General features: G+C 73.6%; 52 protein-coding genes and 2 pseudogenes (1 of these 54 only partly in view). 27 read left to right on the top strand and 27 right to left on the bottom strand.

Translation table 11 applies throughout. The features are described from left to right. Positions 1-182: 182 nt before the first annotated feature. The gene (locus tag ACWCPN_RS24710; RefSeq protein ID WP_451209973.1) at positions 183-863 is read right to left on the bottom strand and encodes a pyridoxamine 5'-phosphate oxidase family protein; all 681 of its coding nucleotides are present in this window, start codon (positions 861-863) and stop codon (positions 183-185) included. Positions 864-898: 35 nt separating this feature from the next. Here ACWCPN_RS24710 and ACWCPN_RS24705 point away from each other — a divergent pair, with 35 nt between their 5' ends. Further along, the gene (locus ACWCPN_RS24705) at positions 899-2230 is read left to right on the top strand and encodes an aminotransferase class I/II-fold pyridoxal phosphate-dependent enzyme (RefSeq protein ID WP_451209941.1); all 1332 of its coding nucleotides are present in this window, start codon (positions 899-901) and stop codon (positions 2228-2230) included. Positions 2231-2273: 43 nt separating this feature from the next. Here ACWCPN_RS24705 and ACWCPN_RS24700 read toward each other — a convergent pair whose 3' ends face one another. Continuing rightward, positions 2274-3203 (bottom strand): DMT family transporter, encoded by a 930-nt coding sequence (locus tag ACWCPN_RS24700; RefSeq protein ID WP_365129802.1) that lies wholly within the window; start codon positions 3201-3203, stop codon positions 2274-2276. Between the two features lie 75 nt (positions 3204-3278). Here ACWCPN_RS24700 and ACWCPN_RS24695 point away from each other — a divergent pair, with 75 nt between their 5' ends. Next, the gene (locus tag ACWCPN_RS24695) at positions 3279-4187 is read left to right on the top strand and encodes a LysR family transcriptional regulator (RefSeq protein WP_451209937.1); all 909 of its coding nucleotides are present in this window, start codon (positions 3279-3281) and stop codon (positions 4185-4187) included. Between the two features lie 121 nt (positions 4188-4308). Here ACWCPN_RS24695 and ACWCPN_RS24690 read toward each other — a convergent pair whose 3' ends face one another. Both ACWCPN_RS24690 and ACWCPN_RS24685 read right to left on the bottom strand, forming a co-directional pair. Continuing rightward, on the bottom strand, positions 4309-4782 hold the full coding sequence (locus tag ACWCPN_RS24690; protein ID WP_365129801.1) for a pyridoxamine 5'-phosphate oxidase family protein: 474 nt from the start codon (positions 4780-4782) through the stop codon (positions 4309-4311). Positions 4783-4893: 111 nt separating this feature from the next. Further along, on the bottom strand, positions 4894-5397 hold the full coding sequence (locus tag ACWCPN_RS24685) for a Rieske 2Fe-2S domain-containing protein (RefSeq protein WP_199209709.1): 504 nt from the start codon (positions 5395-5397) through the stop codon (positions 4894-4896). A gap of 207 nt (positions 5398-5604) precedes the next feature. Here ACWCPN_RS24685 and ACWCPN_RS24680 point away from each other — a divergent pair, with 207 nt between their 5' ends. From ACWCPN_RS24680 to ACWCPN_RS24650, 7 genes and pseudogenes are all read left to right on the top strand, one after another. Next, on the top strand, positions 5605-6369 hold the full coding sequence (locus ACWCPN_RS24680; protein ID WP_451209933.1) for a HipA family kinase: 765 nt from the start codon (positions 5605-5607) through the stop codon (positions 6367-6369). Then, complete coding sequence (locus ACWCPN_RS24675) at positions 6366-6815, top strand: DUF3037 domain-containing protein (RefSeq protein WP_199209707.1); 450 nt, start codon at positions 6366-6368, stop codon at positions 6813-6815. The genes ACWCPN_RS24680 and ACWCPN_RS24675 overlap by 4 nt, the downstream gene beginning before the upstream one ends. A 147-nt stretch (positions 6816-6962) precedes the next feature. Next, positions 6963-7724, top strand: a complete 762-nt coding sequence (gene fabG, locus ACWCPN_RS24670; protein ID WP_199209706.1) for a 3-oxoacyl-ACP reductase FabG — start codon at positions 6963-6965, stop codon at positions 7722-7724. 21 nt (positions 7725-7745) lie between these two features. Continuing rightward, a complete protein-coding gene (locus tag ACWCPN_RS24665; RefSeq protein ID WP_451209930.1) occupies positions 7746-8507 on the top strand; it encodes an SDR family oxidoreductase in 762 nt (253 codons plus the stop codon). 195 nt (positions 8508-8702) lie between these two features. Next, a pseudogene (locus tag ACWCPN_RS24660) lies at positions 8703-9968 on the top strand (ABC transporter substrate-binding protein); the annotation flags it as partial. A gap of 398 nt (positions 9969-10366) precedes the next feature. Next, complete coding sequence (ung, locus tag ACWCPN_RS24655; protein ID WP_451209928.1) at positions 10367-11050, top strand: uracil-DNA glycosylase; 684 nt, start codon at positions 10367-10369, stop codon at positions 11048-11050. A 118-nt stretch (positions 11051-11168) separates the two neighbouring features. Then, positions 11169-11687, top strand: a complete 519-nt coding sequence (locus tag ACWCPN_RS24650) for a hypothetical protein (RefSeq protein ID WP_451209926.1) — start codon at positions 11169-11171, stop codon at positions 11685-11687. A 67-nt stretch (positions 11688-11754) separates the two neighbouring features. Here the strand turns inward: ACWCPN_RS24650 and ACWCPN_RS24645 are convergent, their stop codons facing one another. Beyond that, positions 11755-12216 (bottom strand): hypothetical protein, encoded by a 462-nt coding sequence (locus tag ACWCPN_RS24645; RefSeq protein WP_451209923.1) that lies wholly within the window; start codon positions 12214-12216, stop codon positions 11755-11757. Between the two features lie 114 nt (positions 12217-12330). Then, a complete protein-coding gene (locus ACWCPN_RS24640; RefSeq protein ID WP_451209920.1) occupies positions 12331-12846 on the bottom strand; it encodes a DinB family protein in 516 nt (171 codons plus the stop codon). Positions 12847-12981: 135 nt separating this feature from the next. Here ACWCPN_RS24640 and ACWCPN_RS24635 point away from each other — a divergent pair, with 135 nt between their 5' ends. Further along, on the top strand, positions 12982-13893 hold the full coding sequence (locus ACWCPN_RS24635; protein WP_199209700.1) for a Gfo/Idh/MocA family oxidoreductase: 912 nt from the start codon (positions 12982-12984) through the stop codon (positions 13891-13893). Here ACWCPN_RS24635 and lnt read toward each other — a convergent pair. The 5 genes from lnt to ACWCPN_RS24610 form a co-directional block, all read right to left on the bottom strand. Beyond that, the gene (gene lnt / locus ACWCPN_RS24630; protein WP_451209917.1) at positions 13811-15385 is read right to left on the bottom strand and encodes an apolipoprotein N-acyltransferase; all 1575 of its coding nucleotides are present in this window, start codon (positions 15383-15385) and stop codon (positions 13811-13813) included. The two genes, ACWCPN_RS24635 and lnt, sit on opposite strands and share 83 nt — an antisense overlap. Positions 15386-15467: 82 nt before the next feature. After that, positions 15468-15950: a nuclear transport factor 2 family protein gene (locus ACWCPN_RS24625; RefSeq protein WP_451209914.1), complete on the bottom strand. Its 483-nt coding sequence runs from the start codon at positions 15948-15950 to the stop codon at positions 15468-15470. A gap of 227 nt (positions 15951-16177) precedes the next feature. Next, the gene (locus tag ACWCPN_RS24620; protein WP_250404307.1) at positions 16178-16357 is read right to left on the bottom strand and encodes a hypothetical protein; all 180 of its coding nucleotides are present in this window, start codon (positions 16355-16357) and stop codon (positions 16178-16180) included. A gap of 83 nt (positions 16358-16440) precedes the next feature. Continuing rightward, complete coding sequence (locus ACWCPN_RS24615) at positions 16441-17316, bottom strand: undecaprenyl-diphosphate phosphatase (RefSeq protein ID WP_451209910.1); 876 nt, start codon at positions 17314-17316, stop codon at positions 16441-16443. A gap of 252 nt (positions 17317-17568) precedes the next feature. After that, complete coding sequence (locus tag ACWCPN_RS24610; RefSeq protein ID WP_199209696.1) at positions 17569-18039, bottom strand: winged helix-turn-helix transcriptional regulator; 471 nt, start codon at positions 18037-18039, stop codon at positions 17569-17571. Positions 18040-18154: 115 nt separating this feature from the next. Here ACWCPN_RS24610 and ACWCPN_RS24605 point away from each other — a divergent pair, with 115 nt between their 5' ends. Beyond that, positions 18155-19324, top strand: coding sequence for a thiolase family protein (locus ACWCPN_RS24605; protein WP_451209907.1), 1170 nt, complete (start codon positions 18155-18157; stop codon positions 19322-19324). A gap of 16 nt (positions 19325-19340) precedes the next feature. Here the strand turns inward: ACWCPN_RS24605 and ACWCPN_RS24600 are convergent, their stop codons facing one another. After that, positions 19341-20126: a TVP38/TMEM64 family protein gene (locus ACWCPN_RS24600; protein WP_451209904.1), complete on the bottom strand. Its 786-nt coding sequence runs from the start codon at positions 20124-20126 to the stop codon at positions 19341-19343. Between the two features lie 149 nt (positions 20127-20275). On the opposite strand from ACWCPN_RS24600, the gene ACWCPN_RS24595 reads away from it, so the two are divergent. From ACWCPN_RS24595 to ACWCPN_RS24585, 3 genes are all read left to right on the top strand, one after another. Next, positions 20276-20998: a DNA alkylation repair protein gene (locus tag ACWCPN_RS24595; RefSeq protein ID WP_451209901.1), complete on the top strand. Its 723-nt coding sequence runs from the start codon at positions 20276-20278 to the stop codon at positions 20996-20998. 321 nt (positions 20999-21319) lie between these two features. After that, positions 21320-22492, top strand: coding sequence for an elongation factor Tu (tuf, locus tag ACWCPN_RS24590; RefSeq protein WP_199209692.1), 1173 nt, complete (start codon positions 21320-21322; stop codon positions 22490-22492). A gap of 98 nt (positions 22493-22590) precedes the next feature. Beyond that, positions 22591-23436 carry a spermidine synthase gene (locus ACWCPN_RS24585; protein WP_451209897.1) on the top strand — a complete coding sequence of 282 codons (846 nt, stop codon included), beginning with the start codon at positions 22591-22593 and terminating at the stop codon, positions 23434-23436. On the opposite strand, the gene ACWCPN_RS24580 is transcribed toward ACWCPN_RS24585, so the two are convergent. From ACWCPN_RS24580 to ACWCPN_RS24570, 3 genes are all read right to left on the bottom strand, one after another. Further along, complete coding sequence (locus ACWCPN_RS24580) at positions 23398-24699, bottom strand: MFS transporter (protein WP_451209894.1); 1302 nt, start codon at positions 24697-24699, stop codon at positions 23398-23400. The two genes, ACWCPN_RS24585 and ACWCPN_RS24580, sit on opposite strands and share 39 nt — an antisense overlap. 73 nt (positions 24700-24772) lie before the next feature. After that, positions 24773-25795, bottom strand: a complete 1023-nt coding sequence (locus tag ACWCPN_RS24575) for a hypothetical protein (protein WP_451209891.1) — start codon at positions 25793-25795, stop codon at positions 24773-24775. Positions 25796-25873: 78 nt separating this feature from the next. After that, positions 25874-26827, bottom strand: a complete 954-nt coding sequence (locus tag ACWCPN_RS24570; protein ID WP_451209888.1) for a hypothetical protein — start codon at positions 26825-26827, stop codon at positions 25874-25876. Positions 26828-26912: 85 nt separating this feature from the next. Here ACWCPN_RS24570 and ACWCPN_RS24565 point away from each other — a divergent pair, with 85 nt between their 5' ends. Further along, positions 26913-27356: a DUF4442 domain-containing protein gene (locus ACWCPN_RS24565; protein ID WP_451209969.1), complete on the top strand. Its 444-nt coding sequence runs from the start codon at positions 26913-26915 to the stop codon at positions 27354-27356. Positions 27357-27433: 77 nt separating this feature from the next. Here the strand turns inward: ACWCPN_RS24565 and ACWCPN_RS24560 are convergent. Beyond that, positions 27434-27886 (bottom strand): annotated as a pseudogene (locus ACWCPN_RS24560) (sugar phosphate nucleotidyltransferase); the annotation flags it as partial. A gap of 435 nt (positions 27887-28321) precedes the next feature. On the opposite strand from ACWCPN_RS24560, the gene ACWCPN_RS24555 reads away from it, so the two are divergent. Continuing rightward, positions 28322-29677, top strand: coding sequence for a hydrolase (locus tag ACWCPN_RS24555; RefSeq protein WP_451209885.1), 1356 nt, complete (start codon positions 28322-28324; stop codon positions 29675-29677). On the opposite strand, the gene ACWCPN_RS24550 is transcribed toward ACWCPN_RS24555, so the two are convergent. Beyond that, the gene (locus ACWCPN_RS24550; protein WP_451209882.1) at positions 29596-30609 is read right to left on the bottom strand and encodes a lysylphosphatidylglycerol synthase transmembrane domain-containing protein; all 1014 of its coding nucleotides are present in this window, start codon (positions 30607-30609) and stop codon (positions 29596-29598) included. The two genes, ACWCPN_RS24555 and ACWCPN_RS24550, sit on opposite strands and share 82 nt — an antisense overlap. A 261-nt stretch (positions 30610-30870) precedes the next feature. Between ACWCPN_RS24550 and ACWCPN_RS24545 the strand changes: the two genes are divergently transcribed. After that, positions 30871-31518, top strand: a complete 648-nt coding sequence (locus ACWCPN_RS24545; protein WP_451209879.1) for a DedA family protein — start codon at positions 30871-30873, stop codon at positions 31516-31518. A gap of 27 nt (positions 31519-31545) precedes the next feature. On the opposite strand, the gene ACWCPN_RS24540 is transcribed toward ACWCPN_RS24545, so the two are convergent. Further along, on the bottom strand, positions 31546-32073 hold the full coding sequence (locus tag ACWCPN_RS24540; protein ID WP_451209876.1) for a gamma carbonic anhydrase family protein: 528 nt from the start codon (positions 32071-32073) through the stop codon (positions 31546-31548). 108 nt (positions 32074-32181) lie between these two features. On the opposite strand from ACWCPN_RS24540, the gene ACWCPN_RS24535 reads away from it, so the two are divergent. The 3 genes from ACWCPN_RS24535 to ACWCPN_RS24525 all read left to right on the top strand — a co-directional run bounded on the left by ACWCPN_RS24535 (position 32182) and on the right by ACWCPN_RS24525 (position 34184). Next, positions 32182-32946 carry an acyltransferase gene (locus ACWCPN_RS24535; protein ID WP_451209874.1) on the top strand — a complete coding sequence of 255 codons (765 nt, stop codon included), beginning with the start codon at positions 32182-32184 and terminating at the stop codon, positions 32944-32946. 64 nt (positions 32947-33010) lie between these two features. After that, positions 33011-33583 carry a helix-turn-helix domain-containing protein gene (locus ACWCPN_RS24530; protein WP_199209688.1) on the top strand — a complete coding sequence of 191 codons (573 nt, stop codon included), beginning with the start codon at positions 33011-33013 and terminating at the stop codon, positions 33581-33583. Positions 33584-33626: 43 nt separating this feature from the next. After that, positions 33627-34184 (top strand): YbaK/EbsC family protein, encoded by a 558-nt coding sequence (locus ACWCPN_RS24525; RefSeq protein ID WP_451209870.1) that lies wholly within the window; start codon positions 33627-33629, stop codon positions 34182-34184. 61 nt (positions 34185-34245) lie between these two features. Here ACWCPN_RS24525 and ACWCPN_RS24520 read toward each other — a convergent pair whose 3' ends face one another. From ACWCPN_RS24520 to ACWCPN_RS24510, 3 genes are all read right to left on the bottom strand, one after another. After that, positions 34246-35481 carry a 4-hydroxybenzoate 3-monooxygenase gene (locus ACWCPN_RS24520; protein WP_451209867.1) on the bottom strand — a complete coding sequence of 412 codons (1236 nt, stop codon included), beginning with the start codon at positions 35479-35481 and terminating at the stop codon, positions 34246-34248. 76 nt (positions 35482-35557) lie between these two features. Further along, a complete protein-coding gene (locus ACWCPN_RS24515; protein WP_392293857.1) occupies positions 35558-37198 on the bottom strand; it encodes an APC family permease in 1641 nt (546 codons plus the stop codon). Between the two features lie 202 nt (positions 37199-37400). After that, on the bottom strand, positions 37401-37808 hold the full coding sequence (locus tag ACWCPN_RS24510; protein ID WP_451209863.1) for a CoA-binding protein: 408 nt from the start codon (positions 37806-37808) through the stop codon (positions 37401-37403). Positions 37809-37949: 141 nt separating this feature from the next. Here ACWCPN_RS24510 and ACWCPN_RS24505 point away from each other — a divergent pair, with 141 nt between their 5' ends. The 5 genes from ACWCPN_RS24505 (at position 37950) to ACWCPN_RS24485 (ending at position 44260) form a co-directional block, all read left to right on the top strand. Continuing rightward, complete coding sequence (locus ACWCPN_RS24505) at positions 37950-38744, top strand: hypothetical protein (protein ID WP_451209860.1); 795 nt, start codon at positions 37950-37952, stop codon at positions 38742-38744. After that, positions 38741-39292: a SixA phosphatase family protein gene (locus tag ACWCPN_RS24500; RefSeq protein ID WP_451209857.1), complete on the top strand. Its 552-nt coding sequence runs from the start codon at positions 38741-38743 to the stop codon at positions 39290-39292. Before ACWCPN_RS24505 ends, ACWCPN_RS24500 begins: the two co-directional genes overlap by 4 nt. A 61-nt stretch (positions 39293-39353) precedes the next feature. Then, positions 39354-39980 (top strand): YigZ family protein, encoded by a 627-nt coding sequence (locus ACWCPN_RS24495; RefSeq protein ID WP_199209685.1) that lies wholly within the window; start codon positions 39354-39356, stop codon positions 39978-39980. A 129-nt stretch (positions 39981-40109) separates the two neighbouring features. Next, positions 40110-41273, top strand: a complete 1164-nt coding sequence (locus ACWCPN_RS24490) for an exonuclease SbcCD subunit D (RefSeq protein WP_451209854.1) — start codon at positions 40110-40112, stop codon at positions 41271-41273. After that, positions 41270-44260 carry an AAA family ATPase gene (locus ACWCPN_RS24485; RefSeq protein ID WP_451209850.1) on the top strand — a complete coding sequence of 997 codons (2991 nt, stop codon included), beginning with the start codon at positions 41270-41272 and terminating at the stop codon, positions 44258-44260. The genes ACWCPN_RS24490 and ACWCPN_RS24485 overlap by 4 nt, the downstream gene beginning before the upstream one ends. 4 nt (positions 44261-44264) lie before the next feature. Here the strand turns inward: ACWCPN_RS24485 and ACWCPN_RS24480 are convergent, their stop codons facing one another. Further along, positions 44265-44711: an Lrp/AsnC family transcriptional regulator gene (locus ACWCPN_RS24480; protein ID WP_199209682.1), complete on the bottom strand. Its 447-nt coding sequence runs from the start codon at positions 44709-44711 to the stop codon at positions 44265-44267. A gap of 94 nt (positions 44712-44805) precedes the next feature. On the opposite strand from ACWCPN_RS24480, the gene ACWCPN_RS24475 reads away from it, so the two are divergent. Both ACWCPN_RS24475 and ACWCPN_RS24470 read left to right on the top strand, forming a co-directional pair. Further along, entirely contained in the window at positions 44806-45279 is a 474-nt protein-coding gene (locus tag ACWCPN_RS24475; RefSeq protein ID WP_451209846.1) for a rhodanese-like domain-containing protein, read from the top strand. Between the two features lie 37 nt (positions 45280-45316). Further along, positions 45317-45832 (top strand): immunity 21 family protein, encoded by a 516-nt coding sequence (locus ACWCPN_RS24470; protein WP_392293852.1) that lies wholly within the window; start codon positions 45317-45319, stop codon positions 45830-45832. A gap of 15 nt (positions 45833-45847) precedes the next feature. Here ACWCPN_RS24470 and ACWCPN_RS24465 read toward each other — a convergent pair whose 3' ends face one another. From ACWCPN_RS24465 to ACWCPN_RS24445, 5 genes are all read right to left on the bottom strand, one after another. Further along, positions 45848-47080, bottom strand: coding sequence for a cytochrome P450 (locus ACWCPN_RS24465; protein ID WP_451209842.1), 1233 nt, complete (start codon positions 47078-47080; stop codon positions 45848-45850). A 35-nt stretch (positions 47081-47115) separates the two neighbouring features. Beyond that, positions 47116-48504: an NAD(P)/FAD-dependent oxidoreductase gene (locus ACWCPN_RS24460; RefSeq protein WP_451209839.1), complete on the bottom strand. Its 1389-nt coding sequence runs from the start codon at positions 48502-48504 to the stop codon at positions 47116-47118. Further along, entirely contained in the window at positions 48494-48739 is a 246-nt protein-coding gene (locus ACWCPN_RS24455; RefSeq protein ID WP_451209836.1) for a ferredoxin, read from the bottom strand. The genes ACWCPN_RS24460 and ACWCPN_RS24455 overlap by 11 nt, the downstream gene beginning before the upstream one ends. A gap of 175 nt (positions 48740-48914) precedes the next feature. Then, positions 48915-49589 (bottom strand): hypothetical protein, encoded by a 675-nt coding sequence (locus tag ACWCPN_RS24450; protein ID WP_451209833.1) that lies wholly within the window; start codon positions 49587-49589, stop codon positions 48915-48917. 168 nt (positions 49590-49757) lie between these two features. Beyond that, positions 49758-50977, bottom strand: the 3' portion of a protein-coding gene (locus ACWCPN_RS24445; RefSeq protein ID WP_451209830.1) for a DUF885 domain-containing protein. Its footprint extends 472 nt past the window's final position; only the last 1220 of its 1692 coding nucleotides appear in the window; the start codon falls outside the window, past its right edge; it ends in the stop codon at positions 49758-49760.

Raw genomic sequence — 50977 nt, 5'->3', positions numbered from 1 at the left:
TGCGGTGCAGTCCTAGACAGCTCCACCACACCGGAGGTCTTCGCCATGATCAAGACCCAGCCCTGTTAACAACGCTCGTGATCAATACACCTAGGTCGTGTCCGCGAAGTCGCGCCGTTCGCCCGCAGGGCGGGCGTGCCGGGCGCCGCGACGCAGGCGTGACTTTGCGGACACGACCTGGCTCACGGGGTCAGGTAGTCCGGGAGCCCGATGCCGGGCGCCAGGTCGGGGTTGGGCACAGGGGCCTCGTAGCCCTTGCGGAGCGGTACGACCCCGGCCCAGTGCGGCAGGGACAGGTCCTCGGGCTCGTCGTTGGCGGCGCCGGTGCGGATCTTCGCCGAGACCTCGTCGAGGTCGAGGCGGATGACCGCGGTGGCGGCCAGCTCCTTCTTGTTCGCGGGCCGGGAGTCGGCGGCCCGGCCCGGCACGACCTGGTCCACCAGCGCGTCCAGCGCCAGCCGCCGCTCCTCGGGGTCGGTGACCTCGTGGGCGGTGCCGTGCACCACCACCGAGCGGTAGTTCATCGAGTGGTGGAAGGCGGAGCGGGCCAGCACCAGCCCGTCGACGTGGGTGACCGTCAGGCACACCTGGAGGCCCGGGTCCGCCTCGCCGGTCATCCGCAGCGGGCGCGAACCGGTGGACCCGTGGACGTACAGCCGCTCGCCGACCCGTCCGTAGAGCGTCGGCAGCACCACCGGCGCGCCGTCGCGGACGAAACCGAGGTGGCAGACGTAGCCCTCGTCGAGTATCGCGTGCACCACGTCCCGGTCGTACGACGCCCGATTCGCGGAACGTGTGGGCACGGTGCGGTCGGTCGGCGTGTACGCGGTGGACGGCGACGAGGCTTCCCGGGTCCCCTGCATGGTGGTCTCCATTGCACTAGTGCATAATTGATTTTGTGCTAGGAGAGTATCGGATTCAGGGCCGGGGCGCAGCGGAGATCGCGGCCAGCGTCGAGCGCGCGGTGGGCGCGGGGGAACTGGAGCCGGGGCAGCCCCTGCCCCCCATGCGGGATCTGGCGGACCGGCTCGGGGTGAACCCCAACACGGTCGCGGCCGCCTACCGCACCCTGCGCGAACGCGGGGTGATCGAGACCGCCGGGCGGCGCGGCAGCCGGGTCCGCCCGAAGCCCGCCACGACCGCCCGCGAGCAGATCCGGGTGGAGGTGCCGGCCGGTGTGCGGGACGTGTCCGACGGCAACCCGGACCCCGCGCTGCTGCCCCGCCTGGCGGACGCCTTCGCGGCGGCCGCCGCACACGGCGACCGGGAGCCGGTGCTCTACGGGCACGACCCGGTGGAACCGGAGCTGGCCCGGCTGGCCCGCGCCGCGCTGGACGCCGAAGGGGTGCCGGACGGTCCCGTGGCCGTGGCCTCCGGTTCCCTGGACGTCATCGAACGGGTCCTCGCGGCCCACCTCAAGCCGGGCGACCGGGTGGCGGTGGAGGACCCCGGCTGGGGCAGCGTGCTGGACCTGGTCCCGGCGCTCGGCCTGCGCCCGGTCCCCGTCGGCGTCGACGACGAGGGTCCGCTTCCCGGCGAGGTGCGCGGCGCGCTGGAGTCCGGGGCGCGGGCGCTGATCGTCACCGACCGGGCGCAGAACCCGACGGGTGCCGCGCTGACCGCCACGCGCGCGCGGGCGCTGCGTTCGGTCCTCCGGGACCACCCCGGGACACTGCTGATCGAGGACGACCACGGCCACGGCATCGTGGACGTCCCGCTGCGTCCGCTGGCCGGTGTCACCCGCCACTGGGCCTTCGTCCGCTCCGTGGCGAAGGCCTGGGGACCGGACCTGCGCCTCGCGGTGTTCACCGGGGACGCCGTCACCGTCGACCGGGTGCGCGGGCGGCAGCGGCTGGGCCCCGGCTGGGTGAGCCGGCTCGTCCAGCGGGCCGTGGTCGAACTGTGGCGCGGCGGCGCGGTGGACCCGGGCGCGGTGGCGGCCTCCTACGGCGCCCGGCGGGAGGCTCTCGTCCGGGCGCTGTCCGCGCGCGGGGTGGAGGCGCACGGACGCAGCGGGATGAACGTCTGGGTGCCGGTGCCCGACGAGACGGGCGTGGTGGCCCGCCTGCTGCACGCGGGCTGGGCGGTCACCCCGGGCGCCCGGTTCCGGCTCGCCTCGCCGCCGGGCGTCCGCGTCACGGTCTCGTCCCTCGCCCCGCGGGACGTCGTGCCGCTGGCGGACGCGGTGGCGGCGGCGGTCCGCCCTTCCCCGGCCCGCTCCTACGGCTGACCGGCCCGCTCCCACGGCCGAGGACCGCGGCGGGGGCGGCGGCTCAGCCCCGGGGCCTGACCTGGGTGAGCGCGGCCCCGGCGAGAACGACGACCGCGCCGACCGGGGTGGTCCAGCGCAGCGACTCCCCGAGGATCGCCACGCCCGCCGCCGTGGCGATGACCGGGATGAAGTACGTGACCATCTGGGCCGTGGTGGGCCCGACCTCGGCGACGAGACCGTACTGGATGAGCACCGCCAGCCCCGTGCCCAGCGCGCCCAGCGCGGCCACGGCCAGCAGCGGGACGACCGGGAAGTGGTCCGGGAAGGGTGTGAACAGCGGTGTCACGACGGCCAGCTGGGCCGTCGCCAGCAGGAGCTGGGCCCCGGTCATGGACAGGTGCGAGTTTCCGGTCCCGGCCAGGGTCCGGCGGACGTGGATCCAGCCGACCGGGTAGCTCAGCGAGGCGAGCAGCGCCATCGCCGTGCCCGTCGCGTCCAGCCCGTGGAAGCCCTGCCAGGCGCCCAGCACCGTCAGCACCCCGAGGAAGCCGAGGCCGAGCCCGGCGACGCGCACCCGGGTGGGCCGGTCCTCGGAGAGCGCGACCATCGACAGGGCCATGCCCCACAGCGGCGAGGTGGCGTTGCAGATGCCGGCCAGCGTCGAGGGGATGGTCAGCTCGGAGTACGCGAAGAGGGAGAACGGCAGGGCGTTCAGGAAGAACGCGGCGACCGCCATGTGCCCCCACACCCGGGCCCCGCGCGGCAGCCGCTCCCGCTTCACGGCCATCGCCGCCGCCAGCACCGCCGTACCGAAGACCAGCCGGCCGAGGGTGACCTGGAACGGCGCGTAGCCCTCCGTGCCCACCTTGATCAGCAGGAAGCTGAAGCCCCAGATCAGCGAGAGGGCGCCGAAGCGCAGCCGCCAGTCGAGGCGGGCGCGGGGCCGGGCGGGTGCGGGGGACTGGGTCCGGGGTGCGGTGACCGTGCTCATGACGTCAACGATGCGTGACTCCGACCTCGTAGCACAATCGAGAATTCTCACCGGATACCTCTTAGAATCACTTACATGTTGAACCTGGAGCGCCTACGGACCCTGGACGCCCTCGCCCGGCACGGCTCGGTCAGTGCCGCCGCCGAGGCCCTGCACGTCACGACGTCCGCGGTCTCCCAGCAGCTCGGCAAGCTGGAGCGCGAGGCCGGGCAGCGGCTGCTGGCGAAGAACGGCCGGGGCGTACGCCTCACGGACGCCGGGCGGCTGCTGTCGGAGCACGCGGCCCGCATCCTGTCCCAGGTCGAACTCGCCCAGGCCGATCTCGAGGCGCACCGCGGCCAGGTCGCCGGCGAGCTGCGCGTCTCGGCGTTCCCGACCGCGGCCCGCGGTCTGTTCCCCACCGCGCTCGCCGACCTGCGCGGCCGGCACCCGGGCCTGCGGGTGCGCTCCAGCGAACTGGAGCCCGAGTACGGCGTCGCCGCCGTCGTGCGCGGCGACCTCGACCTGGCCGTCGTCCTCGACTGGTACAACAAGCCGATGCCCGTGCCCGACGGCCTGGTCAAGGCACCCCTATTGGACGACCCGGCCGATGTCGCCATGCCGGCCCGGCACCCGCTGGCGGACCGGGACGAGGTGGACCTCGCCGAGTTCGCGGAGGACGAGTGGATCACCTGGGGCGAGGGCGAGTTCTGCCACGAGTGGCTGATGTTCACGCTGCGCTCGAAGGGCATCGAACCGATCGTCGGGCACCGGGCCGGCGAGACCCACACCCAGCTCGGGCTGGTCGCCGCCGGGCTCGGCGTGTGCATCGCGCCGCTGCTGGGCCGGCACCCGGTGCCCCCCGGCATCGTCATGGTCCCGCTCAGCCAGCGGGTGCGGCGGCACGTCTACGTCGTCTGGCGGGCGGACGCCGACCGCCGCCCCTCGATCCGCGCCGCGGTCGAGGCGCTGCGGGCGGCGGCCGAGCGGGTGAGCGAGGTCTAGGGGGCGTCTCCCCAGGGCCGCCCGGCAACTCCCGCCCGCCGCGCTCCGGGCGGACGACGGGAACGGCCGGACACGCCCCAGGGCGTGTCCGGCGCTCTCGTGTCCCGCCGGGACCGGCGCCTCAGCGCACCGCCCCGAGCTTGCGGAAGTCCCAGGACACGATCTTGTCCGGGGTCAGCCTGGCCCAGGCGTGCCGGCCGTCGTGCGGCATCTCGTCCAGGCCGAAGTACTTGCGCGCGAACACCGTCTCCGGTGTGTCGAGTTCGGCGCGCAGTTCCCCGGTGCGGGGCACCTCGCCCACGAACTCCACCCGCCCGGACAGCTCGGCGCCGCGCAACTCGTCGTACTCCTCACCCGAGTCGACCACGACCGCGACCCGGGGATCGCGGCACAACTGCGCCCAGCGCCGGCTGCGCACCACGGAGTACAGCCACAGCGAGGTGCCGTCCCAGGCGAACCACAGCGCGCTGACATGCGGCGTGCCGTCCGCCGAGACGGTCGCGACCCGGCAGGTGCGCCGGCTGGTCAGGAAGTCGTCCAGCTCCCCGGGCGTCATCATGATCTTCCGGCCACGGCGCTGCTGCGTCACGGTCATACGGCCCCCTCATCTCCCACGTCGAACCGGCGGAACCCGTCCCTGGCGTGATCCTCCGAGATCGCGGCGGGAAAGGGAACAGGACGAGTGCGCCGGCCTCGCCGGCGCCCCTCACCCCAGCTTGATCTCGTCGCCCGAGACGGTGATCTTCTGGGCGGCCAGCGCCTGGGTCGCGGGTCCCTGCTTCACACTGCCGTCCTCGACGGAGAAGTGGCTGTTGTGGCACGGGCAGACGATCGCGCCGCCCGAGATGCTGGACACGGCGCAGCCCTGGTGGGTGCACTTGGCGGAGAACGCCTTGTAGGTGCCCGCGGTCGGCTGGGTGACCACGACGCCCCGGTCCTTGAAGATCTTGCCGCCGCCCTCGGGGATGTCCGAGGTCCGGGCCAGCGCCGCGCCCCCGGCCGAGTCGCCGGACCCCGCCGAACCCCCGTCCTGCGACGAGCCGGTGGACCCGGTCGCGCCCGCGGTCCCCGACCCGGTGTCGACGGTGTCCGAGGAGCCGTCGCCCGAACCGCAGGCGGTCAGCGCGGCGGCGAGCCCGGCCGCTCCGGCCGCCGCCACGACGGTACGGCGGGCCGGTCCCGATTCGGGCTTGAACGATGCGCTGGTCATGACGTGGTTCCTTCCGCGGAGCGTCTCGTGATCCGTCCAGGGGTACGGTCCCCGGCCGCCCCCTGTTCAGAAATGCACCCGGATCCTTGCCTTCCGGAGGCCTGGCGGGCATGAAACCACGGCCGCCGGCCGGATTCCGGGACCACGGCCGCGCACCGTCCGGCCGCCTGTCGGCCGGACCGGTCCCGCCCCCAGTAGCCTGGGGCGATGCTCAAGGAAGTCACCGCCACCCGCTACATCACACCTTTGCGTGAGGGCGGCTCGCTGCCGGGACTCGTCGAGGCCGACGACTTCGGTACGTACGTCATGAAGTTCACCGGTGCCGGGCAGGGCCGCAAGACCCTGGTCGCCGAGGTGGTGTGCGGTGAACTCGCCCGCCGGCTCGGCCTGCGGACGCCCCGGCTGGTGACGGTCGGGCTGGACCCCGTACTGGGCCTCGGCGAACCCGAGCAGCAGGTGCAGGACCTGCTCAGGTCCAGCGGCGGCACCAACCTCGGCATGGACTTCCTCTCCGGCGCCCTCGGTTACGACCCGCTCGCCTTCCCGGTGAGCCCCGCCGAGGCCGGGCGCGTCGTCTGGTTCGACGCGCTGATCAACAACGTCGACCGGTCCTGGCGCAACCCCAACCTCCTGATGCACCGGGGCGAGCTGTGGCTCATCGACCACGGCGCCACGATGATCTGGCACCACAACTGGCCCTCCGCCGAGACGTCCGCGGCCCGCCCCTACGACGCCGCCGACCACGCCCTCGCACGCTTCGCGCCGGATGTCGGGGCCGCCGCGGCCGAACTGGCCCCCAGGATCACGGGGGACCTCCTCGCCGAGGTCACCGCCGAGATCCCCGACGCCTGGCTGGCCGACGAGCCGGGCTTCGGCACCCCGGACGACCTCAGGGACGCCTACGCGCGGCCGCTGCTCGCCCGGGCGGCCGTGATCGCCGAGCGCATCACCGGCATCGAGGAGGGCAAGTGAGCGAGCGTCACATCCACATGGCCGGCCATGTGACCGAGCGCCACATCACCCGGACGGGCCAGGGCGGCGACCGGGACGTGTTCGAGTACGCCCTGCTGCGGGTCGTCCCGCGCGTGGAGCGCGGTGAGTGCGTCAACGCCGGCGTGGTGGTCTACTGCCGCGCCCGGGCCTACGTCGGCGCCCGCATCCACCTGGACGAGGCCCGGCTGCTCGCCCTGGACCCCGCGGCGGACGTGGCGGGAGTGCGGGCCGCGCTCGGCGCCGTCGAACGGGTCTGCGCCGGTGGTGAGGAGGCCGGGCAGGCGGCCGGCGACGACGCCGGACGGCGGTTCCGCTGGCTGATCGCGCCGCGCTCCACCGTGGTGCAGCCGGGGCCGGTGCACACCGGTCTCACCGCCGATCCGGCGGCCGAAACGGAGCGTCTGCTGGACCTCCTGGTGAGGTAATGGATCACACCGGCACGGTGTCCCGTTGACACCGGGTGCCAGGGCTTCTAGCGTCGCGGGTGCTGAAGGTACTAAGCGGTCGCTCACCGCACTGGCCGGCTCAGCCAGGAGCCGCACAGGTTCTCTCAAGGGCGAGGAGAAGCAGCAATGTCCACCACTGAACAGCGGGTCGCGGTAGTCACCGGCGCGGCGCGCGGCATCGGCGCCGCCACCGCCGTACGGCTGGCCGCCGAGGGTCGCGCGGTCGCCGTGATCGACCTCGACGAGGCCGCCTGCAAGGACACCGTCGAGAAGATCACCGCGGCCGGCGGCCGGGCGATCGCGGTCGGCGCGGACGTCTCCGACGAGGCGCAGGTCGAGGCCGCCGTCGCCCGGATCGTCGAGGAGCTGGGCGCCCCGACCATCCTGGTCAACAACGCCGGCGTGCTCCGCGACAACCTGCTGTTCAAGATGAGCGTCTCCGACTGGGACACCGTCCTGAACGTGCACCTGCGGGGCTCGTTCCTGATGACCAAGGCGGTCCAGAAGCACATGGTCGACGCGGGCTTCGGCCGGGTCGTCAACCTGTCCTCGTCCTCCGCGCTCGGCAACCGCGGCCAGGCCAACTACTCGGCCGCCAAGGCGGGCCTGCAGGGCTTCACCAAGACCCTCGCCATCGAGCTGGGCAAGTTCGGCATCACCGCCAACGCCGTCGCCCCCGGCTTCATCGCCACCGAGATGACCAAGGCCACCGCCGACCGGGTCGGCATGGGCTTCGACGACTTCAAGACCGCCGCCGCCACCCAGATCCCGGTCCAGCGTGTGGGCGAGCCCGAGGACATCGCCAACGCCATCGCCTTCTTCACCGGCGAGGCGGCCGGCTTCGTCTCCGGCCAGGTGCTGTACGTCGCCGGCGGACCGCTCGACTAGGAAGTCTGGGGAACCACGGACATGACTGAACTCCCGGAGCTCTCCGGCAAGACCGCCCTCGTCACCGGCGCCAGCCGCGGCATCGGTTACGGCGTCGCCGAGGCGCTCGTCGCCCGCGGCGACCGCGTGTGCATCACCGGACGCAACGAGGACGCCCTGAAGGAAGCCGTCGAACGGCTCGGCGCCGACCGGGTCATCGGCGTCGCCGGCAAGGCCCACGACCTCGGGCACCAGGCCGAGGCCGTCGAGCGGACCATGGAAGCCTTCGGCCGCGTCGACTACCTGGTCAACAACGCCGGCACCAACCCCGTCTTCGGGCCGATGGCCGACCTCGACCTGGACGTCGCCCGCAAGGTGTTCGAGACCAACGTGGTCTCGGCGCTCGGCTTCGCCCAGAAGACCTGGCACGCCTGGCAGAAGGACAACGGCGGCGCGATCGTCAACATCGCCTCGGTCGCGGGTCTCGCGCCCTCGCCGTTCATCGGCGCCTACGGCGTCAGCAAGGCCGCGATGATCAACCTGACCCAGCAGCTGGCGCACGAGTTCGCGCCCCGCGTGCGGGTCAACGCGATCGCCCCGGCCGTCGTGAAGACCAAGTTCGCCCAGGCCCTCTACGAGGGCCGCGAGGCCGAGGCGGCCGCCTCCTACCCGCTCGGCCGGCTCGGTGTGCCCTCCGACATCGGCGGGGCCGCCGCGTTCCTCACCTCCGAGCAGTCCGACTGGGTCACCGGTCAGACGCTCGTCGTGGACGGCGGCATCTTCCTCAACGCCGGCGTGGGCTGACCGGTACCGTCCGGTCGTCTTTTTCGGGCGCCGTTTCCCAGCGGAACGGCGCCCGAAACGCCGCACAAAACACGCACAGCGGAATGACAACGTAGTCATCGCGCAATCGATCAAGAAGGCCTGCTCCGGGGGAGGTTCACGAGGCGGGACGCTGCGGTATGGTCTGCCGACCCTTGGTATGGCAGATCGAGGAGCGTGCGCGTGTTCAACCGGAACCGATTCCTGCGGAGAGTCGCGGCGATCGCGTCCATATCCCTGGTGGCCGGCTGCGGTCTGTTCTCGGACGGGGATCCCGACAGCAAGGGCCCGATCGTCGTCGGAACCACCAGCGCGCCCAGCACCCTGGACCCGGCCGGCGCCTGGGACGGCTCCTGGGAGCTCTACCGGAACATCTACCAGACCCTCCTCGCCTATCCGAACGGCGCCACCACCCCGCAGCCGGACGCCGCGGAGAGCTGCTCCTTCACCGACGCCGGCAGCCGCACCTACCGCTGCAAGCTGCGCCCGGACATGCAGTTCGCCGACGGCGACCCGCTGAACGCCGAGGCCGTCCAGCACTCGATCAACCGCATCCGCACCATCGACGCCCCCGGCGGCCCCGCCGGCCTGCTCGGCAGCCTGGACAAGGTGGAGACGGTCGGCGACAACGAGGTGGTCTTCCACCTCAACCAGTCCGACGCCACTTTCCCGTTCGTGCTCGCCACCCCGGCCATGTCCATCGTCGACCCCGACGACTACCCGGCGAGCTCGCTGCGCAAGGACAACAAGGTCTACGGCTCCGGGCCGTACACGCTGCAGTCCTACGAGGAGGGCAAGCAGGCGGTCCTGGCGCGCAACGACCACTACCAGGGCTTCGCCAAGCGGCAGAACAACGCGGTGACCATCCGGTACTACCAGGACTCGGCCACCATGGTGAAGGCGCTGCGCGACAAGCAGATCGACGTCACCTACCGAGGCCTCGCCGCCGACGACATCCTCACCCTGCAGCGGGCCGGCACCACCGACCTGCAACTGGTGGACGGCACCGGCACGGACATCAGCTACCTGGTGTTCAACCCCAAGGACTCGTGGGCCAAGCAGCCCGCCGTGCGCAAGGCCATCGCCCAGGTCGTCGACCGGGGCGCCATCGCCCACAAGGTCTACAAGGACACCGTGGTCCCGCTGTACTCGATGGTCCCGGCGGGCCTGACCGGCCACGCCACCAGCTACTTCGACGACTTCGGCGACCCCAGCGTGGCCAAGGCCCGCAAGATCCTGACCGACGCGGGCATCACCCAGCGCGTCCCGCTCACCCTCTGGTACACCACCGACCGGTACGGCTCCGAGACGGCCGTGATGTTCCAGGAGCTGAAGCGCCAGCTCGACGCCTCCGGACTGTTCAGCATCACCCTCAAGAGCCGCCCCTGGAAGACCTACGTGGTCGGCTACCAGAAGGGCGAGTACCCGGTGTTCGGCCGCGGCTGGTTCCCGGACTTCCCGGACGCGGACAACTTCATCGCCCCGTTCGTCGGCGAGCACAACGCCCTGGGGACGCCTTACCCGGCCAAGCAGATCACCAACGTGCTGCTGCCCCGCTCGCGCGCCGAGGGCGACCGCGGCAAGGTGGTCAAGGACCTGGAGGCCGCCCAGCAGATCATGGTGAACGACGCCCGGCTGATCCCGCTGTGGCAGGGCCGGCAGTACGTGGCGGCGAACGAGGACATCTCGGGCGGCGAGCGCGCCCTCGACCCCTCGACGATCATGATGATGTGGGAGCTGCACCGCAAGACCAGCTGGTGACGGTCCTTCCGCCCCCGGCTGTCAGTGGTCGCCTGTAGGTTCTGGAACCTGAAGTGACCGCACATCGTGAGGACGTTGACGTGACCGACATCGCCATGCTGCCCGAGTCCTGGCGCGGGGTTCTGGGCGACGAACTGCAGCAGCCCTACTTCAAGGAGCTGACCGAGTTCGTCGAGGACGAGCGGGCGAGGGGTCCCGTCTACCCGCCGCGCGAGGAGGTCTTCGCGGCACTGGCCGCGACGCCGTACGACAAGGTCAAGGTGCTGATCCTCGGCCAGGACCCGTACCACGGCGAGGGCCAGGGCCACGGTCTGTGCTTCTCGGTCCGTCCGGGCGTGAAGACCCCGCCCTCCCTGCGGAACATCTACAAGGAGATGAAGGAGGAGCTGGGACTGCCCGTGCCGGACAACGGCTACCTGATGCCGTGGGCCGAACAGGGCGTGCTGCTGCTCAACGCGGTGCTCACGGTCCGGGCCGGGGAGGCGAACTCGCACAAGGGCAAGGGCTGGGAGAAGTTCACGGACGCGGTGATCCGCGCCGTGGCGTCCCGCCCCGACCCGGCGGTCTTCGTGCTGTGGGGCAACTACGCGCAGAAGAAGCTCCCGCTGATCGACGAGACCCGGCACGTGGTGGTGAAGGGCGCGCACCCCTCACCGCTGTCCGCGAAGAAGTTCTTCGGCTCCCGTCCCTTCACGCAGATCAACGAGGCCGTGGCCGGCCAGGGGCACGAGCCCGTCGACTGGCGCGTCCCGGACCTGGGCTGACCCGATCGGCCCCGCACGGCTCCGTGTCGCACGGGGCCGCCTGCCCCGGATCGCCGGTGCCTGCGGCTAGCGTCGGGACAGACGGTGACCCGACAGCCGACGACGGCCGGAGGACGTGGTGGCGGAGCGACAGGAGCAGCCGGCGCCGGACGCCCTGCTGACGCGGATCGGGCAGGTCGTGATGCTGCATCACGGCGGCGACCGGGAGGAGGCACGCCGCCGCCTCCTGCTGCTGTGGGCGGAGGTCGGCGAGGACGGCGCCCCGCTGCACCGCTGCACCCTGGCCCACTACCTGGCCGACACCCAGGACGACCCCACCGATGAACTCGCCTGGGACCTGCGGGCGTTGTCCGCGGCCGAGGAGCTGACGGACGGCCGCGGCGCCGGTGACCCGGCCCATCTCCGCGCCTTCCTGCCCTCGCTGCACCTCAACCTGGCCGCCGACTACGCCAGACTGGGCCGTGCCGAGGCCGCCCGCAGCCATCTGGGCCGGGCCCGCCGCACCGCCGGCTCGCTGTCCGACGACGGCTACGGCGACGGGGTGTGGGCGGCGATCAGCCGCCTGGAGCTGCGGCTGGGGGAGGAGGGCACCCCGGGCGACTCCCTGGGCCCGCCGCGCCGGCGGCCCACCGGCTAGCGGGGCCCGGTGACCGCCCCGCCCGCGGCCTCCTGCATTGCCCGGCCGCGTCCGTGGCGCGCGGGGATCAGTGACCGTAGGTCTGCTCGCAGATCTCCGACTCGGGGCTGCCGCCGCGCCAGCCGCCGTACTCCCTGCCGAGTGCGCACACGTCCGGGGCCTGCGGCACCTGCGCCGCGCCCGGCAGTCCCCCGCCCCGCTGCCGGGGGTGGTCCGGGGGCGCGGGAGCGGGTGCGGGCGGAGCGGCCGGACGGTGGGTCACCGGGGGTGCCGCGGGCGTCCGGCGCGGGACGGCCGGCTCGTTCCGCCGCGGCCGCCCGGACGGGCCGGCCATCTCCAGCGCCTCCCGCGCCGGCGCCTGCACCACCCGCGGCACGGCACTGCCGTCCGGACGGGGCCCCGTCCGCTGCGAGGACACGGTCTCCGACGGGGGGCCGGGGGTCGCCGGGCGCTGTACCGTGACACAGCCGGAGAGGGCCGAGACGGCCACGGTGACCAGAAGCGCTGTGGTGGTCGTCGTTCGATGCACCCGTGCAACTCTGCTGGGTCGGCCACCGAGTTGACACCGTGTGCGGGGGGGTGATGCCCCGCACGGGTGATCTCGTGCCCCGTACGGAGGGCCCCGGCGCCCCCAGGGTGACGCTCAGTCGCCGGTGGCGCCGTCGATCCGCTCACGGACCAGGTCGGCGTGGCCGTTGTGCCGGGCGTACTCCTCGATCATGTGGGTGTAGATCCAGCGGAGGCTGTGCCGCTCACCGGTGTGCCGGTGCCGGCCCAGGGACGGGGCGTCCAGGGCGAAGCCGGCCGCGTGCCGCCGGGCCGCGTCGATCTCGGCCTGCCAGGTGGCGTACGCCTCGGCCCAGGTGTCCGCCTCGGTGAGCCGGAACTCGCCGTCCGGGTCCGCGTCGCTGTAGTGGATCGGCTTGGCGTCCTCGTCCGCGAGGACCCTGCGGAACCAGGACCGCTCCACCTCCGCCATGTGCCGCACCAGCCCCATCAGGGACAGCGTCGAGGGCGGTACGGAAGCAGTGCGCAACTGGGCGTCGGTCAGGCCGTCGCACTTCCATGCAAGGGTCTGCCGGTGGTAGTCGAGCCAGCCCTCCAGCATGGTGCGTTCGTCGGCGTCGGTCGCGGGTTCCCGGCGTTCATCGGTCGTCATTCCCGCATCCTCGCCCAGCCCCGGCCGTTCCCACCAGGGAATTCCGGTCCCGGTGCACGCGGGCCCGAGGGGCGCCGGCCGGCCGCCCCGTATGCTTCCGGCAGGGATCCGCAGGCAACCGGTAGGGGAGAGCACGTGAAGGTCGGCTGCATCGGGCTCGGGGACATCGCGCAGAAGGCGTACCTGCCCGTGCTGGGCACGCTGCCGGGCGTCGAACTGCACCTGCAGACCCGGACGGCCGCCACCCTCACCCGGGTCGCCGACTCGCTCCGCCTGCCGGACGCGCAGCGGCACACCACCCTGGACTCCCTGCTCGCGGCCCGCCCGGACGCGGCCTTCGTGCACGCCCCGACCGCCGTCCACCCGGAGATCGTCACCCGGCTGCTGGAGGCGGGCGTGCCCACCTACGTGGACAAGCCGCTCGCCTACGAACTCGCCGAGTCCGAGCGGCTGGTCGCGCTCGCCGAGCGCCGGAACGTCTCGCTCTCCGTCGGCTTCAACCGCCGTCACGCCCCAGCATACGCCCAGTGCCTGGACCATCCGCGCGAGCTGATCCTCATGCAGAAGAACCGGATCGGGCTGCCCGAGGAGCCCCGCTCACTGATCCTCGACGACTTCATCCACGTCGTCGACACCCTGCGCTTCCTGGTGCCGGGCGTGATCGACGACGTGACCGTGCGCGCCCGGGTCGAGGACGGGCTGCTCCACCACGTGGTGCTCCAGCTCGCCGGGGACGGCTTCACCGCGCTCGGCGTGATGAACCGGCTCAGCGGTTCGGCCGAGGAGGTCCTCGAGGTCTCCGGGCAGGACAGCAAGCGTCAGGTGCTCAACCTGTCCGAGGTGATCGACCACAAGGGGCAGCCGACGGTGCGCCGGCGCGGCGACTGGGTGCCGGTGGCCCGGCAGCGCGGCATCGAGCAGGCGGTGCTGGCCTTCCTCGACGCGGTGCGCGCCCAGAAGGTGCTCAGCGCCCGTGACGCACTGGCGACCCATGAGCTGTGCGAGCGCGTGGTACGAGCGGTTCCGGACCGGTCCGCCGCAGCCTGAGCGCCCGTACGCCCTCGCCCACGCACAGCGCCGCCAGCACCAGCAGCGCGCCGTGCACCGGCCAGTCGCCGTAGCGCACGTACGGGGTGACCCCGTGGGCCAGCGGCACCTCGTACACGTGGGCGGTGCTCGCGCCGGTGCCGAGCCACGGGCCGAGGCGCCGGCCGGCCGGGCCGTAGACGGCGGAGACACCGGTCAGGGTCGAGTGCACCATCGGGCGGCCGGTCTCGGCGGCCCGCAGCGCGGCCAGCGAGGCGTGCTGCTCCGGGGCCCAGCTGCCCTGGAAGGACGAGGTGGAGGACTGGCCGATCAGTACGTCCGCGCCGTCCGCGGCCAGTCGCCGGCTCATGTCGGGGAACGCCGTCTCGAAGCACACCAGCGGGCCGGTCCGCAGGCCGTGCCCGACGTTCATCACGACCTGCTCGCTGCCGCGCCGCCGGTCCTCGCCGGCCGCCCTGCCCACCGAGGTGGCCCAGCCCAGCACGGAGCGGGCCGGGATGTACTCGCCGAAGGGGATGAGCCGCATCTTGTCGTAGCGCTCGCCCGTCGGGCCGTGCGCGCCGACGAGGACCGAGCTCTTGTATATCCCGGGCCGGTCGGAGCGGCGGGCGTCCACGTTGACCAGCAGGTCGGCCCCGGTCTGCCGGGACAGCGCGGCGATCCGCCGGGCCAGGTCGGGCCGGCCCTCGAGGTCGAAGCCGACGCTGCTCTCGCCCCACACGATCAGGTCGACGCCCTGTCCGGCCAGTCGCCGGCTCAGTCGCTCCTCCCGGTCGAAGCGCCGGCCGGCGCTGTCCGCCCCGGCGACGACGCCCGGCTGGACGACGGCGATCCGTACCCCGCCGTCGACATCCGGGCGGGGCGCCCATGCCCAGGCGGCCGAGGTGGCGGCGGCCGTGACGACCAGTGAGGCCACCGCCGGTATCCGCGACGCGCGCACCGACACCAGTACCGCCACCGCCACGTTGACGGCCACCACCAGGAAGCTGAGCAGCCACACCCCGCCCACCGAGGCCAGCCGCAGCGCCGGCCCCACCTGCCACTGGCTGGAGCCGAGCATCCCCCAGGGGCCGCCGAGCCCCTGCCAGGAGCGGACCAGTTCCACCGCCAGCCACGCCGAGGGCAGCACCAGCAGCGCGGCCGCGCCCCGCCCCGGTGTCGCGCGGCCGCCGAGGAACCGGCGGACCAGCCAGCCCCAGGGCGCCCAGAGCGCGCCCAGCAGCCCGGCTATCAGGAAGATGAACACGTGCAGGCTCGGCAGCAGCCAATGGTGCACGGCCACCATGAAGCCGAAGCCGCCGCACCAGCCGTCGTACACCGCCCGGCGCGCGGTCGGCGCGGAGCGCGCCAGCAGGATCCAGGGCACCAGGGCGACGTACGCGAACCACCACAGCGCGGGCGCGGGGAACGCGAACACGGGCACGGCGCCCGCCAGGGCGGCGACGCCGGAGCGCCGCCAGGGGGAGGTGAGCCAGTGGTCGATCGTCCTCATAAGGAGTCTCCCTACCCAGCACTGCCTCCAGTGTGCGCGCCGGGAGCGATCTCCGACAGGGCGCGCCGGGGCACGCCACGGCTCAGCCGGGGACGGCTCCCGGGCCGGGCTCGGGCGTCCGGCGCCACTTCTCGTGCGCGACGACCCGGCTCAGCCGCCAGCCGTCCGGTGTGCGCAGCAGCCCGAACTCGTACCGGCCGCCGCACACCAGGTCGGGACCGCCGGAGCCGCCGTCGCCGGCCAGCCGCATCGGGTTGACGTAGTCGGCCCGCACCCGGGCCGTGTCCCCGGTGTCGTGCTCGTGGATCCCGAACCGCACCCGGCGGTTGACGATCAGATGCTGGCGGGTCCCGAAGGACTCCATACTCTCGGCGAGCCACCCGGCCACCCGGCCGGCCTCGCCCTCGATGCCGCCGGCGGAGCGGTAGTCGGCCCGCCCGTCCGCTGTGAACAGTCCCCGGTAGGCGGTCCAGTCCCCGTCGTCCACCGCCACCGCGTACTCGGTGACCGTCTCGTCCACGGCCAGCCGGTCCATCACGGTCGCGAGCTCCACACGCTGCGTCATCGGCACAGTGTTGGCCAAGGGAGGCCGGGTGCCAAGTGCGCGGACGATATTGGGGGGCCGCACATACGGCCGAGGAGGCGCACCGGGAGGCGGCCGCCGGACGCGGCGCCGCGAGCACCGGCGGACGCGGCGCTCGGGCCGGGTGCCGGAGAGCGATGTGCGTCCCGGCCGGCGCCGGCCGGGACGTGGTCGGGTGCCGGCTCTCCGTGGACTCCCCGACTCCCGCCTCAGGCGGCCTCGATGACGCGGCCGCGGACGGCCTGGGCCCACTCGACCACCAGCAGCTCGTACTCCGCGCGCTCCTGGGGTGACAGGGTGCCGCCCGCGCGCAGCCAGAGCGCCCGGATCCGCTCGTTCAGCTCGGCGGCGGAGCGCACGGAACCACGGGGCGTGAAATCGGGGGACATGCGGCCCAGCCTAGGGGCAAACACTGACGCTGCGCTACCGATCGGCTACTCAAGCCGCGCAGGTTGGCCGGTGCCCGGCGCGCTCAGCTCGCGGATTCGGCCGCGTGCGGGCTCAGCACACCGGCCGCCACCAGCGCGATGATGACGATGCCGAGGGCGATCCGGTACCAGACGAACGGCATGAAGCTCTTGCTGGAAATCCACTTCATGAACCAGGCGATCACCGCGTACCCCGACGCGAAGGCGATCACCGTCGCGAACAGCGTGGGCCCCCAGGCCACTTCGCCGCCGCCCAGCGAGTCCTTCACCTCGAAGACGCCGGACGCCAGCACCGCCGGGATGGCCAGCAGGAAGGAGTAACGGGCCGCGGACTCACGCCGGTAGCCCATGAACAGGCCGCCGCTGATGGTGGCGCCGGAGCGGGAGACGCCGGGGATGAGGGCGCAGGCCTGGCAGAGGCCGAAGATCAGACCGTCCTTGACGCCCAGGTTCTCCAGGGTCTTGCGCTGCTTGGGCGCCCGATGCCGGCCGCCCTGCTCGTCGCGGGCCGCCAGCCGGTCGGCTATGCCTATGACCACGCCGACGACGATGAGCATCGTCGCGGTGATCCGCAGATCGCGGAACGGCCCCTCGATCTGGTCCTTCAGCGTCACGCCGAGCAGGCCGATCGGGATCGAGCCCACGATCACCAGCCAGCCCATCTGGGCGTCGTGGTCGCGTCGCATGGTCCTGTCGAACAGCGACCGGAACCAGGCGGAGATGATCCGGCCGATGTCCTTGCGGAAGTAGATCAGCACCGCGGCTTCCGTGCCGATCTGGGTGATCGCCGTGAAGGCCGCCCCCGGGTCCTCCCAGCCCGAGAAGGCCGCGGTCAGCCGCAGGTGCGCGCTGGAGGAGACGGGGAGGAACTCGGTCAGCCCCTGGACGAGTCCGAGGACGAGGGATTCAAACCAAGACATGGAGGTGAGGCGTCCAAGTGCTGAGGGGGCTACGTGGTGATCATGTGACGAGGGCAGCGTAGCGGGCGCCGGTTCCCGGCAGGGCAGAGGGGTTGGGCAGGCGTCCCGGGGCCGGGTGCCGTCCCGCCCCGGCGCCCCCGCCCACGTCGCGGCACGGGAGAAAGGGCTTGCTCCCCGTTCGGGACGAGCGGGCGGCTCGACGTGTACCGGCAGGGCACAGGGCGCCCGGCGCGACCGCCGGCCGGTCGCGTCTCAGGCCGTGGCCGGGCCGGCGACCGTCCAGCCGGGGGACTGCGGGTGGGCCGTCAGGTCCTCGTGCCGGACCGGGGCGCCGCAGGCCCGGCAGGTCACCTGGGGGACCAGTTCGCTGCCGCAGCTGTGCTCGACGACCATCGGCAGGTCGACGCCGTCGCGCAGATGGCGGTCGCCCCACTCCTTGAGGGTCATCAGGACCGGTTCCAGTTCCAGCCCCGCCCGGGTCGGCCGGTACTCGAAGCGCTGCGGGCGCTCGCTGTAGACCCGCTTGGTGAGGATCCCCGCGTCCACGAGCCGGCGCAGCCGGGTGGCCAGGATGTCGCGCGGCGCGCCGATGTTGCGCACCAGCTGGTCGAAACGGCCGTTGCCCAGGCACACCTCCCGCAGTACGAGCAGCGAGTACTTCTCGCCGACGAGTGCGAGTGCGTCGGCGATGGAGCAGGGACGCGGGTCCTTCGTGGCGGCCATGCGGGCCAGTCTAAGTGAGGGTTTGATTTTCCAACGCACCGGGCTATGGTGAGTTGGAAATTCCTACTCAGTGGTCGAGCGTGCGAACGCTCAGCCGTCGCGGGAGGCCCGCAGCATGCGTGACGCAGTCGTCGTCGAAGCCGTACGCACCCCCATCGGCAGGGGCAGGCCGAACGGCTCCCTCGCCCACGTCCACCCGGTCCAGCTCCTCGCCCACACCCTGCGCACCCTGGTCGAGCGTTCCGGCGTAGACCCGGCCCTGATCGACGACGTCATCGGCGGCACCGTGGACCAGGTCGGCGAGCAGGCCATGAACACCACGCGGTACGCCGTCCTCGCCGCGGGCCTGCCCGAGACGGTCCCGGCGACCACGGTGGACCGCCAGTGCGGCTCCTCCCAGCAGGCCGTGCACTTCGCCGCGCAGGGCGTCATCTCGGGCGCGTACGACCTCGCCGTCGCCTGCGGCGTGGAGTCGATGAGCCGGGTGCCGATGTGGTCCAACGTGCCGGCGGGCAAGGACCCGTTCGGACCCGGCGTCGCCGAGCGCTACCCGGAGGGACTGGTCCCGCAGGGCATCAGCGCCGAACTCATCGCCGCGAAGTGGTCCCTCACGCGCGCGCGGATGGACGAGTTCGCGGTCTCCTCGCACCGGAAGGCCGACGCCGCGTGGCAGGCCGGCCTGTTCGACGCGGAGGTGGCGCCCCTGGACGGCGTCGCCCGCGACGAGTGCGTACGGCCCGGCAGTACCCCGGAGGTCCTCGCCGGACTGAGGCCCGCCTACTACGACGCCTCGTTCGCCGAACGCTTCCCGCAGATCGAGTGGAACGTCACCGCGGGCAACGCGAGCCCCGTCAACGACGGCGCCTCGGCCGTGCTGATCACCTCCAGCGAGACGGCCGCCCGCCTCGGCCTGCGCCCGCTCGCCCGGCTGCACAGCTTCGCCGTCACCGGCTCCGACCCGCTGCTGATGCTCACCGGCGTCGTCCCGGCGACCGAGAAGGTGCTGCGCCGCGCGGGGCTCGGCCTGGACGACATCGACCTCTTCGAGGTCAACGAGGCCTTCTCCAGCGTGGTCCTGGCATGGCAGCAGGAGACGGGCGCCGATCTCTCCAAGGTCAACGTGCACGGCGGTGCCATCGCCCTCGGCCACCCGCTCGGCGCCAGCGGCACCCGGCTCACCACGACGCTGGTCCACGCCATGCGCGAGCGCGGCGCCCGCTACGCCCTGCAGACCATGTGCGAAGCGGGCGGACTCGCCAACGCCATGATCCTGGAAAGCGTCTGACGGCCCGCAAGCCGGGTCAGCCGGCGCGCAGCTGGTGGCGCTTGCGCCAGGCCACCACCGTGCCCACCAGCGCCGGGAAGGCGATGCAGGCCATCGCGATCAGGAAGGCCGGGGAGGTCGGCGCCGAGGCACGGGCGCCGGCCACCGCGTAGGCGGCGGTGTTCGGGATCGAGCCGAGCGCCGTCGCCAGCAGGAACGGCAGCCAGCCCATACGGGAGACGGCGGCACAGTAGTTCGCCGCCCAGAACGGCACACCGGGAAAGAGCCGGGCCACCATCATGGACCGGAAGCCGTGCCGGCTGAGCTGTCCGTCGGCGGCCCTGAGCCAGCGCCCCCGCAGCAGCGGACGCAGCGCCTCCTGCCCGAGCACCCGGCCGAGCCCGAAGGCCAGTCCGGCCCCGAGCACCGTGCCCGCCAGCGCCGTCGCCACCCCCAGCTCGGAGCCGAACAGCGCGCCGGCCGCCAGGTTCAGCAGCGGGCGCGGCACGAAGGCCACCGTGCACAGGCCGTACGCCGCCGCGAACACCAAGGCCGCCGAGGCTCCGCCGAGCTGTGGCGGCCAGCCGTGCGTCAGCAGCCGCTGCGGCTCGAACGCCAGCACCCCCGCCGCGGCGCCCGCGAGCAGCACGAGCAGCACGGACAGACGGGCGTACGGCGACAGCAGCGCGCGGGTGCAACGGACGGCGAACCCCGCGCGGGACGGGGACGGTCCGGCTGCGACCGCGGGGACGGCGAGCTCCGTGGCGGCGGCCCGGGGAGAGACCGTGACGGTGCCCCCAGAGCGGTTGGTGGCATCGAGCATCCGGCGACACTAACCGACGGATACGTGTGATCGCCGTATGGTCCGTCTCACCGGCAGGGGGACGCCGGGTGGCGCGGCCCGTCCCCGCGCGCCGGGCCGCGCCCCCGCCGGCCCGCCCCGGCCGCGGCGAGCGCCGTATCGTTCGGTCCATGACCGCCGCCCCGCCCGCCCCGCCGCGCGTGCCGCGCAGCGCCCTGGCCGACGCCGTGCTGGAGCGGCTGACCGTCACCTACGCCGCCGCGGCCGATCCGGAGCGGGCGCCGGTGATGCGGGCGTACATGAAGGACGTCGCGCCCTTCCTCGGCATCCCCACCCCGGACCGCCGCGCGCTGTCCCGCACCGTCCTGGCCGGCACCCCCCGCCCCGACGAGTCCGACTGCGCCGCGATCGCCCTGCGCTGCTGGCGGCTGCCCGAGCGCGAGTACCACTACTTCGCGGTGGACTACCTGCGCCGGCACGCGGCCCGCTGCTCCTCCGCGTTCCTGCCCGTGGCCCGGCACCTGGTCACCACCGTCCCGTGGTGGGACACCGTCGACGCGCTCGCCGCGCACCTGGTCGGCACCCTGGTCGCGGCCGACCCGGCGCTCACCGCCGACATGGACGCCTGGATCGCCGATCCGGACCTCTGGGTGGCGCGTACGGCCCTGCTGCACCAGCTCCGCTACAAGGAGCGCACCGACGCCTGCCGGCTGTTCACCCACTGCCTGCTGCAGTCCGGGCACCCCGACTTCTTCGTCCGCAAGGCCATCGGCTGGGCCCTGCGCGAGTACGCCAAGACCGACCCCGGCGCGGTGCGGGACTTCCTGGCGCGGGAGCGGGGCCGGTTCGCCCCGCTGACGGTCCGTGAGGCCCTGAAGAACATCGGGCCCTGAGGGGCGACGAGCGCTGAGGGATCATCAGGCTCCGAAGGGCACCGGGCCCCGTCGGCGCCTCGGCTCGCACGGCACGGAAAACCATTCGACGCCGGACGCACCGTCGGCGACGATCGTCGTCATGTCCCGGTACGCCTTCCTCCTCGCAGCATCCGCCGTCGCGGATGCGCCGAAGGCTGCCGTCCCCTTCCTCGTGGCCGCTGCCGACGGCGCCCGAAGCTGACCCTCTCCGGATCGACCGGCGGACCCCGCAGGGGGAGGGTCGGTGAGTTCCTCGGGGTCCCGAACTCCCGTACCGCTGAGACGCTTCGAGGTACAGCCATGTCCAAAACGGCATACGTCCGCACCAAGCCGCACCTGAACATCGGCACGATGGGCCACGTCGACCACGGCAAGACCACCCTGACCGCCGCCATCACCAAGGTCCTGGCCGGGCGCGGCACCGGCACGTTCGTCCCCTTCGACCGCATCGACCGCGCCCCGGAGGAGGCCGCCCGCGGCATCACCATCAACATCGCGCACGTCGAGTACGAGACGGACACCCGGCACTACGCCCACGTCGACATGCCGGGCCACGCCGACTACGTCAAGAACATGGTCACCGGCGCCGCGCAGCTCGACGGGGCGATCCTCGTCGTCTCCGCGCTCGACGGGATCATGCCGCAGACCGCCGAACACGTGCTGCTGGCCCGGCAGGTGGGCGTCGACCACATCGTCGTCGCCCTCAACAAGGCCGACGCCGGCGACGAGGAGCTCACCGACCTGGTCGAGCTGGAGGTCCGCGAGCTGCTCAGCGCTCAGGGGTACCCGGGTGACGCGGTACCCGTCGTACGGGTCTCGGGACTGCGGGCGCTGGAGGGCGACCCGCGCTGGACGGCGTCCGTCGAGGCGCTGCTCGACGCGGTGGACACCTATGTGCCGATGCCCGAGCGCTATGTCGACGCGCCCTTCCTGCTGCCGGTGGAGAACGTGCTCACCATCACCGGCCGGGGCACGGTCGTCACCGGAGCCGTGGAGCGCGGGACGGTCCGCCTGGGGGACCGGGTGGCGGTGCTCGGCGCGGACGTGGAGAGCGTGGTCACCGGTCTGGAGACCTTCGGCAAGCCGATGGAGGAGGCGCAGGCCGGGGACAACGTGGCGCTGCTGCTGCGGGGCGTGCCCCGGGACGCGGTGCGGCGTGGGCACGTCGTGGCGGCGCCGGGAAGCGTGGTGCCGGCGCGCAGCTTCGTTGCGCGGGTGTACGTGCTGTCGGCGCGGGAGGGCGGCCGCAGGACCGCGCTGACGACGGGCTACCGGCCGCAGTTCTACATCCGCACCGCGGACGTGGTCGGGGACGTCGACCTGGGGGAGACGGCGGTCGCCCGGCCCGGCGAGACGGTCGAGATGACCGTGGAGCTGGGGCGGGAGGTGCCGCTGGAGCCCGGACTCGGGTTCGCCGTCCGTGAGGGCGGCCGGACGGTGGGCGCCGGGACGGTCCTCTCCGTCGGCTCGTAGGAGCCGGGGCGCGGGGCCCGCGGGCCGGTGACGCCGGTCGCGCGGCGCCCCGCGGCCCCTCGCACCGGGGGGCGCCCCGTACCGGTGACAATGGTGGCGTGAGTGAAGCCATACCCGTGACCCGGACCGTCGATCACGGCACCGCCAAGCTGATGCCCGACGTCGACCGGGAGCGGGCCTGGCTGCTGACCGTGGACGGCGCGCCCCAGTCGTACGTCGACCTCGACGAGCCCGGCCACCTGGAGTTCGAGTACGCGCGGCGGCTCGGGTTCGTCCTCGACCTGGTGGACGGACCCGGGTGCCCGCTGGACGTGGTGCACCTCGGCGGGGGAGCGCTCACTCTGCCCCGCTACCTCGCCGCCACCCGGCCCGGCTCCCGGCAGCACGTCGTCGAGGCCGACCGGGCGCTGCTGGAGCTGGTCGTCGAGCGTTTGCCGCTGCCCGGGGACGCGGGGGTCACGCTGCACACCGCCGACGCGCGGGCCTGGCTGGAGGCCGCCCCCGGCGACTCGGCCGACGTGATCGTCGCCGACGTCTTCGGCGGCTCCCGGGTCCCCGCCCACCTCACCTCGCTCGCCTACGCGCGCGAGGCCGAGCGGGTGCTGCGGGCCGGCGGGGTCTATCTGGCCAATCTGGCCGACGGGGCCCCGTTCGGCTTCCTGCGGTCCCAACTGGCGACGTTCGCGGCCGTGTTCGAACAGCTCGCGCTGGTCGCCGAGCCGGGTGTGCTGCGCGGCCGGCGGTTCGGCAACGCGATCCTGGTGGCCTCGCACCGGCCCCTCGACACGGCCGGGCTGGCCCGGCGGGCGGCCGCCGACGCCTTCCCGGCCCGCGTCGAACACGGCGCGGCGCTGAGGGACTTCACCGGTGGCGCGCGGCCGGTCCGGGACGCCGAGGCCGTCGCCTCACCCGAGCCCCCCGACGGGGCTTTCGGCATCGGCTGAGGGGAGCCGGGGCGCGGTCGTCCGCGCGGTGCGCCGGGTCAGCGTGCGCACGTCGGGGACCAGCAGGACCAGGGCGGTGACCACGACGACCAGACCCGCGCAGCCCCACAGCGCGGACGTCCGGCCGAAGACGGCCTCCGCCGGACCGGCCAGCGCGGTGGCCAGCGGCACCAGGGACACCGAGCCGAACCAGTCGTACGCCGAGACCCGGGAGAGCTTGTCCTCGGGGATCTCCTGGTGCAGCGCGGTCATCCAGGAGACGCCGAACACCTCCACCGTGGTGCCCGCCACGAACATGACCGCGTACAGCACGCCCACCGGCACCGGTACGGCCAGCGCGGCCGACGGCAGCGCCAGCGGGAACACGCACAGCGTGCCCGCCAGCAGCAGACGGCGCGGTCTCCAGCGGGTCATCAGCAGGGCGCCGGCCACCGTGCCGGCGCCGAACGCGGCCAGTGCCAGGCCCCACGGTCCCGCCCCGCCGAGGCTGTCGCGGGCCACCAGCGGACCGTAGACGGCGTCGGCGGCGGCGACGACCGCGTTGGCGATCGAGAACTGCACGACGATGCCCCACAGCCAGGGCCGTCCGGCGAACTCCCGCCAGCCCTCGCGGAGATCGGCCAGCAGGCCCTCGCCGGGGGCGCGCGGCGGGATGTGACCGACGTCGAGGAAGACGCGCAGCGTTCCGGCGAGGGCGAAGGCCGCCGCGTCGACGGCGAGGACCCAGCCGGGGCCCACGGCCGCGACCAGGGCGCCGCCGAGGGCCGCGCCGCCCAGGGCCGCGCCCTGGGTGGCCATGCGGAACAGGGCGAAGGCCCGGCCCGCCTGTTCCCCCTCCACGGAGGACATCAGCATGCCCTCGGCCGCGGGGCCGAAGAACGCCTGCCCGGTGCCGCCGAGCGCGGTGAGCAGCATCATCTGCCACAGCCGGGGCTCACCGGTCAGCACCAGCACCGCGAAGGCCGCCTGGGAGAGGCAGTTGAGCGCGTTGGCGGCGACCATGACCCGGTGCCGGGGCAGCCGGTCCGCGACCGCGCCGCCGATGAGCAGGAACACCACCAGCGGCAGGGTCCGGGACGCGGCCACCAGACCGACGTCGCCCCCGTCCCCGCCCGCGTCCAGCACCGCGAAGGCCGCCGCGATCAGCGACCCGTTCGCGCCCAGGCTCGTCACGATGGCCGCGCCGGTCAGCAGCGAGTAGTTGCGGCCCGCCCAGGCGGGTCCGCGGGGGCGGGAGGCGGAGTCGCCGACGGTGGAGTTCACCGGGTGACTATCGCCGCTCGCCACCCGGCCTGCCAAACGGATTCCCCGCCCGCCGCCGCCGCGGGCCGTCCGCTCAGCTCTCCGTCGGGTCGCCGTGCAGCCGCACCGTGCTGAGGATCTTCATGATCGTCTTGGTGTCGATCTCACCGTTCACGCCCTTGGCGCCGTAGAAGTCGAACGAGACGATGTCGTCGGCCGAGTTCTTGAAGGCGAACGACAGGGCCTTGCCGTCGCTCGCGCACTTGCCCTTCTGCGGGCTGTTGCTGGAGCGGGCCCACGCGTAGGCGCCCTGGACCCCCGAAGCGGTCTTGTACGCCGTGGCCTTCTTGTCGTAGGTGATGCTCTTCTTGTCCGGCTGCGTGTAGCCGCCGTACACGTACCAGGGCACCCGGGTGACCGCCGCCTGCTCCGGGCTCTTCGCGCCGCTCTCGCCTCGGGTGCCGGCGACCGCCAGCGCGGTGTCCTCGGTCTTGCCGTCCTTGTCGCTGTCGGTCGTGCACCACTTCGACTTGTAGGAGGCCGGAGCGGCGACGGAGGTGATCAGCTTGTCGTCGTCGGCGTGGTCCTCCATGAAGATGGAGACGTCCGTGGACTCCAGCTCCCAGTCCGCCGGGACGTCGAAGGCCGTGCCGAACTTCGGGTTGACGACGACCTTCCAGCCCGCGACCGTGGGCTTCTCGGTCGCGTCGCCGCGCGGGTTGTCCTCCGGCGCGGACGAGGACACAGACGGCTCGGGCGCCGGCGACCGGCTGGCCGTCCGCTTGCCCTTGCCGTTGCCGGCCTCGTCGTCCTTCGAGCCCCCGAGGACCAGGTACCCGGTCACACCGGCGGCGACGACGACGGCGCCGGCCGCGACGATGGCGATCAGCTTCGTCCGGCCGCCACCCCCACCGCCGCCACCCTGCGGGGGCTGCGGCTGCGGCGCTCCGGCCGGTCCTGGCTGTCCCCACTGCGGCTGCTGCCCGTACGGGTTCGCCTGCGGGTACTGCTGGTAGCCGGGCTGCTGGTACGGATTCGGCTGCTGGTAACCCGGCTGCTGATACGGGTTGTTCTGCGGGTTCTGCGCGCCCCCGGGCGGCTGCTCTCCTGGCCACATGGCCAGCAACCCTAGTGGGCCCACGGAAACGATTCGGTCACCGGCCCTTGTCAGGGACGTACCGAAACCGCGGCGGCCCTACTGCCCGTAGAGCCGGACCGTCGCCATGATCTTGCGCACGGTCGTGTCCGGGACCTCTTCCGAGACACCGGCGGCACCGACGAAGGACCACGCGAGGAACGCGCCGTCCGCGTCCTTGAAGGCGAACGTGGTCGCCTTGCCGTCGTAGTCGCACTTGTCGTGCTTCGGCACCCCGGACGAGCGTGAGGTGGCGACGCTGCCCGTGACGCCGGACGCGGTGGTGTACGAGGTCACGGGGCCGGTCCTCACCGCCTTGTGGTCCGGCTGGGTGTACCAGCCGTAGACCCAGTTCGCGGACTCCTGGCGGGCCATCTTCGTGGTGTCCGTGGCGTTCTTGTTGCCGCGGGTGCCGACGTTGGCCAGCGGGTCGTAGTCGGTCCGGCCGTCCTTGTCGTCGTCCGAACCGCACCACTTCTCCTTGAGCACGGCGGGGGCCTTCATGCCGGCCAGCACCTTCTCGCCGGGGGCGGAGTCGTCGGTGACGTAGGTGACCCAGGTCTTGGCCCGCACCTGCCACTCGGGGGGGACGTCGAAGGCGATGCCGGTGTCCGGGTTCACCACGACCTTCCAGCCGGCGACGGTCGGCTTCTCGGCGCCGCCGGCCGAACGCGGGTCGTCCTCCCCGGACGGCGAGGCGGAGGCGGAGGCCTTGGGAGAGGCGGACGACGCGGTCGGGCCGGGGCGGGCCTCGTCGTCCTTCTCACCACCGAGCAGCAGGAATCCGGTCACACCGGCCGCGACGACGACGGCGCCGGCCGCGACGACGGCGATCAGCTTCGTCCGGCCGCCGCCGCCCTGCGGGGGCTGCGGCTGAGGTGTTCCGGCGGGCCCGGGCCGTCCCCACTGCGGCTGCTGACCGTAGGGGTTCGCCTGCGGGTACTGCTGGTATCCCGGCTGGTGGTACGGGTTCTGCTGCTGGCCGCTTCCTGGCGGCTGTTCCCCTGGCCACATGGGCCGCAACGATACAGCGGTGATCACCACGGCACTGGTCAGCCCTGCTACTCATGAGTAACATGCCCGCATGAGCGCAGACCAGATGTCGATCGGCGAGATGCTCGCCGCCACCGTGCCGATGGCCCGGACGCTGAACCTGGAGTTCCAGGAGACCTCCGCGGAACGAGCCGTGGTGTTCCTGCCGGACCAGGGCGACTTCCACAACCACGTGGGCGGGCCGCACGCCGGCGCGATGTTCACCCTGGGGGAGTCGGCCAGCGGCGCCATCGTGCTGGCCGCGTTCGGCGACCAGCTCTCGCGTGCCGTGCCGCTCGCCGTCCGGGCCGAGATCGCCTACAAGAAGCTGGCGATGGGCGCCGTCACGGCGACCGCGACCCTGGGCCGTCCGGCCACCGAGGTCGTGGCCGAACTGGACGCGGGCAAGCGGCCCGAGTTCCCGGTGACGATCGAGATCCGGCGCGCGGACGGTGCCGTGACCGGCGAGATGCAGGTCGTGTGGACCCTGCGCCCCAACCAGCAGGACTGACGGGGGATCCGGGGGAGGGGCACCGGACGCCGGCCGGGACCCGGTCCGTCCGCCCCCTCTCCCCCTCCCGTGTCGTCTCAGGCCGCCCGGCGCCGCTCCCGCCCGGCGCCGCTCCCGCCCGGCGCCGCTCCCGCCCGGCGCCGCTCCCGGCCGCCGGCCCTCACGGCCCCGTGGTCCGCGCCGTCATCCAGCTCCGCCACGAAATGCCAGAGCCAGGAACGGAATCCGGGGCCGAGGTCCGGACGGGCACAGGCCAGACGGACCACCGAACGCAGGTAGTCGGCCTTGTCGCCGGTGTCGTGGCGCGGGCCGTTGAAGACGACCGAGCGTACGGTGCCGGCCGCGGCCGGTTCCTGGAGGGCGTCGGTGAGCTGGATCTCGCCGCCCCGGCCGGGCGGGGTGCGCTCCAGGACGCCGAAGACGGCCGGATCGAGGACGTAGCGGCCGATGACCGCGTACCGGCTCGGCGCCTCCTCACGTGACGGCTTCTCGACCAGGCCGGTGACGCGCAGTACCCCGTCCCCGGCCGGCCCGAGGGGCGGCGGGGGCGGCCTGGGGGTGGGGGGCGATCACGCGGCCATGCTCCGGTACGAGGACGGGAGCGCGCCCGGAGCGACCTCGGTACCGGCTGCGGGCGGCCGTCCGCGGGCCGCCGGGAAGTTGCAGATTCCGTGTGCCATCGGGCCTTTCACGTCCGGAAGTTGAGAGTTGTGCGACCCCGGCTTCGGCCATGTCTGTGGATACCGCCGGTAACTATTGTTCATTTCCCGGACGTTGCCGCCGGCTCCATTCGGACCGCTTGTTTCCAGTGATGCGATTGTGCCAAGGTGAGCCCTCCCTCCAGGGGTAAAGGCCGGATCCGGACGCGCGGCCCGGCCCTCCAGGTACGCACCGACGCGGTGCCGCTTTCCGACAGGACGCCAATCCGTACGCCGCCGTCCCGCGGCTGGAAAGGAATGGGTTCCGTGCAGTCCCCCCACCCCCCACGCCCGCCCTTCCCGTCCCGCCCCGGCTCCCCGTCCGGGGAGTCCGACCACACCCTCGCCGCCCGGCTGGGCGGGCCCCCGGCCGGCCGTCACGATGCCGTCGCCCTGCTGCTGGCCCGGCACTGGCAGGCCACCTTCGACTACGCCGCCGTATGCCTGGCGGCCGCCGGCCCGTCGGCCCGGCTGGTGACCTCCGCCGCCTTTCAGCAGGTCCTCGGCCGGCCCGCGACCGGCGCGGCCGGCGGCGCCCTGCGCCCGCGACTGCTGACGGCGGTCCGCGACACCGTCCGTGCCTGGGCCGCCGACGAGGCGGCGTGCGTGGTGCTGCCGGAACTGCGCAAGCCCGGCGGCGGCCGCGGTCTGCGCGCCACGGCGCCCCGCACGCCCGAGAGGCGACGACTCGCCGAACGCGCTTTCCACGCCCTTCCCGCGGCTTCCCAATGCCTTCTGTGGCATACCGAGGTCGAGGCGGAATCCATAAACATACCCGCTGGTCTGCTGGGTATGGACACGGCCACGGCGGCGATGGCGCTGAGCCGGGCCCGGGCGGAATTCCGGGCGGGCTGCCTACGTGCCCACCGGGAACTGGCACCCTCCCCGGAATGCCTTTTCCACACCTGCCTGCCGGACGATCCCATTGGCTCGGGCGGAGCTCCGCTCCCGGATGCGCGACGGCATCTCACCGCCTGCTCCCACTGCCGTCACGCCGCCGAGCAGCTGGGTCAGGCCGACGGCGGAGCCGGCGTCCTGATCGCCGAGAGCGTGCTCGGCTGGGGGGCCCGGCGCTACCTCGACTCCCGTCCCGGCCGAGCCGCCCGCGAGGAGCCCCGGGCCCCGTCGCGGCGCCCGGCGGCGGCGACGACCGGCCGGCCCGGCACCGCGCCGGAGGCCGGACGCCGCACCACCGCCTTCGCGGTCGGGGTCGGCCTCGCCTCGCTGGGGCTGCTCGCCACCGCCCTCGTGGCCGTGGGCGGGCCCGACGACAACGCTGTCCCGCACCCCGCGAGCACCCTGGGCGCCCCCGCCGGACGCCAGGCGGGCCCCGACGCCACCGGCACGCGGCCGCGCGCCACGTCCTCGGACGCGCCCCCGGCCGCCGCGCCCGCCGGCGGGCCGGTCCGGATCGCGCACGGCAGGCTGCGCGGTCTTCCCGGCTCGTGTCCACAGGCGCGCGGGACCGCCGGAGTCCGGCCGGGCGCCGGGGTGCGGGACCTGCCCGGAACCGTCGTGCTCGGGACGTGCCGGTGCCGCGCTCACAGTGCCTTGGCGCGGATCAGCGCCGACAGGGTCAGGGCGCCCGGCAGCAGCGGCAGCCAGTCGTTCAGCACCCGGTGACCGATCACGGTCGCGGCCGCCACCGCCGGCACCGCGCCGAACGACACCAGGGTCCACACCAGGGCCGCGTCCACCGCCAGACCCCCCGGCGCCGGCACGGCCCCCACGGCGGTGCCCGCCGCGAGATGGGCGAGCACCACCTGCTCCCAGGGCAGCCCCAGTCCCAGCGAGGTCCCGACGCAGACCAGCGTGCCCGCCTGGACCAGCGGCATGGCCGCCGACCCGCCCCACAGGGCGAGCACCCGGCAGGGCCGGCCGTGCACGGCCCGCGCGTCGGCGAGGGCGGCGCGCACCAGACCCGTCACCGGCCGGCGCACCGGCGGCACGACCGTCAGCAGCACCCCGGCGACGGCGAGCGCACCACCCGCGGCCGCGGCGGCCGGCACCGGCATCGGTCCGTCCGGGACCAGCTCGCCGAGCCGGCGGCGGGCCGGGCAGGCCGCCAGGAAGGCCAGCAGCACCAGCGTCCTCGTCAAGGACCGCGCCAGTGAGTACAGGCCGATCGACGCGGTCGCCCGGTCCAGGGGCACGCCCCGGGCGCGCAGGAAGCGCAGGGTGACGGCGTGCGCGCCGAGGCCGCCGGGCAGCACATGGTTCGCCGCGCCGGCGGCGAACTGCGAGGCCAGCAGGAGCCCCGGCGGCAACTTGTCCGGCAGCGCGCCCTGCCGCACGCAGGCGGCCGCGACCCAGGTGAGACAGGTGAGAGCGGCCCCGGCCAGCAGCCATCCCGGGTCGGCCGCAGCCAGCCGGGACGCCCCTTCGGACGCCACCGGACGGTCGGCCAGCGCCCAGCACCCGGCGAGCAGCACGGGGGACAGGCACAGGACGAGCCGGACGGGCCGGGCGGCCGGCAGGCAGACACGGCGCGCGGGAGGGCACGGCGGCGGACAGGCGGGCGGGGAGAGCGGCGGAAGCGGGGACGGTGAGGACACGGGGACGACGTCCTTCCGCATCGGGCCCGGCCGGAGGGGAGCGGCGGGAGCCAGGGGAGGGGGAGCGGCGGAGCCTCGGGGAGCCTTCCCCTCCGGCGTGACACCGCGGTGGCCGGGAAGCGACGGGGCGAGGGCGCGGTGGTGCCGTGCGGCCCGTGCGCAGGCCGCCGTTCAGCGCCGACCAGGTAGCCTTCCCATGGGGCGCGCTGCGCAAGCCACGCCCGCGTACGGACAGGGACAGCGACTCGGGAGGAACCGGCGGTGCACGTCCAGGAATGGCTCGACACGGTGCCCGCGGCCGCCGTCTACGCCGTGGTGGCCCTCGTGATCGGCCTGGAGAGCCTGGGCATCCCGCTGCCGGGCGAGATCGTCCTGGTCTCGGCGGCGCTGATGTCCTCCCAGCACACGGGCATCAACCCGGTCGTGCTCGGCGTCTGCGCGACCGCCGGTGCCGTCATCGGCGACTCCATCGGCTACGCGATCGGCCGCAAGGGCGGGCGCCCGCTGCTGGCCTGGCTGGGGAGGAAGTTCCCGAGGCACTTCGGCGAGGGCCATGTCGCCACCGCCGAGCGGTCCTTCGAGAAGTGGGGCATGTGGGCGGTGTTCTTCGGCCGTTTCGTCGCCCTGCTGCGCATCTTCGCCGGACCGCTCGCGGGCGTGCTCCACATGCCGTACTGGAAGTTCCTGATCGCCAACGTCCTCGGCGGCATCTGCTGGGCCGGCGGCACCACCGCCGTCATCTACTACGTGGGCGTCGTCGCCGAGGACTGGCTGAAGCGGTTCTCGTACCTGGGGCTGGCCGGGGCGGTCCTGATCGGACTGGCGTCGATGCTGGTCGTCAAGCGCCGCGCCAAGAAGGCGCAGGAGCAGCGCCGGCAGGAGCCGGAGCCGGTTCCCGCGGGGGAATGAGCCGCCCGCGGACCGCTCGTGGACTCCCTATTCGTGCACTCCGCGATGGGTCTTCGCCAGATCCGCGTACAGCGTGCCGTTGAGGGTGACCCCCTGCCGTTCCTCCTCGGACAGCTCCCGCCGCACCTTGGCGGGCACGCCCGCCACCAGTGAGCCCGGCGGCACGACCATGCCCTGCGGGACCAGGGCCTGGGCCGCGACCAGCGAGCCCGCCCCGATCACCGCCCCGTTCAGCACGGTCGCCCCCATTCCGATCAGGCAGTCGTCCCCCACGGTCGCGCCGTGCACCACCGCGTTGTGCCCGATGGAGACCCGCTCCCCGACGGTAACCGGGAAGCCTGGGTCGGCGTGCAGCGTGACGTTGTCCTGCACGTTGGCGTCGGCGCCCACGGTGATCCGCTCGACGTCCCCGCGCACCACGGCGCCGTACCAGACACTGGCGCCGGCGCGCAGTGTGACGTCCCCGATCACCGAGGCCGTGGGCGCCACGAACGCCTCCGCGTCGACCTGCGGTTCCTTCCCTGCGATGCCCACGATCAGCGCCTTGTGCGTCATCACCGTCTCCTCGTCCGCCGTAGTACTGCGCACGGTACGTCAGGACTGGGGCAAAGATCACAGCGGCCCGCGCCCTCGCCCCGGGTCCCCGCTGAGTAACGTGAGCCCGTGCCGAAGCGCAAGAACACGTTCTCATCCCGGCGGCGGGGCCTCGCCCAGCGCGCCGTCCACGCGGCCTGGGCGTGGGCGCAGCGCGCGGGGTCCGTCAGCGCGGAGCAACCCGGGAGGTTCCGCTTCGGCTCGCTGGGCCCGGTCACCAGGCTGGCCTTCCCGCTCGGCACCGTCTTCGGCGAGCCCTGGATCCACATCGGCTCGCACTGCATCATCGCCGAGCAGGTCACGCTGACCGCCGGCCTGATGCCGGACCTCGACCTCGGTCCGGACCCGATCCTGCGCATCGGCGACGGGGTCGTCCTCGGCCGCGGCAGCCACGTCATCGCCGACACGACGGTCACCATCGGCAGCGACTGCTACTTCGGGCCGTACGTCTACGTCACCTCCACCAACCACTCCTACGACGACCCGCACGAGCCCATCGGCAGGCAGTGGCCGCGGATGGAGCCGGTGGAGATCGGCCCGGGCTGCTGGATCGGCACCGGCGCGGTGATCCTGCCCGGTGCGCGGATCGGCCGGAACGTGGTCGTGGCGGCCGGTGCGGTGGTGCGCGGCACGGTGCCCGACCACGCCGTGGTGGCCGGGGCGCCCGCCCGGGTCGTACGGCGCTGGACGTCCGACGCGGGCTGGCAGCCGCCGTTGCGGACCCCGGCCCCTGTGCCGCCCCCGGAGGGAATCACCCCGCAGCAGCTGCGCGCCCTCGCGGACCTGGACGAGGAGGGCATCGAGGAGCTGGCGCGGCTGGAGGCCGACGGCTGACGCGACCGGTCGCCGGGGGATACTGCTCAGTACAGTTTGCTGAACCCCGGACATTGGACGGATCGTGTCGGACCTCGAACTCCTGACCCAGTCCCTGGCCCGCAACGTGCGGCACTGGCGCGCGGTGCGCGGCTTCACGCTGGACGTCCTCGCCGCCCGGGCCGGAGTCAGCCGCGGCATGCTCATCCAGATCGAGCAGGCCCGCACCAACCCGAGCATCGGCACCGTCGTCAAGATCGGCGACGCGCTGGGGGTGAGCGTCACCACCCTCCTCGACTACGAGCGTGGTCCGAAGGTCCGCATCGTCCCCGCCGAGCGCGCCGTGCGGCTGTGGCACACCGAGGCCGGCAGCTACAACCGGCTTCTCGCGGGAACCGAGGCGCCCGGGCCGCTGGAGATCTGGGACTGGCGGCTGATGCCGGGCGAGAACAGCCCCTCCGAACCGCACCCCGCCGGAACGGTGGAGCTGGTCCATGTCACCGCGGGCGAGCTGACGCTCACCGTGGACGGTGAGGAGTACCGCGTGCCGGCCGGCGCGAGCGCCTCCTTCGAGGCCAACGTGCCGCACCTGTACGGCAACCGGGGCGACGTGCCGATGGAGATGATGATGGCCGTCTCGGTGCCGCCCGTTCACTGAGACGCCGGTATCCCGGCCGGGGGCGTCTTGTTAGCGTGCGGCCATGCGCGCACCCATCGGAGACTTCGAGACCGCCCTTCCCGCCCCGGACTGCCTGGACGAGCTCACGGAGCCCGTCGCCGACGCCGTGCGGCACTGGCGGGGCGGCGTCCCCGCCGACCGGATCGTCTGGGTGGACACCGACCCGCGCTGGGCCGACACGGCCGTCTTCGTCGAGCACTACGGGCGCGACCTGCTGGAGCGGTCGGCGAACTGCGTGGTGGTCGCGGGCAAGCGGGGCGGTGGGACGACCCTCGCCGCGTGCCTGGTGCTCTCCACCACCCGGGTCGACGTCAACGGCGTGGTGCGCCGCCAACTCGGAGCCCGCAAGGCCTCCTTCGCCTCGATGGAGACCGCGACCGGCGAGACCGGCATGGAGTACGGCGGCATCACCCCGGTCGGACTCCCCGCAGGCTGGCCCGTCCTGATCGACGCGGCCGTGGCCGACCTGCCGTACGTCCTGGTGGGCAGCGGACGCCGGCGCGGCAAGCTGCTGGTGCCCGGCAAGGCGCTCGCGGAACTGCCCGGCGCGGTGGTGCTCGAAGGACTCGGCACCGCCTGACACCGGGGGCGGCGGGCCCGCGCCGGACGCGGACCCGGGCCCCTCACCACCGGTGCCGCGCTCAGAACGCGGTGGCCGAGCCCAGGTACTGCTCGGCGAACGCGGCCGCCGCGGCGGGCGAGGCGAAGAGCCGGCGAAGCCGGGCCAGTGTGGTGCCGGCCCGGAACGCGTCGCCGGACGACACCCCGTGGTAGATGTCCGACAGCCACTGCGAGAACTCCTGGTAGTCCCACACTCTGCGCAGCGCCGCCGCCGAGTAGCCCGCCAGGCCGCTCCCGTCGCCCCGGCCCACGTACGCGGCGAGCGCGTCGCCCAGCAGGAACGCGTCGTGCAGGGCCAGGTTCATGCCCTTCGCCGCGATGGGCGCCGTGAGATGACCGGCGTCGCCGGCCAGCAACAGCCGCCCGTGGGAAAGGGGTTCGACGACGTAGTGGTGCATGTCCAGCACCCGCTTCTCGATCAGGCGCCCCTCGGTCAGCGGTGGCGCCCCGGCCGCGCCGAGCCGGGTGCGCAGCTCGGCCCAGACCCGGTCGTGCGGCCAGTTCTCCGGATCGTCGCCGGGCGGGCACTGCAGGTAGTAACGGGTGACCTCGGGGCTGCGCGGCATGTGACCGGCGAAGCCGCGCGGGTGGACGCCGAACACCACGCAGTCGGCGGAGGGCGGGGTCTCGGCGAGCAGCGCCAGCCAGCCGATGCCGTCGTCCTGCCGCGCGACGCGGGTGCGCTCGGGCGGTATCGCGTCCCGCGTCACCCCGCGCGCGCCGTCGCAGCCGGCGACGAAGTCGCAGCGCAGCAGCACCCGTTCACCCGTCCGTGGACACCGGTACGACACCGCGGGCCGGTCCGAGTCCAGGTCGTGCAGCCGTACGTCGCCCACTCCGAAGCGGATGTCACCGCCGCGTACGTCGGCGTACTCCCGTACCAGGTCGGTCACCAGCATCGGCTGCGGGTACACGTAGTGGTGATGGCCCGTCAGTTCGCCGAAGGGGAAGCGGAACCGCTCGCCGTCGAAGCGGAACTCGCAGGCGTCGTGCGGCTCGGCGCGCTCCAGCAGGCGCTTCGCCAGGCCTCGCCGCTCGAGTTCGCGGACCGCCCATTCCTCGAGGACGCCCGCCCGGGGCCGGGTCTCGACGAACTGTCTGCTCTCGGTCTCCAGGACCACGCAGTCGACGGAGGCGGCCCGCAGCAGGGCGGCGACGGTGAGCCCGGCGGGCCCGGCGCCCACGACGACGACCGTACGGTCTTCCGTACGGCCGTCGACGGGCGCGGAGCCGAAGTGGGGGGAAGGGTCTGTCACCCCCGCATTATGACGGTGTCCCGTCAGCCGCAGCGGGTGGCCGCGGCCGGCGGGACACCGGTGTCCGGGACCGGGGTCAGTGCGCCGGGGCGTCCGTGACCACGACCTCCTCGATGCTCCGCTCGATCGCCTCGGTCTTCGACGCGGTGGCCTTGGCCCAGTAGTAGACGCCGAGCGAGAAGGCCGCGACCACCAGGATGTCCCACCACAGGGCGATGTAGCCACGGCCGCCGAAGCCGCCCAGCCAGGAGATCGCGCCCAGGCCCAGCAGGTAGCCGGGGAGCCACTGCGCGGCCTTGAAGTCCAGCCGGGGCGCGTCGGGCAGGTTCTTGCGGACGGCGTACCAGGCGTAGGAGCCGAGCAGCACGTAGCCGAGCAGGATCGCGAAGCCCAGCCGCCACAGGGTGTCCCAGCCGGCCCAGTAGATGATGAGGTTGGCGACCACGAACGACAGCGGCGAGATCACCTTGCCGAAGGGCAGCCGGTAGGGGCGTTCGTGGTGCGGCAGCCGGTCGGCGAAGACGCCGTACGCCAGGGGAGCGCCCGCGTACATCAGCACGCTCGCCGAGGTGATGAAGCCGACCAGCTCCTGCCAGCTCGGGAACGGCAGGAAGCAGACCACGCCGGTCACGAAGGACATGACGAGGCCGAACCACGGCACGCCGCGCGCGTCGGTCTTGGCGAACGCCTTCGGCGCGTAGCCGTTCTTGGCCAGGCCGTAGGAGACGCGCGAGGTGGCGGTCGTGTAGATCAGGCCGGTGCCGCCGGGGGAGATGATGGCGTCGACGTAGAGCACCCAGCCCAGCCAGCCGAGGCCGACCAGGGTCGCCAGACCCGCCCAGGGTCCGCTGATGCCGGCGAAGTCCAGCTTGGCCCAGCCGTGCGCGAAGGAGGTGTGCGGCAGCGCGCCGATGAACACGACCTGGAGCAGGATGTAGATCACGGCGCCGATCGCCACCGAGCCGAGGGTCGCCCGCGGCAGGTCGCGCTTGGGGTTGCGGCTCTCGCCCGCGAGCTGGATCGCCTGCTCGAAGCCGAGCAGTGCGAAGATGATGCCGCTGGAGCTGATCGCGCCCAGCACACCCTTGGCACCGAAGGGCGCGAAGCCCTCCGAGGTGAAGTTGCCGGGATGGAAGTTGCCCACGGCGATGATGAAGATCGCCCCGAGCGGAACGGCGATCTTCCACCAGGTCGCGGCGCTGTTGGTGTGGGCCAGGGCCCGGACGCCGAAGAAGTTGACGCCGACGAAGACGGCCATGAGGACGACGGCGGTGACGAGACCGCCGGTCGTCAGCGTGCCGTCGGCGTGCTGCAGGCCCTGGGCCCAGCCCCAGTGACCGGCGTAACCGATCATGGCCTCGACCTCGATCGGGGCCACGGTGGCCGCCTGCAGCCAGGCGAACCAGCCGAACGACATGCCGGCCAGGCCGCCGAAGGCGTAGTGCGGGTAGCGGGCGGTGCCGCCGGCGACCGGGAACATGCCGCCGAGTTCGGCGTGCACGAGTGCCAGCAGGACGATGGCGACCGCGCCGATCACCCACGAGACGATCGCCGCGGGGCCGGCCACGACCACCGCCTTCTCGGCTCCGTACAGCCAGCCGGAGCCGATGATGGAGCCCACCGAGGCCCACATCAGTCCGATCAGCCCGACGTCCCGGCGCAGACCGCCGCCGGACTCCGTCGTGGCCTGTGGCACGGCATGGTCGACTTTCACCATGTCTGGTGGCCTCTCAGATCGTGAACGTGCGAATAACGAGCAAGGAGGCCACAGGCTAGGAACGCGTTCCGCTGTCGCAAAAGACTGTTTCCCAAAACTTGACCCGGGATCTTGACTGTCTTGGTGACGGTCTTCCCACAGGTCAAGGGCCAGGTGGAATGTCAATATTCAGCGGAGAATTGTGAGAAGAAGGTGAGACAGCTCAATGCAGGCGGGGAATTTCGATCGCCGGGCAGCGGTCCATCACCATGTCCAGCCCCGCGGCCCGGACCCGCTCCCCGGCGTCCTCGTCGACGACCCCGAGCTGGAACCACACCGCCTTCGCGCCCTTCTGCACCGCCTCGTCGGCGACCGCGCCGGCCAGCTCGCCGTTGACGAACACGTCCACGACGTCGACCTCGAAGGGGATCTCCGCGAGGGAGGCGTAGCCCGGCTCGCCGTGCACCGTCTCCGCCTTCGGGTGCACCGGCACGATCCGCTTGCCGAACCCCTGCAGCACCCGCGCCACCCCGTAGGCGGCCCGCCGCTGGTTCGCGGACAGGCCGACGACGGCCCAGGTGTCGCCCAGCTCGGTGAGAATCCTGCGGATGGTCGCCTCGTCGCCGTGCACGGCCGCCTCCTAGGGCTGCGGGGGAACTGTCGTGGGAGCAACAGCGCTCACGGGGTGCTGATTCCCCCGGTCACCCGCCACGGTGTCCGGAATCGGCGCAAGGTGCCCGCGTACGGCCGCCGCCGCGCCTACGCTCGGGCCGTGCTGCGCATCCTCGACGCCCGAACCGGTGAATCCGTCTCCGCCGCGCCCGCCCGCCGCGGCCTGACCCGGATCGAGGCCTACGCCTCCGGCCTGGACCTGACGGCCCTGCGGGTCCTGCTCACCGCCGATGTCCTCGTCCGGGCCCTGGAACTCGGCGGCACCCCCGTCTGGACCATCCTGACCGCGCCCCACCGGCTCGCCGAACTACGCGCGGCCGCCACCACCCTGTCCATCCGCCCCTTCGAGGACGGCCGCGACCTCGCGTCGGGCCTGGGCGAGGCCCAGGTCCTGCACGTGACGGGAGAGCGGGACATGGCGCCGGGCGGGGGAACGGTGGTCCGCGTCGCTCCGGTGACCTGGACCGGGGAGCCGCCGGGGCCGGACCCGGCAGCGCCGTCCGGCGGCGCGGCCGCGTCCGGCGCGGCGCTGCGTGCCCTGCTCTCCGCCGACGCGGACTCCGGCGCCCTCCGGCTGGCCCTCCTCTCCGTCCCGCGCGACGCCCCCGTGACGCTGGACGCCGGACGGCTGGGTGAGGCCGAGCGGACGCTCGCCCGGTGGCGGCGGGCCGTGGCGGAGTGGGCGCGGCACCCCTCGCGGCCGGTGCCGGAAGAGGTGCGGACACGGTTGCGGGCCGCCTGGGAGGACGATCTCGACGTGCCCGGTGTGCTGGACGTGCTGCGCGACGTGGCGGGCGCCCCGGACATCCCGGACGGAGCCCGGTTCGAGACCTACGCGTACGCCGACCGCCTGCTCGCCCTCGACCTTCCCCGGGATCTCGGGAGCCTCGGGTGATCGAGCGGGCGGGCGCGGGCCCGCTGCGACGGCTGGTCGTGCTGCGGCACGCCAAGTCCGCCTGGCCGGAGGGGGTCGCGGACCACCGGCGTCCGCTGGCGCCGCGCGGCCTGCGGGACGCCCCGGCCGCCGGCCGCGCGCTCGCCGAGGCCGACTGCCTGCCCGACCTCGCCCTGTGCTCCACCGCCGTACGCGCCCGGCGCACCTGGGAACTGGCCTCCGCCCAGTGGGGCACCCCGCCCCCGGTCCGCTACGAACCGAGGCTGTACGCGGCCGCCGCACCGGACCTGACGGAGGTCGTGCGCGAGACGCCGCGCGAGGTGGAGACCCTGCTGCTGGTCGGGCACAACCCGGGGCTGGAGGAACTGGTCCTCGCACTGGCCGGGGACGGTCTGGACGACAACCTGGAGCGGGTGCGCGCGAAGTTCCCGACCTCGGCGCTCGCCGTGCTGGCCTGGCGCGGCACCGGCTGGCCGGCCCTCGTCCCGGGCGCGGCCCTGCTGACGTCGTTCACCGTGCCGCGCGGGACGAAGGGGCCGAAGCGGTAGCGCGGAGCGCGCGGTCCGCACCGCGAGCGGGGGCGCTGCGGTGCTCGCATAGGCTGGCTGGATGCAGGACGAGTACCGCACAGTCGCCCGCGCGGGCGTGCACGAGACCGAGATCAACCGCTCCCGCTTCCTGTGCTCCCTCGCCCCGGCGGCCACCGAGCGGGAGGCCCAGGAGTTCCTCGCGGCCGTCCGCAAGGAGCACGCCGACGCCACGCACAACTGCTGGGCGTACGTCATCGGTGCCGACGCGGCCGTCCAGAAGGCGAGCGACGACGGCGAACCGGGGGGCACGGCCGGCGTCCCGATGCTGCAGATGCTGCTGCGCCGCGACATGCGGTACGTGATCGCCGTCGTCACCCGCTACTACGGCGGCGTCAAGCTCGGCGCCGGCGGTCTCATCCGGGCCTACGGCGGCTCCGTCGGCGAGGCCCTGGACGCGCTCGGCACGATCACGCGGCGCCGGTTCCGGCTCGCCACGGTGACCGTCGACCACCAGCGCGCGGGCAAGGTGCAGAACGACCTGCGCGCCACCGGACGCGAGGTCCGGGACGTCCGCTACGGCGAGGCCGTCACGATCGAGATCGGTCTGCCGGACGCCGACGTCGACGCGTTCCGCGCCTGGCTGGCCGACGCGACGGCGGGCACGGCCGGTTTCGAGCTGGGCGGGGAGGCCTACGGGGACGCGTGACGTTCACCGCCCCCATAACGGAAGTAAGCCTCTAATCGGACACAACGCCCGCGCATGGGGCGGGTCGTGACGGGCTGATACGGGAGTAACCGCCCGTGATGTCAGACCCGGCCGTTAGTCTCGAGGATCATGAGACTCCTGCACACGTCCGACTGGCACCTGGGCCGGGCCTTCCACCGGGTGAACATGCTCGGTGCCCAGGCCGGGTTCATCGGCCACCTCGTCGCCACCGTGCGTGAGCACGCGGTGGACGCGGTGGTCGTGTCCGGTGACGTGTACGACCGCGCGGTGCCCCCGCTCGCCGCGGTCGAGCTCTTCGACGACGCCCTGCACCGCCTCGCGGAGCTCGGGGTGCCCACCGTGATGATCTCCGGCAACCACGACTCGGCCCGCCGTCTCGGCGTCGGCGCCGGCCTCATCGACCGGGCGGGCATCCACCTGCGCACCGAGCCGTCCGCCGTCGGTACACCGGTGGTGCTGCGGGACGCCCACGGGGACGTCGCCCTCTACGGTCTGCCGTACCTCGAACCCGCCCTGGTGAAGGAGGAGTTCGCGGTGGAGAGGGCGGGCCACGAGGCCGTGCTGGCCGCCGCCATGGAACGGGTCCGCGCCGACCTCGCCGGCCGCCCGCAGGGCACGCGTTCCGTCGTCCTCGCCCACGCCTTCGTCACCGGCGGCCAGGCCAGCGACAGTGAACGGGACATCACCGTCGGCGGGGTCGCCGCCGTGCCGGCCGGGGTCTTCGACGGCGTCGACTACGTGGCGCTCGGGCACCTGCACGGCTGCCAGACCCTCACCGACCGGGTGCGCTACTCGGGCTCCCCGCTCGCCTACTCCTTCTCCGAGGCCGGCCACCGCAAGAGCATGTGGCTCGTCGACCTGGCGGCCGACGGCTCCGTCACCGCCGAGCGCCTCGACGTCCCGGTGCCGCGCCCGCTGGCCCGCCTCCGGGGCACCCTGGAGGAACTGCTCGCCAACCCCGGTCTCGCCCGCCACGAGGACGCCTGGATCGAGGCCACCCTCACCGACCCGGTCCGCCCCGCCGACCCCATGGCCCGCCTCGCCGAGCGCTTCCCGCACACCCTCAGCCTGGTCTTCGCCCCGGACCGGGAGGCCGACGGCCCGCGGGTGTCGTACGCCCGGCGGCTCGCCGGCCGCGGCGACCAGGAGATCGCCGAGGACTTCGTCACCCATGTGCGCGGCGCCGGCCCCGACGAGCGGGAGGCGGCCGTCCTGCGCGACGCCTTCGACGCGGTGCGCGCCCACGACGCGGTGCGGGAGGTGGCGCGGTGAGGCTGCACCGGCTCGACATCACCGCCTTCGGGCCGTTCGGCGCCTCCCAGAGCGTCGACTTCGACGCGCTCTCCACCGCCGGGCTGTTCCTGCTGCACGGCCCCACCGGCGCGGGCAAGACCTCCGTCCTGGACGCCGTCTGCTACGCCCTCTACGGCACCGTGCCCGGCGCCCGGCAGACCGGCCAGGGCATGAACCTGCGCAGCGACCACGCCGAACCCGGCACGCGAACCGGCATCCGCCTCGAACTCACCGTCGCCGGACGGCGCCTGGAGATCACCCGGCAGCCGCCGTGGGAGCGGCGCAAGCTGCGCGGCACCGGCACGACCGTCGACAAGGCCCAGACCTGGCTGCGCGAGTACGACGCCCCCGCGGGTACCTGGAAGGACGTCAGCCGCTCCCACCAGGAGATCGGCGAGGAGATCACCCAGCTCCTCGGCATGAGCCGCGAGCAGTTCTGCCAGGTGGTCCTGCTGCCCCAGGGCGACTTCGCGCGCTTCCTGCGCGCCGACGCCGAGGCCCGGGGCCGGCTGCTCGGCCGCCTCTTCGACACCCAGCGCTTCGCCGACGTGGAGAAGCGGCTCGCGGAGCGCCGGCGCGCCGGCGAGACCCGGGTGCGCGAGGGCGACGCCGCACTGCTCGCCGACGCCCACCGCATGCAGCAGGAGGCGGGCGACGCCATGGAGCTGCCCGAGCTGAGCCCCGGCGAGCCGGGTCTCGCCGAGGCCGTGCTCGATGCCGCCGCCGTGGCCCGCAGCACCGCGCGCGAACACCTCACCATCGCCCGGTGCCGCCTCCGGGCTGCCGAGTCCGCCCACGACGCGGCCCGGCACGCCCTGGACGAGGCGCGCGAACTCGCCCGCCTCCAGAGCCGGTTCGCCGAGGCCCGGCAGCGGGCGGAACGCCTTCGGGACGGGGCCGGCGCCCACCACGAGGCACAGGAGCGGATGGCGCGAGCGCGCAAGGCCGAGACGGTCGCGCCCGCCCTGGAGCTGCGGAACGCTGCCGAGGCGGAGCACCGCGAGGCCGCCGCGGCCGAGGCACGCGCGCGTGTCGGCCTGCCCGGCTCGCACGCCGGCGACGGCCCCGCGGGCCTCACGGCCGCCGCCCGCCGGGCCGCAGAGGAACTCGGCGGCCTGGAGTCGGCCCGGCGCGCCGAACGGCGGCTCACCGAGGCCGCGCAGGAGCGGGCCGCCCTCGACCAGCAGGAGCGCGTCGACGAGGACGTGCTGCGCGAGGCCGACGCCTGGCTCGCCGACTGGGACACCACCCGGGCCGCCCTGCGGTCCCGTGTCGAGTCCGCCCAGGAGGCGGCCACCCGCGCCGAACAGCTCGCCGTCCGGCGCGAACCCGCGCAGCGGCGCCTCGCCGCGGCACGCACCCGGGACGAACTCGCCGCCGGCCTGGAGCGGGCCCGGAACCGGGCGCTGGCCTCACGGCAGCAGGCCGTCGACGCCCGCGCCCACTGGCTCGACCTCAAGGAACAGCGTCTCGACGGCATCGCCGCCGAGCTGGCCGGGCAGCTCGCCGACGGCGAGCCCTGCGCCGTCTGCGGAGCCACCGAGCACCCCGCGCCCGCTCGTAAGATCGCCGGGCACGTCGACCGCGAGACCGAGGAGCGCGCCCTCGCCGACTCCCGGCTGGCCGAGGAACGGCACGCCGAGGACGAGCGGCGCCTCGGTGCCGTCCGCGAGGAGCTGGCCGCCGCCACCGCGGAGGCCGGCGACACGCCCACGGAGCGGCTCGCCGCCGACGCCGACGAACTCGAGCGCGCGTACACGAGCGCCCGCCGGGACGCCTCCGCCCTGCACGCCGCACACGAGGAGCTGCGCCGCGCCGAGCAGGAGCGCGAACGGCGCCTCGACGAACGCCAGCGCGCAGCCGTACGGACCGCCGCGCGCCTGACCCGGCGCGAGAGTCTGGAGCGCGAACAGGAAGCTCTGGAGTCGGAGTTGGCGCAGGCGCGCGGATCCGCGTCCAGCGTGGCCGCCCGGGCCGCGGAACTGGAGCGGCGGACGGCCCGGCTCAGCGAGGCCGCCGACGCCGCCCGCGCGGCCGAGGACGCCGCCCACCGGCTCAAGGACGCCGACGCCCGCCTCGCCGACGCCGCCTACCGCGCCGGCTTCGACACCCCGCGGGCCGCGGCCGCCGCCCTCCTCGACGACGCGGCCCACCGCGAGCTCCAGCACCGTCTGGACGCCCGGCAGACCGAGGAGGCGGCGGTACGCGCCGTGCTCGCGGAGGCCGGCACCTCCGCCGCCGCCCAGCGACCCCCCGCCGACCCGGAAGCCGCGGAGCGGACGGCGGCCGAGGCGGCACGCCGGCTGCGCGAGGCCGCCTCCGCACGGGACGCGGCGGACCGCCGCGTCGGCGAACTGGACCGGCTCTCCGCCCGCGCCGCCGAGGCCGTGCGCCGGCTCGCGCCCCTGCGCGAGGAGTACGACCGGGTGGCCCGCCTGGCCGCGCTCACCGCGGGCACCTCCGCCGACAACGAACGCCGGATGCGCCTGGAGTCGTACGTGCTCGCGGCCCGTCTGGAGCAGGTCGCCGCCGCCGCGACCGCGCGCCTGCACCGGATGTCCTCCGGCCGCTACACCCTGGTGCACTCCGACGACCGCACCGGACGCGGCCGCAGCGGCCTCGGGCTGCACGTCGTCGACGCGTGGACCGGCCGCGAGCGGGACACCGCCACCCTGTCCGGCGGTGAGACCTTCTTCGCCTCCCTCGCGCTCGCCCTCGGTCTCGCCGACGTCGTCACCGACGAGGCGGGCGGCGTCCGCCTGGACACCCTCTTCATCGACGAGGGCTTCGGCAGCCTGGACGACCAGACCCTGGACGAGGTCCTCGACGTCCTGGACAGCCTGCGCGAACGCGACCGCAGCGTGGGCATCGTCAGCCATGTCCCCGACCTGCGCCGCCGCGTCCACGCCCAGCTCGAGGTGGTGAAGGGCAGATCGGGGTCCACGCTGCGGCAGCGCGGCGGCTGAGCGGTCAGCGGCCGAGCGGGCGCCGGGGGAGCGGCGAGGAGTACACCACGCTCGTGGTCACCGAGCCCAGCCCGCCGATCCTTCCGGAGATCTCCTCCAGGTGCGGCATCGACCGGGCGGCGACCTTGATGACGAAGCAGTCGTCACCGGTCACGTGGTGGGCCTCCAGGATCTCCGGCGTCGCCGCCACCAGGTCGTGGAACGGCTTGTAGTTGCCGTGCGGGTAGCGGAGCCGGACGAAGGCGAGGATCGGCAGGCCGAGCCGCTCGGGGTCCACGACCGCCGCGTACCCCTGGATCACGCCGGCCTCCTCCAGCCGGCGGACCCGTTCGGTGACGGCGCTCGGTGACATCGAGACGGCCCGCGCCAGCTCCGCGTAGCTGGCCCGGCCCTCACGCTGCAGGACGTCCAGGATGCGCCAGTCGGTGGCGTCCGGGGAATACACGGTCATGCCGGATCAATAGCAGGGGAAACACCGGCCGATCAAGCGGAAGCCCGGGGATCGCCCCTTCGCCGGACGGGCCGGCAGCCATAGATTTCGGGCCATGATCACCGACTCCGTGAACCCCGTCCTGCGCGTCGCGCCCGCCGCCCCGGCCGAGGCCGCCACCCACTTCCGGGCCTCGCTGGCCTTCCACGCCGACGTATCCGACGTCGCCGCCGCACTCGCGGCCGGCGGCGACCCCGGCTTCGTCGTGGTCGACTCCCGTTCCACCGAGTCCTGGGACCAGGGGCACATCCCCGGCGCCGTCCACCTGCCCACCGCGCTCGTCCCGGAGCAGGCGGAGCGGCTCCTCGACAAGGCCGTGCCCGTGGTGACGTACTGCTGGGGCCCCGGCTGCAACGGCGCCACCCGTGCCGCCCTCGCACTCGCCGAACTCGGTTACCGGGTCAAGGAGATGCTCGGCGGTTTCGAGTACTGGGCGCGCGAGGGCTTCGCCTACGAGACCTGGCAGGGCGCGGACCGGCGCGACACCGACCCCCTGACCGCGCCGGCCGACGGCGAATGCGGCTGCTGACCCCGTCCGGTGATCGCCGTGCGTGTAGGTTCTGCCCATGTCTCGATACGCGGATCCGGGCGCACTGCAATGGGTGGAGTCGGGCGGAGGTCCCCTGATAGCCGTGCCGGAGACGGTCCTGCCGTTCTGGGCGGGCGCCGACAGCGAGGAGTTCGCCACCGACTACGACCGCGCCTGCGAGGTGGACGGGTACGCCGGCCTGCTCCCGGTCGGCGACAGCGCGGCCCTCGTCCTCGGTGACGAGCCCGCCGCCACCGCCTACCTGCCCGACCAGGGCGTCTTCGTACGCTGGTCGGCCGCGAACTCCGAGCGCGAACTGCTCGCCCACGTTCCCGCCGCGCTCGGCACCGCCGTGTGGGAACCCGAGGTCCGCTGGCAGGTACCCGGCCCGGTGGTGCTGTTCGACGCCGCCCGGCCGGGCGGGGCGGTGGACCGGACGGGACACCTGCGCGTGCCGCTGGCACCGGGCCCGTACGCGGTCGCCGCCGCCTACGCCCAGCCGGGCCCGGAGACCTGGCTGGGCCTGGTCAGGATCAGACCGCTCGCCCCCTGATCCGGCGGCCGCGGGTCAGCGCCGGTCGTCGAACGCGATCCGCAGGTGGCGCGGGCCGCGCAGCACCGCGTTCTGCCGGTAGGGCGGCGGATCCTCGACCAGCCGGGGGTTGTCCAGCCGCCGGGCCAGCTCGGACAGCGCGATCTGCGTCTCCAGACGGGCCAGCGGAGCGCCGAAGCAGCTGTGGATGCCGCTGCCGAAACCGAGGTGCTGGATGTCGCCGCGGTCCGGGTCGAACCGCTCGGGATGCTTGAAGCGCTCCGGGTCCCGGTTGCCGGCGGCGAGCATCAGCCAGATCCGCGAGCCCTTGGGGATGGTGACCCCGCGCACCTCGATGTCGGAGATGCAGGTGCGCTGCGGCACGATCTGCACCGGCGGCTCGTAGCGCAGCAGTTCCTCCACGATGTTGGCCGCGAGGCCGGGGTCCTCCCGCAGCCGTCGCAGGACGTCCGGGTGGCGCAGCAGGGTGAGCATGCCGTTGGTGATGAGGTTGACCGTCGTCTCGTGACCGGCGATCAGCAGCAGCACCGCGGTGCTCATCACCTCCATCATCGTCATGGCGCCTTCCGGGCCGCTGCTGTCGGCGAGGTCGGACAGCATGTCGTCCTGCGGATCCTTGGTGCGCTGCTCGACCAGCCCGGCCAGGTACATGCCGAGCTGCATCCGCGACTCCTGCGCCGCCTTCACGAACTCCTCGTCCGCGCTCTCGCGCGTCTCGGGGTCCAGGCTGGCGACGAGCGGATCCACCCAGGAGCGGAAGCGCGGCTCGTCCTCGCGGGGCACTCCCAGCAGCCGGCAGATGACCGTGACCGGGAACGGGTAGGCGAACTGGTCCACCAGGTCGATCTCGCGCGCGTCGCCGAAGCCGTCGATCAGCCCGCCGACGATCTCGTGCAGCTCGCCCCGCATGGACTCGATCCGGCGCGGCTTGTGGGGCGGCCCGAAGGCGCTGTTGGCGATCCGCCGCAGCCGGTCGTGCTCGGGCGGGTCGAGCCGGAGGAAGGACGGGGGCAGTCCGGTGCTCTGCGCCTCGGCCAGCTCGTCCCCGGCGGCGGCCAGGTTGGCGGCGTCGGAGCTGATCCGGGGATCGTGGAGCAGGCCCTCGATGTCCCAGTACGAGCTGATGACGTACGGGCCGTCCTCCTCCTCGTGCAGCACGGGCGTCTGGCGGAGCTCCTCGTACAGCGGATACGGGTCGGCGCGGTTGGCGAAGTCGGTGATCCGGCGGAACAGTGAGGCCTGCGTCATGACAAGTCCTTGGGGCGTCGGGGCCGCGGCGGCGTTCAGTGGTGGGCCGGTGTGAACACCAGTTGCTGGTCGGCCGGGGAGTAGCCGCTCAGCGTCACGGTGGGGCCGTGGGTCGGCAGGGACGGGTCGGGGAAGTCCGCGTCGACCGGCTGCCGGCCCTCGGGGCGCCGGTCCACCGTCGCGTACTCCACCGGGAACGGCGCGCCCCGCTCGATCTGCCGCTGGTAGAACTCCAGCCAGCGGGTGTTGTCGAAGCTGACCGCGGCGACCACCCGCCCCTTGTGGCCGTAGACGCCGACGAACCGGCGCTCGGCCAGCGAACCCTGCGTGATCATGATCTGGTCGCCCATGGGAGGCACGCCGACGGACTTGATGTTCACCCGGAACTGCGAGGACCAGAAGGCCGGCATCCACAGGTGCGGGCGCCGGTCGGCGCCCCGGCAGATCATGTTGTGCGCGGCGGTCTCCGCCTGGGCGACGGCGTTGCCCCAGTGCTCGAGGGAGAGGAACTGGTAGCCGAACAGCGCGTGCGGCGAGCGTGCGACGTCACCCGCGACGAACACGTCGTCGGTGACGATGCCCCGGAAGTCGAAGGCCCGGCAGCCGGCGTCGCAGGCGATGCCCCGCGGTCCCGCGCCGAGCCCCGACCCGGTCAGCCACTCGGTGTTGCGCAGCGAACCGAGCGAGACCACCACGACATCCGTCTCGACCTGGCCGCCGTCGGACAGATGGACCGCGCGGACCCGGCCGGCCGGGTCGCCCTCCAGCGCGGTGACCGTGACGCCGGTCCGCAGATCCACGCCGTTCTCGGTCTGGAGATCGGCGGCGACGGCGCCGATCACCCCGCCGAGCGCGCCCACCAGCGGGGCTCCGGCCCGCTCGGCCAGGGTGACGGCGAGGCCCATCTCCCGGCAGGCGGAGGCGACCTCGCAGCCGGCGAACCCGGCGCCGATGATGAACACCCGGCGCGCCGACCGCAGCCGCTGCAGCAGCCGGGCCGCGTCGTCGCGGGTGCGCAGCAGGAAGACGCCGTCCAGCCGGCCCTCCTCCTCCTTGAACCAGGGCCGGGCCCGCACCCCGGTCGTGATCAGCAGCCGGTCGTACTCCACCTCGTCCCCGTCGGCCAGCCGCACCCGCTTGGCGGACAGGTCGAGACCGGTCGCCGCCACGCCGAGCCGCCACTTGGCGTCGATCTCCCGGCGGTGGGGCAGCTCGGTGTGGTTCGGGGACGCCTTGCCCAGCAGCACGGCCTTGGACAGCGGCGGCCGGTCGTACGGTTCGTACGGCTCGTCACCGATCATCGTGAGCGAGCCGGTGAACCCCTCGGCGCGCAGCGTCTCGGCGGCCCGCAGTCCGGCCAGCGAGGCGCCGACGATCACGATCCGGCCCTCGCGCCGGAGCAGGTCCACGTGGTCAGCGGCCATCGGAGGCCTCCCCGGCGGAGCCGCGCGCACCGACGGCCGGGCCGTCGACACCGTCGGCGGTGATCGCCTGGACCGGGCAGGCGGCGACCGCCCGGGCCAGCCGTTCGCGCTGTCCCTCGTCCGCACGCGGGTTGTAGACCAGCGACTCCTCGCCGTGCATGGCGAAGACGTCGGGCGCCAGGAACGCGCACTGCGCGTACCCCTGGCACTTGTTGAGATCGACGACGAGCCGCATCGGCGCTCCGCCCTTCCGGTGGCCAGGTCCGGTGCTCACCACCCGCCCAGCGCGGGCGCCCCCGGACGGCGGTCATGTCCCGCTGGCCAGCATGGAAGCCGCGCGGGGGCGCCGCGCGCCGGGCGGTCCGTTCGGGTGAGCGGCCCCGCGCGGCGGACGGTCCGGACCCGCCGTCTCACGGGGCGGCGGGATCGGGAGGTCCGGTGCGGCGGTTCCCGAGGATGTACAGGCTCAGCGCCAGCGACCAGACGGGAAAGGCGAGCTCGGCCCACGGGACGTTCGACGAGATGAACAGCAGGGTGAACGCGGTCAGGACACCCAGGACCATGAGCCAGCGCGGGAGGACGCCGAGCCGGTGCCCGATCACCGACAGGGAGGACACGAAGACGGCCGCCATGCGCATCGCGTACCCGGTCAGCAGCGAGTACGCGAGATCGCGTCCCAGGTCCCACGCGGCCGGGTCGGGCGTGCCCCCGGAGGACCGGCTGATCTCCAGCACGGCGGCGGCCGCCGCCGCGCCGCCGAACATCGTGGCGGTGAAGACCAGCCCGCTGCCGAGCAGCACCGTGGCGAGGAACCTGTCCTCCACCTCACCCACATGGGCCCGCACGGCGCCGAGAAACCACAGGAAGAAGATCCCGGCGAACGGGATCAGGTCGAGCGCCCACTGCACCGCGTTCCGCTGCCCGGAGGCGGTGGCCGCCTGTGCGGCGACCGCCTCGGCTTCTTCCGGCATGGCCAGTCTGACCAGCACGATCGCCGCCGCCAGCAGCACCGCGAACACCACACCCGCCAGCCCGGCGGCCCGCGCCGTCTCCATCGCCTTCTGCCTCGGTCCCATGTCCCGCATGCCGGCCCGCCTCCCGTCGCACAGCCCGGGCACCAGCAAGCGGCCTCGTCCCGGTCCACGCCACCGGGGACGTCCGTACGGCCGAGCGGCCGCACGGGACGTGACCGGTGCCCGCGGGCCGGGACCGGCGGGCACCGGAGGGGGCTCCGGGCGGGAGGCGGGTGCGGGTCAGAGCCGGGAGAGCTCGTCCAGCAGGTCGTCCAGGCCCAGGGAGCCCTGGGACAGGGCGGCCATGTGCCAGGCCTTCAGGTCGAACGCGTCACCGTGCCGCGCGCGGGCGTTCTCGCGGCCCAGCAGCCACGCACGCTCGCCGAGCTTGTAACCGATCGCCTGGCCCGGGATCGTCAGGTACCTGGTCAGCTCGCTCTCCACGAAGTCCGCCGGACGGCTGCTGTGGGAGCCGAAGAACTCCTGCGCCAGCTCCGGCGTCCAGCGCTCTCCGGGATGGAACGGCGAGTCCGCCGGGATCTCCAGTTCCAGGTGCATGCCGATGTCGACGATCACCCGGGCCGCGCGCATCATCTGCGCGTCCAGGTAGCCGAGCCGCTCCTCGGGGTCCGTGAGATAGCCCAGTTCGTCCATCAGCCGCTCCGCGTACAGCGCCCAGCCCTCCGCGTTGGCGCTGACCCCGCCGACCGTGGCCTGGTAGCGGGAGAGGTCCTTCGCCACGTGCGCCCACTGCGCGAGCTGCAGATGGTGCCCGGGCACGCCCTCGTGGTACCACGTCGAGACCAGGTCGTACACCGGGAACCGGGTCAGACCCATGGTCGGCAGCCAGGTGCGGCCCGGACGCGAGAAGTCCTCCGACGGCGCGGTGTAGTACGGGGCCGCGGCGCCGCCGGGCGGGGCGATGTGCGACTCCACCCTCCGGACCCGGTCGGCGAGTTCGAAGTGCGTGCCGTCCAGGTCCGCGATGGCCCGGTCCATCAGGCCCTGCAGCCAGTCGCGGACCTCGTCGACGCCCTCGATGTGCCGGCCGTGCTCGTCCAGGTGCGCCAGCGCCACCCACGGCGTCGCGGCGCCGGGCAGGATCTTCTCCGCCTCCAGCTTCATCTCGCCGAGGATGCGGTGGAACTCCGACCAGCCGTACGCGTACGCCTCGTCCAGGTCCAGGTCGGTGCCGTTGAAGTAGCGGGCCCAGCGCGCGTACCGCTCGCGGCCCACCGTGTTCGGGGCACCCTCGACGGCCGGCGCGTACACGTCGCGCATCCAGTCCCGCAGCCCGGCCAGCGCGGCCGTCGCCGTGCGGGCCGCCTCGTCCAGTTCCGCGCGCAGCGCGTCCGGGCCGGCCGCGGCGAAGTCCTCGTACCAGCCGCGTCCCTTGCCGTCGGTGTCCGTCCACTCCGAGAGCTGCCCGATGTACGTCGCGGTCGGCCGGGGCGCCGCGT

Source organism: Streptomyces sp. NPDC002386, assembly GCF_053593175.1.
The sequence above is the reverse complement of the archived record's forward strand: the minus strand, read 5'-3'. Positions and strand labels throughout refer to the sequence as shown.

What these genes read in the sequence shown, in the direction of transcription:
- ACWCPN_RS24710 (WP_451209973.1), bottom strand. Translation starts at nt 863, where the DNA reads ATGCAGGGGACCCGGGAAGCCTCGTCGCCGTCCACCGCGTACACGCCG.
- ACWCPN_RS24700 (WP_365129802.1), bottom strand. Translation starts at nt 3,203, where the DNA reads ATGAGCACGGTCACCGCACCCCGGACCCAGTCCCCCGCACCCGCCCGG.
- ACWCPN_RS24695 (WP_451209937.1), top strand. Translation starts at nt 3,279, where the DNA reads ATGTTGAACCTGGAGCGCCTACGGACCCTGGACGCCCTCGCCCGGCAC.
- ACWCPN_RS24690 (WP_365129801.1), bottom strand. Translation starts at nt 4,782, where the DNA reads ATGACCGTGACGCAGCAGCGCCGTGGCCGGAAGATCATGATGACGCCC.
- ACWCPN_RS24685 (WP_199209709.1), bottom strand. Translation starts at nt 5,397, where the DNA reads ATGACCAGCGCATCGTTCAAGCCCGAATCGGGACCGGCCCGCCGTACC.
- ACWCPN_RS24680 (WP_451209933.1), top strand. Translation starts at nt 5,605, where the DNA reads ATGCTCAAGGAAGTCACCGCCACCCGCTACATCACACCTTTGCGTGAG.
- fabG (WP_199209706.1), top strand. Translation starts at nt 6,963, where the DNA reads ATGTCCACCACTGAACAGCGGGTCGCGGTAGTCACCGGCGCGGCGCGC.
- ACWCPN_RS24665 (WP_451209930.1), top strand. Translation starts at nt 7,746, where the DNA reads ATGACTGAACTCCCGGAGCTCTCCGGCAAGACCGCCCTCGTCACCGGC.
- ACWCPN_RS24640 (WP_451209920.1), bottom strand. Translation starts at nt 12,846, where the DNA reads ATGACGACCGATGAACGCCGGGAACCCGCGACCGACGCCGACGAACGC.
- lnt (WP_451209917.1), bottom strand. Translation starts at nt 15,385, where the DNA reads ATGAGGACGATCGACCACTGGCTCACCTCCCCCTGGCGGCGCTCCGGC.
- ACWCPN_RS24625 (WP_451209914.1), bottom strand. Translation starts at nt 15,950, where the DNA reads ATGACGCAGCGTGTGGAGCTCGCGACCGTGATGGACCGGCTGGCCGTG.
- ACWCPN_RS24620 (WP_250404307.1), bottom strand. Translation starts at nt 16,357, where the DNA reads ATGTCCCCCGATTTCACGCCCCGTGGTTCCGTGCGCTCCGCCGCCGAG.
- ACWCPN_RS24615 (WP_451209910.1), bottom strand. Translation starts at nt 17,316, where the DNA reads ATGTCTTGGTTTGAATCCCTCGTCCTCGGACTCGTCCAGGGGCTGACC.
- ACWCPN_RS24610 (WP_199209696.1), bottom strand. Translation starts at nt 18,039, where the DNA reads ATGGCCGCCACGAAGGACCCGCGTCCCTGCTCCATCGCCGACGCACTC.
- ACWCPN_RS24605 (WP_451209907.1), top strand. Translation starts at nt 18,155, where the DNA reads ATGCGTGACGCAGTCGTCGTCGAAGCCGTACGCACCCCCATCGGCAGG.
- ACWCPN_RS24600 (WP_451209904.1), bottom strand. Translation starts at nt 20,126, where the DNA reads ATGCTCGATGCCACCAACCGCTCTGGGGGCACCGTCACGGTCTCTCCC.
- ACWCPN_RS24595 (WP_451209901.1), top strand. Translation starts at nt 20,276, where the DNA reads ATGACCGCCGCCCCGCCCGCCCCGCCGCGCGTGCCGCGCAGCGCCCTG.
- tuf (WP_199209692.1), top strand. Translation starts at nt 21,320, where the DNA reads ATGTCCAAAACGGCATACGTCCGCACCAAGCCGCACCTGAACATCGGC.
- ACWCPN_RS24575 (WP_451209891.1), bottom strand. Translation starts at nt 25,795, where the DNA reads ATGTGGCCAGGAGAGCAGCCGCCCGGGGGCGCGCAGAACCCGCAGAAC.
- ACWCPN_RS24570 (WP_451209888.1), bottom strand. Translation starts at nt 26,827, where the DNA reads ATGTGGCCAGGGGAACAGCCGCCAGGAAGCGGCCAGCAGCAGAACCCG.
- ACWCPN_RS24565 (WP_451209969.1), top strand. Translation starts at nt 26,913, where the DNA reads ATGTCGATCGGCGAGATGCTCGCCGCCACCGTGCCGATGGCCCGGACG.
- ACWCPN_RS24540 (WP_451209876.1), bottom strand. Translation starts at nt 32,073, where the DNA reads ATGACGCACAAGGCGCTGATCGTGGGCATCGCAGGGAAGGAACCGCAG.
- ACWCPN_RS24525 (WP_451209870.1), top strand. Translation starts at nt 33,627, where the DNA reads ATGCGCGCACCCATCGGAGACTTCGAGACCGCCCTTCCCGCCCCGGAC.
- ACWCPN_RS24515 (WP_392293857.1), bottom strand. Translation starts at nt 37,198, where the DNA reads ATGGTGAAAGTCGACCATGCCGTGCCACAGGCCACGACGGAGTCCGGC.
- ACWCPN_RS24495 (WP_199209685.1), top strand. Translation starts at nt 39,354, where the DNA reads ATGCAGGACGAGTACCGCACAGTCGCCCGCGCGGGCGTGCACGAGACC.
- ACWCPN_RS24490 (WP_451209854.1), top strand. Translation starts at nt 40,110, where the DNA reads ATGAGACTCCTGCACACGTCCGACTGGCACCTGGGCCGGGCCTTCCAC.
- ACWCPN_RS24480 (WP_199209682.1), bottom strand. Translation starts at nt 44,711, where the DNA reads ATGACCGTGTATTCCCCGGACGCCACCGACTGGCGCATCCTGGACGTC.
- ACWCPN_RS24475 (WP_451209846.1), top strand. Translation starts at nt 44,806, where the DNA reads ATGATCACCGACTCCGTGAACCCCGTCCTGCGCGTCGCGCCCGCCGCC.
- ACWCPN_RS24470 (WP_392293852.1), top strand. Translation starts at nt 45,317, where the DNA reads ATGTCTCGATACGCGGATCCGGGCGCACTGCAATGGGTGGAGTCGGGC.
- ACWCPN_RS24465 (WP_451209842.1), bottom strand. Translation starts at nt 47,080, where the DNA reads ATGACGCAGGCCTCACTGTTCCGCCGGATCACCGACTTCGCCAACCGC.
- ACWCPN_RS24460 (WP_451209839.1), bottom strand. Translation starts at nt 48,504, where the DNA reads ATGGCCGCTGACCACGTGGACCTGCTCCGGCGCGAGGGCCGGATCGTG.
- ACWCPN_RS24455 (WP_451209836.1), bottom strand. Translation starts at nt 48,739, where the DNA reads ATGCGGCTCGTCGTCGATCTCAACAAGTGCCAGGGGTACGCGCAGTGC.
- ACWCPN_RS24450 (WP_451209833.1), bottom strand. Translation starts at nt 49,589, where the DNA reads ATGCGGGACATGGGACCGAGGCAGAAGGCGATGGAGACGGCGCGGGCC.